Raw genomic sequence first — 57,671 nt, forward strand, 5'->3', positions numbered from 1 at the left:
AGCCGAACAAGGCGGACTGGCTCGACGGTAAGTGGTCTGGCATGAAGGTGGCGAAAGAGGTTGACGAGCCTCGGCGTGGCAGCACCGGCATCGACATGGATGTTCTCAAGGAGCTTGGTCAAAAGCTGACCGAAATCCCGAAAGACTTCAATGCACACCGCACAATCCGCCGGTTTCAGAACAACCGCGCAAAAATGATCGAGACCGGCGAGGGGATCGATTGGGCAACGGGTGAAGCCCTTGCCTTTGCAGGTTTGTTGCGTGAAGGGCATGCGGTGCGTCTGTCCGGTCAGGACTGTGAGCGAGGCACCTTCTCTCAGCGCCATTCCGTTCTTTATGATCAGGACAACGAAGACCGCTTTATTCCGCTGAACAATCTGGCAGAAAAGCAGGCGCGGTACGAAGTCATCAACTCCATGCTTTCCGAGGAAGCGGTTCTTGGCTTTGAATATGGCTACTCGTTGGCAGAGCCAAACGCGTTGACGTTGTGGGAGGCGCAGTTCGGCGACTTCGCCAACGGTGCACAGGTTCTGTTCGACCAGTTCATCTCATCCGGTGAGCGCAAATGGCTGCGTATGTCCGGCCTCGTTTGTCTGCTGCCACACGGCTATGAAGGGCAGGGCCCAGAACACTCTTCAGCACGCCTTGAACGCTTTTTGCAGATGTGTGCAGAAGACAACATGCAGGTGGCAAACTGCTCCACGCCAGCCAACTACTTCCACATTTTGCGCCGTCAGTTGAAGCGTGACATTCGTAAGCCGCTGATCCTGATGACGCCGAAGTCACTGCTGCGCCACAAGCGCGCCGTGTCTAAGCTGGAAGAAATGGCTGCGGACAGCTGCTTCCACCGTCTGCTGCACGATGATGCCGAGACCAATCCGGGCTCAACCATCGCACTGAAGCCAGACGACAAAATCCGCCGTGTGATCCTTTGTACCGGTAAGGTCTACTATGACCTTCTGGAAGATCGCGAGAAGCGCGGTATTGATGATGTCTACATTCTGCGTGTGGAGCAGCTCTATCCGTTCCCAACCAAATCGCTTTGCGTTGAGATGGCTCGCTTCAAGAACGCAGATGTGGTCTGGTGTCAGGAAGAGCCGAAGAACATGGGGTCATGGTTCTTCGTTCAGGAGTACATCGAGTGGGTACTGGAGCATGTGAACGCAAAGGTGAGCCGTCCGCGTTATGTCGGTCGTCCGGCTGCTGCGGCAACAGCAACAGGTCTCATGTCCAAGCACCTTGCGCAGCTTCAGGCTTTCCTCGACGACGCGTTCGCTGAGTAAGATCCTACGCTAACAGATACAGTCCGAGCGGCCCATTGGGCCCTGAATTGAGAAGAGATAAGATTATGGCGACGGAAATTCGTGTGCCCACTCTGGGTGAATCCGTAACCGAAGCGACCATTGCTCAATGGTTCAAGAAACCAGGCGATGCCGTTTCCGCGGATGAGCCACTGGTTGAACTTGAAACCGACAAGGTCACTGTAGAGGTGCCCGCGCCAGCGGCGGGTACTCTCGAAAACATCGTGGTCAAGGAAGGCGATACCGTAGAAGTTGGTGCGCTCCTTGGTGCCATTCTGGAAGGCGCAGCCGCTGCTGCACCTGCTCCGGCGAAAAAAGAAGAAGCAGCTCCAAGCTCTTCTGATGCGCTCAAGTCTGCTGAGCCCGTTAGCGTTGTTGTGCCGTCTGCTGGTGAAAGCGTCACTGAAGCTGAAGTCGGTGAATGGTTCGTGAAGGTAGGAGATGCCGTAAAGGCGGACGATACCCTTGTTGAACTGGAAACTGATAAGGCGGCTCAGGAAGTGCCAAGCCCTGTAGCGGGTACGGTCATCGAGATTGCGCAGGCAACAGGGTCTACCGTTGAGCCGGGTAACCTGCTTTGCAAGATCGCCCCGGGTGAAGGCGCTGCTGTAAGTACACCTGCACCTGCCGCCGCAGCTGCTGCGCCAGCGCAACCTGCTGCTTCCAGCCCTGCACCGTCTACTTCGATGCCTCCGGCACCGTCCGCCTCCAAGATGCTGGCAGAAAAAGGCCTGTCCCCAGATCAGGTCGCAGGTTCCGGCAAGCGTGGTCAGGTTCTCAAGGGAGATGTGATTGCAGCTGTTGCATCAGGTATCTCCGCCGCACCGGCAGCACAGGCCGCACCTGTTGTTGCACGCGCACCATCGTCTCCTGAAGATGAAGTTCGCGAAGAACGTGTCCGCATGACCAAGCTGCGCCAGACCATCGCCCGCCGCTTGAAGGATGCCCAGAACACCGCAGCAATGTTGACCACTTACAACGAAGTGGACATGAAGCCGGTGATGGATCTGCGCAAGCAGTACAAGGACATCTTTGAGAAGAAGCACGGTGTGAAGTTGGGCTTCATGGGCTTCTTCACGAAGGCTGTAACCCATGCGCTCAAGGAAATTCCTGCGGTCAACGCAGAGATCGATGGCACGGACATCATCTACAAGAACTACGCCCACATTGGCGTTGCTGTTGGCACGGACAAGGGCCTGGTTGTACCTATCGTTCGCGATGCCGACCAGATGTCCATTGCAGAGATTGAAAAAGAGATCGGCAACCTGGGCCGCAAGGCGCGTGATGGCAAGCTCGGCATGGCCGACATGCAGGGTGGAACATTCACCATCTCCAACGGCGGTGTCTACGGCTCTCTGATGTCGTCTCCAATTCTGAATGCACCGCAGTCTGGTATTCTGGGCATGCACAAGATTCAGGAGCGTCCTGTAGCCATGAATGGTCAGGTCGTCATTCGTCCGATGATGTACCTTGCGCTCTCTTATGATCACCGCATCGTTGACGGCAAAGAGGCTGTAACCTTCCTCGTTCGCGTCAAGGAAAGCCTCGAAGATCCGCAGCGTCTGGTTCTGGATCTCTAAGAAAATTCAGCGTTGCCCGGCCTTCGCGCCGGGCATCTCGCTTTCCCGTCCTCGGGCTCACGATTTACATAGGGATTAGAATATGTCCTACGATCTCGTCGTTATCGGCACAGGTCCTGGCGGCTACGTGTGCGCCATCAAGGCGGCTCAGCTTGGTATGAAGGTGGCCGTTGTCGAAAAGCGCAAAACCCACGGCGGCACCTGCCTGAACATTGGCTGCATTCCGTCCAAAGCACTGCTGCACTCCTCCGAAGTGTTTGAAGATGCGACGCACAATTTTGAGAAGCTCGGCATCAAGACCTCCAAGCCTAAGGTTGACTGGAAGGCAATGCTTGCCAACAAGGAAAACGTTGTTGAGAGCAACGTGACCGGCATCGACTTCCTGTTCAAGAAAAACAAGGTTGAAGCGCATCACGGCACGGGCCGCATCCTGAGTGCCGGTAAGGTGGAAGTCACCGCTGAAAACGGCTCAACCTCTATTCTTGAGACAAAGAACATTGTCATTGCGACTGGCTCTGACGTGATGTCTCTGCCGGGCATCGAGGTCGATGAAAAGCAGATCGTTTCCTCCACGGGCGCTCTGGAACTGGAGAAGATTCCAGGTAAGCTGGTTGTCGTCGGCGCTGGTGTGATTGGTCTGGAACTGGGCTCTGTTTACGCGCGCCTTGGTTCTCAGGTCACCGTTGTGGAGTTCATGGACAAGATCCTTGGCCCAATGGATGCCGACGTCTCTCGCCAGTTCATGCGCATGCTGAAAAAGCAAGGCATCGAGTTCAAGATGTCTTCCAAGGTAACAGGCGTTACCAAGAAGGGGCGCGGTCTGGAAGTGACAGTAGAACCAGCCGAAGGGGAAGCGCATGCTGAGACCATTGACGCTGATGTGGTTCTGGTTGCAATCGGTCGCCGCCCTTACACGGAAGGCCTCGGCCTTCAGGAAGCCGGCGTTGAGCTGGATGAGCGTGGCCGGGTGAAAACGGATGCGCACTTCAAGACCAACGTGAATGGTATCTACGCCATCGGTGATGTGATCACGGGTCCTATGCTGGCTCACAAAGCTGAAGATGAAGGCGTTGCTGTTGCCGAGATCCTCGCCGGTCAAGCCGGTCACGTGAACTACAATGTGATTCCGAGCGTTGTATACACGGCCCCGGAAGTGGCGTCTGTTGGCAAGACCGAGGACGAGCTTAAAGCTGAAGGCGTCAAGTACAAGGCAGGCAAGTTCCCGTTCACGGCGAACGGCCGCGCAAAGGCGATGCTGTCAACCGATGGCATGGTCAAGGTTCTTTCCGACGCCGAGACCGATCAGGTTCTTGGCGTTCACATCATTGGCCATGGCGCAGGCGACATGATCCATGAAGCCTGCGTCCTGATGGAGTTTGGCGGGTCTTCGGAAGATCTGGCTCGCACCTGTCACGCGCACCCGACCATGTCCGAAGCGGTCAAGGAAGCTGCTATGGCAGTGTTCGCCCAGCCAATTCATATGTAGTTTGCTACCTAAAAGTAAAAGACAGAGAAAAGGCCGATACGTCATGCGTAGCGGCCTTTTCTATGAGGGGGCTGTCTTCATCCCTGTTCACATTTGCACCTTTAGGTTGATGAGCATTCAGCACTGAGATCGGGGGAACGGAAATGTCTGATGGGTATGACAAGTATGTAGATGACCAAATACGAAAAGCGGTCCATTCTGGAACGAACTCACATGCCGACCCGGCCGTTCGCGCCCAAGCGGCGATGAAGGGCATTTACCTTGAAGATACGGCTTCCGGGCAGCGTTCTCCAGTACATCAAACCCCAACGATAATCGGGGGAAATTCCGATGCCATCGACAACATGTGGGACAAGATGCCTTGGTGGGTTTATGCGGTCTTTGCCGCGATCGGAGCAGTAGTCGCGGTAACTGTATTTGCGCCAAACGCACAGCCTGATGGCCAGCTTCTGGTCGCAGCAGCCGGTGCAGGGATCGGCGCTTTCAGTTTGCTGGTCTTACGCGCACTCTCACACATGCTGCTGTGGGCGGCAATCTTGGGCGGTCTGGCCCTTGTGGCATTTGCGGTTCTGGGCGGAGGCTGAAGGGTTTCAGTCTCTCAGCAAGATGAAATTACGTTTTAGGTTCTTGCTCTCGTCGCCATGCACGCTTGTCTTCATGTGCACCTCAAGGCGGTCTTGACCTGGCAAAACATTGAGGTGCTGAGACTTGAAGATGCCGCCGTATTGGAACAGCATGATGCCGGATTGATGGAGCAATCCATCACTCCAGCCCCAAGAACAATCGCGCGGGCGGCAAGAGGTTTGCACCCGTGCACTGATTTCAGGTGCGGACCCAGTGCAGTCGACTTTCAGGTGCATTCGGCTCAGATCGTGAAGTTCCGCCTCTGGATTGTACCACTCGCCGGCAATATGGGTCGGGCATTGGCCGCGCTCCGTTGCATGAACACTATCCGTATCCGCAACTAAAAAGCTCGTTGCCACGAGAATGGTCAAAATAAGCGTAAGGCCAATCATGTCATGCTCCCCTTGCACATCTAGGGTCGTGGGCGGCCCCTATACAGTTGTGCTGATCAAGCGTAACGCTGTTTTGCCTGAAATACCAGTTTTGCCAAGTCAGCGGACGCTTTTCCTGGCATATGATCCCCGCATATCGCCGAAATCACAGCAACTCCTGCCGCGCCATGGGCGATTACTTCCTCGGCATTGCTGTGGTTGATTCCGCCGATTCCCACCACAGGAAGGCTGCTTTGCGCGGTGAGCGCACCGAAAGACTTGATTCCAACATCATCGGCGTCGGCCTTGGAGCCGGTTGGATAGCAAGCGCCGATGCCAAGATACTGCAGAATTGCCGGATCAGCGGCATCAAGATCTGTTTGACTTGAAACGGAAAGGCCCAAGACCTTCTCGGGGCCAATCAGACGGCGCGCATCGGCAGCACTCATGTCACTCTGGCCCACATGAACGCCGGGCGCATCTACCGCCAGAGCAACATCGACCCGATCATTTACAATGAGTGGGATGCCCTTTGGCTCCAGAACAGCCATCATGCGCCGCGCAAGGTCAACTTGCTCACGAGTAGAGCCAGTTTTGTCACGAAGCTGCACCAGCGTCGTTCCATTGTTCACTGCCGCCTCCACCACGGCCACCGGATCTTGTCCGGGGCAGTCCTGAGGGCCAATGATGAGATAGACGGAAAGGTCAATTTGGGGCATCAGAGACTATCCAGTTTGCCGGCTTCCTTCACTTGCTCAGGCGTCAGGTGATAAAGCTGATTGATGATGTCGACCTGGAGGCTGGCAGGCCCTGCCGTGTCTTGAGCGGCAGTTTCGCTAGCTAGACCCAGGAACAGCAGCGCATGCGCCGCGGCCTCCAGCTTGTCTTCTGCCACGGCAACCGCAGCACCGGTCAGGGCGGTTGCAGTACAGCCGAGACCCGTCACGAACGGCATGAGCTCGTGGCCATTTTTCACGGTCAGAGTACGTTCTCCGTCAGTGGTGTAGTCGGTTGGTCCGGAGACCGCGACCACGGCCCCGCTCGTTCTGGCCAGTGTTTTGGCCGCAACCAGCGCCGCCTCGGAGCTGTCGGTGCTGTCAACGCCTTTTCCGCCTGAACCTTCGCCGGCTAATGCCATGATCTCGGAGGCGTTACCCCGAATGACGGTAGGCTTGAAGGCCAGCAGCTCTTTGGCAAGGTTGGTGCGGAACGTCAGTGCGCCAACAGCCACAGGATCCAGCACCCAGGGGCGGCCAGCTTTTTGCGCAGCGGCACAGGCCAGCTTCATGGCTTCTGCCTGCGCGGGGGTCACGGTACCCACATTTACAACCAGCGCGCCTGCTACCGAAGCCAGTTCAGGAGCTTCCTCAGGGCCATCAACCATCGCAGGGGAAGCGCCAATGGCGAGCAAAGCGTTCGCAGTGGTGTTAGCCACCACAATATTGGTCATGTTGTGGACCAGCGGGCTGGTCTGTCGAATTTTGGTGAGGGTCTCACAAGCGCTCTCGATCAGGTTCATCGATACTTCCTTTGTGAGCGAGGAGAGCGAGAAAGAAGAGGGCTCAAGCGTGTTTGCCGCCTAAGTTTGTGATCGCTCCCTTCGCTGGCATTATCCAGATCAGGTCATACGGGTCTAATCTCAGCCCTTTCGGGCACCCCGGTTCACAGGGAATAGACTAGGTGTGAAACCCCGGAAATTCAACGGGCTTCAGCCCGAAAGGTGAGGATTACCGACGTGGATGCGCCTTGTCATATGCATCAAGCAAGCGAGCGCTGTTGACTTCCGTATAAATCTGCGTGGTTGAAAGGCTGGCGTGGCCAAGCAATTCCTGAATGGAGCGCAGGTCGCCGCCGCCAGAAAGCAGATGCGTTGCGAAGGAGTGGCGCAAGGCATGGGGCGTCGCCGTGTCCGGCAGGCCAAGAGCGCCGCGGATTTTCTGCATGGCGAGCTGGATCGCGCGCGGGTTCAGCTTGCCGCCGCGCACGCCAACGAACAACGGTCCCGTTGGCTCCAGAGTGTGCGGGCACTGAGCCTTGTAGTCTTCGATTGCCTCAACAATTACGGGCAGAACAGGAACGAGCCGCTCCTTGCCGCCCTTGCCGCGAATGCGAATGGACTTGTCGCTCGGCTTTGGTGCTGTTGCCGGTGTCAGGGAAAGGGCCTCAGAAATACGAAGCCCGCATCCATAAAGCAGCGTGAAGACGGCGGCATTGCGCGCTTCCACCCAAGGGGTGTCTTCAAAGGCTAAGTCCTTGCTGACAATCGTTTTTGCGTCTTCCACGTTGATGGGTTTCGGCAGGCTGCGGGGCAGACGCGGGGTGCGGACAGCCGCTGCTCCGGCAGCATTGACCTCGCCCCGGCGCTCCAAGAATGAGAGGAATGAGCGTACACCTGCAAGGCCGCGCGCCAGAGTGCGGGTCTGCGCCCCGGTTTGGCGACGGCGGGCCAGAAAGCCACGGAAATCGGCCGGTCTCAAGTCCTTGAGGTCGTTGATGGCAGGCGCGCCGCCCAAATGATCCGTCAAAAACCGCAGGAATTGGCGAACGTCGCGCTCATAGGCTTCCAGTGTGTTCTCTGAAAGCCGCCGTTCTGACCCCAGATGATCAAGCCAATCATCAATCCCGGCGTTCAGGTCCGGTTGCGCGATGATCAGCAGTTGGTCGGTGTTATCTGCAGGATTTGCCATGACACGAGCTAACCCAAAAACACTCTAGGAATGGTTACCGAAGCCTTGCGAAATCAGGAACCCGGCGCGATGAGCGGATTTGCGTTGTTTTGAATAAAAAGGATACGTTGGTTGCGTTCAAGCTCCCAATCGGAGGGCGGATCCATCTCATTCCAGTTCAGGTACATGTCGCGCTCCTCATCGGTCAGCGGCATGTTGTAGGTCGCATTCATATAAAGGTAAGCTCGGGCGATGTCCCCTCTTATCCCCTCTTGGGGCTCCATGACCTTAGCCGTGAAATCTATCTCGAAGTCACAAGCGCCATAAGCGCGTGGCTCGCCTTCCAAAGAAGAGATGCGGAAGTTGGAACGATCTCCGTTCAATTCGCCAACAGCGGGGACAAGATTGTGAAGGTCGGCTTCCATGGCTCGGAACTCAGCATCCACTTTGCCACAGCATCGACGCCCCTTGTAGGTCTTGCCCTTTGAAGTGACGCAGGCCTCATGCCCTTCGCTCCAACAGACCCGGTCCTTGCCAAACCGGGAAGCGGGCACGATGTGCTCCCACTCGATCCGGCTGCCGCGTTTTGCATTCTTGCGAGGCTCATAGCCGCAGGACGCCGCGTCTACTTGTTTCTCGTCGGAGTAGCTGCAGCCACAGTAAAAGCTGGTGCGCTCGGACACTTCTTTATAGATGGAGCGCTCAAGATGCTTTTTTGCGGTGCTGAATGAGAAATCTGGCTGAGCAAGTGAGGGGCCGCTCAGCAGGATGAGAAGAAGCGTGCAGAGCCAAAGGCGGAACGTTGCCATTATCGTTGAAACCTGTCTTGTGCAGTCTTGTTGCTTTCAAGAGAGGTGGACGCAGGGCGCTTAAGAATGTGTTAAGCATGCCGCTGACTTTTGAATGGCCTGCATTCTTCTGTGTAAGAGCGTCGCAAAATGAAAAAGCGCAGGCCCGAAAACCTGCGCTCCAACAAACTCAATTGTGCTCGGCGAGCTGATCAGACGATGCTCTGACCGGTCTTTTCCCAATCCTTCATGAAGGCTTCCAGCCCCTTGTCGGTGAGTGGGTGCTTCACGAGAGACTTCAGTGTTGCAGGTGGAATGGTCGCCACATCGGCACCGATCAAGGCACAATCCTTCACGTGGTTCACGGAGCGGATGGAAGCTGCCAGAATTTCGGTTTCGAACGCGTAGTTGTCATAGATCTGACGGATCTCAGCAATCAGGTCCAGCCCTTCGACGTTGATGTCGTCAAGACGGCCAATGAATGGAGAGATGAAAGTCGCCCCGGCCTTGGCTGCCAGCAGTGCCTGATTTGCCGAGAAGCAAAGGGTCACGTTGGTCTGCACGCCCTTGTCGGAAAGAACGCGGCAAGCCTTCAGGCCATCAAGGGTCAGCGGAAGCTTGATGCAAATGTTGTCGGCGATGGCAGACAACTCTTTCGCTTCGGTCAGCATGGCTTCTTTTTCCATGGCAACCACTTCTGCGGAGACAGGGCCGTCTACGATGTCGCAGATCTCAGCAATGACCTCTTTCATTGGGCGGCCAGCCTTCATGATCAGTGACGGGTTGGTGGTAACACCGTCGAGAAGGCCTGTTTCTGCCAGCTCACGAATTTCTGCAGTGTCAGCAGTGTCGACGAAGAACTTCATGCCAAAATGGCTCCTGTTTTCATTCTTCCAGCCCCAACCTGTTGTTAGATGGGGAGGTTATCCAGAAATGAGTCTATGACGTGCCTTCTTTAGCCTAGACTGCGTTGATCCTACAGTCTTCTATATGCAAACCAACAAAAGGACTTGAGGCTTGGAAGGAACTGCGGAAATTTTTGGCGACCTACCTCTTGGAAATCAAGCGCTAATTGTGCCTGTGCTGGTTCCAGTCGCTGTCGCAGGCCCTTATTCCTATAAAGTCCCACAGGGAATGCAGGTTCGGCCGGGCTCAATCGTGCGAGTACCGCTGGGCACCCGCACGGTTGTCGGTGCGGTCTGGGACGGGGAGCCGGATGGATCGGTTAACCCCAAGAAATTGAAGAGCATCGAACACGTTTACGACGCCGCTCCTCTTGGAGAAGACCTGCGCCGCTTTGTGGACTGGGTGGCAAATTGGACACTTGGTGCGCCGGGCATGGTGCTGCGCATGGTGCTGCGCTCAGAAGAGGCGCTGGAGCCAGAAAAGCAGGTGCTCGGCTTTCGCCGCATCCTTGGCAAGGAGCCGGAACGGCAAACCGCTGCCCGAAAGCGCGTGCTTGAGCTGTTGGACGAGGGCATGGCCTGGACCAAGGCCGGCTTGGCTGGTGCTGCGGGCGTGAGCCCTTCTGTTGTGGATGGTTTGAAAGAGCAGGGCGTCCTTGAGACAACCTTTCTCCCGGCAACGCCGCCCTTGCCGGATCCTGACCCCAACCTGCCCGGACCAACGCTCACCCCGATGCAGTCCGAGGCTGCCGAGCGCCTTGTGGCTGCCGTCGGCCACGGCTTCAAATGCTTCCTGATAGATGGTGTCACGGGCTCCGGTAAAACCGAGGTCTATTTTGAAGCGCTGGCAGAAACCATGCGCAACGGACAGCAGGCTCTCATCTTGCTGCCGGAAATTGCTCTCACCAGTCAGTTTCTTGAGCGTTTTGAACGGCGCTTTGGTGTCCGGCCTGCCGAGTGGCATTCACAAGTGCCCGCCAGGCGGCGCGAACGGACATGGCGTGGTGTCGCCAATGGCGAGGTGAAGGTTGTTGTCGGCGCCCGATCTGCGTTGTTCCTGCCGTTCTGCAATCTTGGTCTTGCCGTGGTCGATGAAGAACATGACGGGGCGTACAAGCAAGATGACCGTGTTCCTTATAATGCACGTGATATGGCCGTCGTTCGCGGACACATTTCTGGGTTTCCCGTAATCTTGGCCAGCGCAACGCCCTCCGTGGAAAGCCGGGTGAACGCGCAGCTTGGCCGCTATGAATTGGTGTCCCTGCCAGAGCGGGCGTCCGGCGCTGAGCTGCCCGAGCTGGTCGGCATCGACATGCGAACGGATGGACCGGAGCGGGGCCGCTGGCTGGCTCCCACCCTCGTGCGTGAGATTCAGGAAACGCTGACAGATGGCAATCAGGTGCTCCTGTTCCTGAACCGGCGCGGTTATGCACCGCTAACGCTATGCCGCTCGTGTGGACACCGGTTCCACTGCGAAAACTGCTCGGCATGGCTGGTGGAGCACCGGTTCAAGGGGCGACTCGTTTGTCACCACTGTGGTTATTCGCAGCCGATTCCAGACAAATGCCCGGAATGCAGCAAGCCTGATACGCTGGTGGCCTGCGGCCCAGGCGTGGAAAGAATAGGTGAAGATGTCGCAGATCTCTTCCCTGAGGCCCGTGTTTTGGTGCTGTCGTCGGACCTGCCGGGCGGAAATGAGCGAATCAAACGAGAAATGGAGCTCATTGAAAAGGGCGAAGTGGACATCGTGATCGGCACTCAGCTTGTGGCAAAGGGTCACAACTTCCCCCTCATGACGCTTGTCGGGGTGATCGATGCCGATCTTGGGCTTGCCAATGGTGACCCTAGGGCCGCTGAAAAAACATTTCAGCTTTTAGCGCAGGTGACAGGGCGTGCAGGACGCATCAGCGGAGGCGGAAAAGGCTTCCTGCAGACCTACAATCCCGACCAGCCCGTCATCAAGGCGCTGCTCTCCGGTAAGCCAGATAACTTTTACGGCGTCGAGATTGAGTCGCGCGAACACGCGGGTTTGCCGCCTTTTGGAAGACTCGCTGCGCTCATCATTTCCGGCCCGGATCGACCGACTGCTGAAAGTTATGCACTACATGTGGTGCGCGCTGCACCTGTTGATAGCCCGGTGTCCATTCTTGGTCCGGCAGAGGCAGCAATGGCTCAGGTGCGCGGCAGATTTCGTTTTCGTGTATTAGTGATTGCCCGTAGAGGGTTTGATTTGCAAGGGTTTCTGCGAGCTTGGCTACAAAGAGTAGATCAGCCTAGAAATGCAGTCCGCCTACAGGTGGACATCGATCCGCAGAGCTTCATGTAGCACTCCAACGCCGATACAATCCATGGGCTGTGCGTTGGAATACTTAGCCCGTATTGCATGGCTGTCATGCCTGTGCTATGCGAAGCGCGGCTTTAAGGATACAGACCACTCAACTCTGTTTCCAAGAAACTGAATTAGAAGCGACTTTTCAAGGTGTTGGAATCTTGGCGAGTCTCGCTACCAACCTTGAATGCGCCGGAGAGCACGGATCCAGTGACTGACAACGTATCTCTCATTTCAGGCGTGGCCTTGCGTTACGCATCCGCGTTGCTAGACCTTGCTGAAGAGCAGAATGCAATTGCGGAGGTTGAGGCTGCACTCGATCGTTTTGAAGCGCTCATCAAAGAGAGCTCTGATCTAGAACGCCTCATCAAGAGCCCCGTTTTTAGTGCAGACGCGCAGCTTAAAGCGCTCACAGATATATTGGAAAAGGCCGGCATTTCTGGCCTGACCGCAAATTTTGTAAAGTTGGTTGCCAAGAATCGGCGCCTCTTTGCGATCCCAGGTATGATTTCAGCCTTCCGTTCGCTGCTTGCTGCCAAGCGCGGCGAAGTCACCGCTGAGGTGACTTCCGCTACCGAACTATCGGCTGATCACACTGCTGCCCTGAAAGAAGCTCTCAACGCTTCCACAGGCAAAGACGTTAACGTGGTAGTGAAAGTGGACCCATCCATCATTGGCGGTCTGATCGTGAAGATCGGCAGCCGGATGATCGACACTTCACTGCGTACCAAGCTCAACTCTCTTAAGTTCGCGATGAAAGAGGTCGGCTGATGGATATTCGGGCCGCGGAAATTTCCGCCATCCTAAAGGACCAGATCAAGAACTTCGGTCAAGAAGCCGAAGTTACTGAAGTAGGTCAGGTTCTTTCCGTAGGTGACGGGATTGCCCGCGTTTACGGTCTGGACCAAGTCCAGGCGGGTGAAATGGTCGAGTTCCCTGGAGGAATCCGGGGCATGGCACTCAACCTAGAATCTGACAACGTCGGTGTCGTTATCTTCGGTAACGACCGTGACATTAAAGAAGGTGACACCGTAAAACGTACCGGTGCCATCGTTGACGTACCAGTAGGTAAAGGCCTGCTGGGTCGCGTCGTGGATCCACTCGGTAACCCGATCGACGGCAAAGGCCCGATCGAGGCGACTGAGCGCCGTCGTGTGGACGTTAAAGCGCCTGGCATTTTGCCACGTAAGTCCGTGCACGAGCCAATGTCTACCGGCCTCAAGGCAATCGATGCCCTGATCCCGATCGGCCGTGGTCAGCGCGAACTGGTTATTGGTGATCGCCAGACCGGTAAAACCGCGATCATTCTCGACACCTTCCTCAACCAGAAGCCTCTGCACGCTGGTGACGATGAAGACGCCAAGCTCTACTGCATCTACGTTGCAGTTGGTCAGAAGCGCTCTACCGTTGCTCAGTTCGTCAAGGCACTGGAAGACGCTGGTGCTCTTGAGTACTCCATCGTTGTCGCTGCGACCGCTTCCGATCCAGCACCTCTCCAGTACCTGGCACCGTTTGCCGGTACAACAATGGGTGAGTTCTTCCGTGACAACAGCATGCATGCTGTGATTGGTTACGACGATCTGTCCAAGCAGGCTGTGGCTTACCGCCAGATGTCTCTGCTTCTCCGTCGTCCACCAGGACGTGAAGCTTTCCCAGGTGACGTTTTCTACCTGCACTCCCGTCTGCTCGAGCGTTCTGCAAAGCTGAACGAAGAGAACGGTAAAGGCTCCCTGACTGCTCTGCCGGTAATTGAAACACAGGGTAACGACGTGTCGGCGTTTATTCCGACCAACGTTATCTCCATTACCGATGGTCAGATCTTCCTGGAAACCGATCTGTTCTTCCAGGGTATCCGCCCTGCTGTGAACGTTGGTCTGTCAGTGTCTCGCGTGGGTTCTTCCGCGCAGATCAAGGCAATGAAGCAGGTTGCTGGTCCAATTAAGGGTGAGCTTGCGCAGTACCGCGAAATGGCGGCATTTGCTCAGTTCGGCTCTGATCTGGATGCGACCACCCAGCGCCTTCTGGCCCGCGGTGCGCGCCTGACTGAACTGCTGAAGCAGCCTCAGTTCTCTCCGCTCAAGACGGAAGAACAGGTCGCTGTGATCTACGCTGGTGTGAACGGCTACCTTGACGGTATCCCTGTTGACCAGGTTCGCGAGTTCGAAGAAGGCCTGCTGCGCTTCCTGCGTGCAGACCATGCAGAACTTCTCTCCGCTATCTGGGAGAAGAAGGCTCTGGATGCAGAACTCACTGAGAAACTGAAGGCTGCTATTGACGCGTTCGTCAAGACCCTCGGTTAATCGAAGCAACGGCATAAGGAACGGGGGCGCCCATGGCGAGCCTTAAGGACCTAAAAAACCGCATCGCTTCGGTCAAAGCGACGCAGAAGATTACCAAGGCCATGCAGATGGTGGCCGCGGCTAAGCTGCGTCGTGCTCAGGAATCCGCAGAAGCATCTCGTCCCTATGCCGAGCGCATGGGGGCGGTGCTGAGCAACTTGGCTTCCGGAGTACAGGGTCGTGACGATGCGCCAAAGCTGATGGCAGGCACGGGCAAGGAACAGGTACACCTGCTTCTCGTCTGCACCGCAGAGCGTGGTTTGTGTGGTGGTTTCAACTCCTCCATCGCCAAGCTGGCGCGTGAACACGCCAAGAAGCTGATTGCTGAAGGTAAGACGGTCAAGATCGTCACCGTTGGCAAGAAGGGCTTCGATGCACTGAAGCGTGATTTGGGTCAGCACATTATTGAGAAGATCGAGCTGACTGATAAGAACGTTGAGTACAGCAGCGTTAAGCAGATCGCCGACAAGATCCTCACCATGTATGATGAGGAAAAGTTCGACGTTTGCACACTGTTCTATTCGAAGTTCCGGTCAGTAATTAGTCAGATTCCAACCGCAACTCAGATCATCCCGGCAACTTTTGATGCTGAAGACGATCAGGCAGCTGCGGGCGAGAATGCGCTCTACGATTATGAGCCGGATGAGCAGGAAATCCTTGAGACCCTGCTTCCTCGGAACATTTCAGTACAGATCTACAGCGCAATTCTTGAAAACGCTGCGTCCGAGCAGGGTGCACGCATGTCCGCAATGGACAACGCGACCCGCAACGCCGGCGAGATGATCAATAAACTGACACTGAGCTACAACCGTCAGCGTCAGGCACAGATCACCAAGGAACTGATTGAAATCATTTCAGGCGCAGAAGCGCTCTGACCGAGTTGAGACGAGGATTTAAGTGATGGCTGACACGAAAGTCGGACGGATCACGCAGGTTATCGGTGCTGTTGTCGACGTACACTTCGACGGCGAGCTTCCTGCGATCCTGAACGCTCTGGAAACTGACAACGGCGGGAACCGTCTGGTACTCGAGGTTGCTCAGCACCTGGGCGAAAACGAAGTACGCACGATCGCTATGGACGGAACCGAAGGTCTCGTTCGCGGTCAGGAAGTTGAAGACACTGGCGAGGCGATTTCCGTGCCAGTGGGTGACGGCACTCTGGGCCGCATCATGAACGTAATCGGTGAGCCAGTTGATGAAGCTGGTCCAATCGTTGCGGACACCAAGCGCGCTATCCACCAGGAAGCTCCAGCATTCGTGGAACAGTCCACCGAAGCTGAAATCCTGGTAACCGGCATCAAGGTCGTTGACCTGATCGCACCTTACGCAAAGGGTGGTAAGATCGGTCTGTTCGGCGGTGCTGGTGTTGGTAAGACCGTTCTGATCATGGAACTCATCAACAACGTTGCTAAGGCACACGGCGGTTACTCCGTATTCGCTGGCGTTGGTGAGCGTACCCGTGAAGGTAACGACCTTTACTGGGAAATGATCGAATCTGGCGTGAACAAGGAAGCTGGCAAGGGCGAAGGCTCCAAGGCTGCTCTGGTTTACGGTCAGATGAACGAACCTCCAGGAGCACGTGCACGTGTTGCTCTGACCGGTCTGACCGTTGCTGAGCACTTCCGTGACAAGGGCCAGGACGTTCTGTTCTTCGTGGACAACATCTTCCGCTTTACTCAGGCTGGTTCTGAGGTGTCCGCGCTGCTTGGCCGTATTCCTTCTGCTGTGGGCTATCAGCCTACTCTGGCAACCGACATGGGCGCCATGCAGGAACGTATTACAACCACAACGAAGGGTTCTATTACCTCCGTTCAGGCTGTGTACGTACCAGCGGATGACTTGACCGACCCTGCACCTGCATCCACCTTCGCTCACTTGGACGCAACCACCGTGTTGAACCGTTCAATCGCGGAAAAGGGCATCTACCCAGCTGTGGACCCGCTCGACTCCAACTCCCGTATGCTTGATCCACGTATCGTTGGTGAAGAGCACTACGAAGTTGCGACCGCGGTTCAGGAAACCCTGCAGCGCTACAAGTCTCTTCAGGACATCATCGCCATCCTTGGCATGGATGAACTTTCTGAAGAAGATAAGCTGGTCGTTGCACGTGCTCGTAAGATCGAGCGCTTCCTGTCCCAGCCGTTCTTCGTGGCTGAGGTGTTCACCGGTTCCCCAGGCAAGCTGGTTGCTCTTGAAGACACCATCAAAGGCTTCAAGGGTCTGGTAAACGGTGACTATGACCATCTGCCAGAAGCTGCATTCTACATGGTTGGTTCCATGGACGAAGCGGTTGAAAAGGCTGCTAAGCTGGCTGCTGAAGCTGCTTAAGCTCGATCTGGCGATCGAAAGTGAAAGGCAGCGGTTTGTAAAAGCCGCTGCTTCTTGAAACGGACAGAGGAAGAGCTAAATGGCTGAGACTTTCCAGTTTGAACTGGTTTCACCAGACCGCCTTCTGCTTTCAGAAGCAGTGACTGCAGCTGTAGTACCTGGCTCTGAAGGTGAATTTGGCGTCGGTGCCGGTCACTCGCCGTTTCTGTCGACCATGCGCCCGGGCGTTGTTCGCGCAACCGGGGCAAATGGTGATCAGCACGCGTACTTCGTACGGGGTGGTTTTGCCGATGTATCTGCATCAGGCATGACTGTTCTGGCGGAGCAAGCGATCCCGATGAGCGAAATTGACGCTGCCTATCTAGACCAGCAGATCCAAAATGCTGAGGAAGATCTGGCGGATGCCAAGGACGACATCGAGCGCCAAAAGGCCGCGCTGGTGTTGTCACAGCTGCAGGAAATCAAAGCCGCGCTGTGAGCAGAAAAGGCTAGTCCAAGAAATTAAAAACCCCGGCCAAAAGCCGGGGTTTTTTGTTGCAGCTTGACGCTGTCTTTTCTTTCTAGGGACATTGGTGCCCTGTGCTGCACCAAGTAGAAAGAGGTCTCTTCTTCTTCGTGTTCTTAAGCAGCCATGCGGCGGCTGAATGGAACAAACTTGGTCTGAGCCGAACGCGACTTGCGCTGTTCTGGGGTCTCATAAACAATCGTGCGGTGATGGGCACAATAAGAGCCGTTTTCCGCTTTGTTGGTGCAAGGGAAGCTGTAATTTCCGCTATCACCTTCGGTCCATTTGCATTGCCCTGGACGCGGCATGGTCATGGCAGTCATGGTTGCGAGCCTTCTTATTTTCTTTCAGCTTATTGAAAAGGCCAGTGGCCACGTCAATGCGCGGCCGGAGCACGATGCCGTCGGTAAGCTGTCTCGATTTTCGGAATTGAATAAACGGCTGAAACGCCCGAAGCGTTCCGCCGTTGCTGGAATGAAACCTAATCAGTTTGCCCACAGATTTCTAGAGGGGTATTGCCAGTATTGAGGCGGCTCTAGGGGAAGATTCCAGATAAGTCACTGAAGAAAGGCTTTTCTTCCGATCTCATATATTTTCAATTAATTCATTTAAGGGATGCGAACTGTCATTTAACTGTCGCGAAAACTCGAATCTCAGCAGAATCACGCGTCGCTTTTGAGAGAAAAACTACCCATCTTGGCACCGAAGTGATCGAGTGCTGTGGGGTCATCCAGATCAAGCCGGGCCGTGCGCCCAAGTTCAATGGTGTAGATCGCTTCTGCGTTCTCTTCCATCACCGGTTTGCCACCAATGTCACCGTGAAGGCGGGTAAGCGGGCTGAAGAAACGGCGATCCCACAGCACCGGGTTGCCGCGTTTGCCTTCGCACGTGGCAACACCAATAAGCTTCCCGGCATTGGGCTCATAGCCTGCCAGCAGTTCGTTCACATGGGTTGCGGCAATCTCAGGCATGTCGCCAAGCAGCATTACGGCAATTTCAATGCTGTCCGGCAGGCTATTGATGCCTGCTGCAACTGAGGTCGAAAGCCCTGCCTCGGCGCGTTCGTTGTGGACCACTTGTACGGGCAGGCCTTGGAGCGCCTTTTGGATCGCGTCGCCTTCTTTTCCGACCACCACATGAACCCTGTCCACCTTGCTTTCAATGGCACTGAGCGCGACTTGCCGGATAATGGGAACCCCATGCACGCGGGCGAGAAGCTTGTTGTGGTCGCCCGTCCGGCGGGATTGACCCGCAGCAAGAATGATCGCCGCGGATTGACGCTTGCGGTGTGCCTCGTCAACTTCTTCCTCTCGTGGCTGGGGCCGGGAGTAGATCTCCTTCAAAAGGCCACCAACGCCCATGGCCTTGATCTGACCGGCGGTGATTGGAAAATCCGCCAGCAGGCGGTTTAGCACCCAGTCAAAGCCATTTTCTTGAGGGCTGCGCGCGCACCCCGGTGCGCCAATGGCGGGCTTTCCGGCGAATGAACCCAATACCAAAAGGTTGCCCGGATCAACGGGCATACCGAAATGCTCGATGTTGCCGCCTGCACTGCGAAGCGCGCTGGGAATGATGTCGTTGACATCAACGACGGCTGAAGCACCAAAGATAATGAGCAGATCAAAGCCAGCGGGATCGAGGGTGCCAAGGGCCTCTTTCAGGTCAGGGTAGGTGTGCGGCACCTCAAGATGGGCTGAGATTACAGATTCAGAGGGTCTGAGGCGGTCCTGCAGTGCGGCAAGTGTCTTGCCAATCACCTGGTCCTTTAAATGGGGCAGGGTGGTGGAGACCACGGCAACGCGTTTTGCCGTGTACGGTGCAACGCGAATGGCGCCCTGAATGGCTGCCGCTGCCGCGCCCAGATGACGTTCTTCGGCTGCAAGCGGAATGATCTTGGCTGTAGCGAGCATCCGCCCTTTTTCGACGGGAGCGAACGGTTCCAACGTCGCCATGGTGATCGCAGGGTCGATCATATTGGCGCTCAAGATGGCATCTTCGTCCAGCTGGATAATCCCTGCGTGCTCCGCGTAGAGATTGACGCGGCCGGTAAAAGGCGGCGCTACAATGGTTCCGGCCCCGGCCGCGCTTGCTGCAAAGCGCTGTGCCGCTTCATCCTCATGAATGTCACCAGCATCAAGCCGAGCGACAGTAAGACTGGCAACACCGGCTGCTTCAAGGGTGGCAACCTCCCCTTCGGAAAGCCGGTGCCCCTTTTTCAGATGCAGGCCAGCTGCTTTCAAGGAGTGGGCGAGATAGCACCCGGTTGCCTGAGAAGTGGGAAGCTCTCCGAAATACATGCACTGCCTCTCCTAAGCTTTCGCACCACGTCGGGCGAGTATGACCTCCGCCATGATGGCAACTGCGATTTCCGCCGGACTGGCGGCGCCAATGTTCAAGCCGATGGGGGCGTGGATGCGATCAATGCTCTCTAGCGAGAAGCCCTTTTCGAGGAGACGCTCAACACGGCGGCCATGGGTCTTCTTGCTTCCAAGGGCGCCAATGTAAAAGCAGTGCGCCTTCAACGCGGCTTCAAGCGCTGGGTCGTCGATCTTTGGGTCGTGAGTAACAGCAATCACGGCGCTATGCGCATCAAGTGGCTGCTTGTCCAGCGCCTCTTCTGGCCACTGCGCCCGCAAGTCTACATCAGTAAAACGTTCCGGCGTTGCGAATGCGGTGCGCGGGTCAATGACCGTAAGATCGTACCCGGCGATCTTCGCCATCGGCGCGAGCGCTTGTGTGATGTGAACGGCACCGACCGCGATGATGCGGAGGGCGGGGACATGGACGTTCAGGAACAGGTCGCGCCCATCATCGGGCTGAAAGCGGCCCGATTTGGCGGATCGTAAGCGCGCCCCGATCTCGTCTTGAAGCGCCCCATCTGAAGGAAGCGCGTCTTCCGTGAAAACGGTCGTGGTGCCGCGAGCAATGTCTGTAACCAACACCGCCCCCCGCCGGGAAGTTCGGGCGGCGTTCAACTGAGCCAGCCAATCAGGGCTGGAAAGCGCTTCGACTCGAACGGTTATGCGCCCCCCGCAAGACAAACCAACCCGCCAAGCCGTTTCATCAGCAACGCCGAACTCCAAGAGGCGCGCCGTGCCATCCTCGATGGTGTCCATGGCCTCGGTGACAACTTCCCCTTCAACGCAGCCACCTGAGACGGAGCCTTCAAAGTTTCCGTCGGCATCAATGAGCAGGTGACTGCCAATCGGGCGCGGGGCCGAGCCCCAGGTTTCGATGACCGTGGCCAGCGCACAGGCGCGGCCTTGCTGTAGCCACTGCTCAGCAACGGCCAGCACGTCGTTTGAAGTCGCTCGATTTTGCGGTGCCGAAAGGTCGGCCATAATCGGCTCCTGCCATGTCATCCTTGTTTACTATAAGTAGTTGCAGGGAGGCAGGAAACCAACAAAAAGCGCCGGACAGAAGCCCGGCGCTTAGTAATTGGTCGAAAGGAGGGGGCTTACTCGGCAGCTGCCCGCAAACCCGGTCCCGCGCTCAAAATGTCTCCATCCACTGCATCTGCAAACTGAGTGAAGTTTTCAATGAACATGGACACCAACTTGGCCGCCTGAGCGTCATAGGCGTTTGGATCCGCCCAAGTGCCGCGTGGGTTCAGGATGGTTGTGTCAACGCCTTCCACGGCCAACGGAACGGCAAAGCCGAAGTTGCTGTCCGTGCGATAGGCCACATCGTTCAAAGAGCCATCCAGTGCTGCGCGAAGCAGAGCCCGTGTTTCCTTGATCGGCATGCGATGACCGACGCCATAGGCCCCGCTGGTCCAGCCGGTGTTCACCAGCCAGCAGTTTACGCCGTGCTCCTGAATGAGCTTTTTCAGCAGAGCGCCATATTCGGAGGGATGACGAGGCATGAAGGGAGCACCAAAGCAGGTGGAGAACGTTGCTTGTGGTTCCGTCACGCCGCGCTCTGTACCGGCAACCTTGGCGGTGTAACCGGAAAGGAAATGGTACATGGCCTGAGAGCCGGTCAATTTTGCGATTGGGGGCAGAACCCCAAAAGCATCGGCTGTCAGCATGATGATGTTCTTTGGGTGCGGCGCGCGGCCACTGTCACTTGCATTTGGAATGAAGTGGATTGGGTACGCGCAGCGGGTGTTCTCCGTCTTAGAGCCGTCGTCAAAGTCTGGAACGCGCTGCTCATCCAGAACGACATTTTCAAGCACCGTGCCGAAGCGCTCTGTGGTCGAGAAAATCTCAGGCTCCGCTTCACGAGAAAGCTTGATGGTCTTTGCGTAGCAGCCGCCTTCAAAATTGAAGATGCCTTCTGGACCCCAGCCGTGCTCGTCATCGCCCACCAGTGTGCGCGACGGGTCAGCGGAAAGGGTGGTCTTTCCGGTGCCTGACAGGCCGAAGAACACGGCAGTGTCGCCTGCATCGCCCACATTGGCGGAACAATGCATTGGCATCACGCCCGCATCAGGCAGCAGGTAGTTCAGCATCGTAAAGACCGACTTCTTCATCTCGCCAGCATACGCGGTGCCGCCAATAAGCACGATCTTGCGAGACAAGTCGCAGGCAATAACAGTTTCGCTGCGGCAGCCATGCTTGCTCGGGTCAGCCTTGAAGCTTGGCAGATCGATGATGGTCATTTCCGGCACGAAGGAGGCCAGCGCCGACCGTTCCGGGCGCAGCAGCATGTTGCGAATGAAAAGAGAGTGCCAGGCAAACTCTGTGAACACCCGCACGTTCAAACGCTGCGCGGGGTCGGCTCCGCCATAAAGATCCTGCGCGAACAGCTCCATGCCTTCTGCATGAGAAAGCATATCGGCCAAAAGCACATCAAAGTGCGCCGGGCTGATGGCGGAGTTGTTCTCCCACCAGACCTGATTTTCGGTCTTTTCGTCCTTCAAGACGAACTTGTCCTTGGGGGATCGGCCTGTGTGGTCCCCCGTGTCGGCGACCAGTGCGCCACCTGCTGCCAGGCTGGCTTCGCCGCGCTTCAGCGCATATTCGTAAAGTTCAGGCTCGCTTAGGTTCCAGCTGAGGCTCTTAAGGTTCTTCAAACCAAATGCCTCACTCCCACAATCGGAATTACGTAATCCGAACTCTACCATTATTCTGATTTCCTCAGTCGCTCACCTGTTTACTTGCATCTCTCCTAGAGATCGTTCAGGTGAATCTGGTTTATGCCTCTTGCGACAGGGTGGACGGTAAATGAGTATTTGGGAAACAACAAGACCAGCGAAAGTCGTTAAACCGATTGAAATTCGAGTTCTGTAAACTTCGAGTATAATACTTTTCTTTTAAATGGATTTAGCTGGGGGATGCGTGGAAATCACCCCAAAAACTGATGGAGTATTGCCGCGCACTGGGTTATGGCGGGGGCTTGGATGCTGAGGCGGCTGTGGATTAACCCATTCTTCAGGCCGGGTTTTGCCTTATTTCACGACTATTTGTCCCTTGTGCCTAAATCGGGTAATCATTATCGAAAGTAAGTTTTGTGAGAGGATCGGGCCCCGACCATGCCGACCATTGCTCTGGTTGATGACGACCGCAACATTCTAACCTCTGTCTCGATCGCTCTGGAGTCCGAAGGTTACCGCGTTCAGACCTATACGGACGGTGCTTCTGCACTGGAAGGTCTTCAAAATGATCCGCCGGATCTTGCTATTTTCGATATCAAGATGCCGCGCATGGATGGCATGGAGCTGCTGCGCCGGTTGCGCCAGCGCTCGGATCTGCCGGTTATCTTTCTGACGTCGAAGGACGACGAGATTGATGAGCTGTTCGGCCTGAAGATGGGTGCGGACGACTTCATTCGGAAGCCGTTCTCACAGCGTTTGATGGTAGAGCGCGTAAAGGCCGTGCTGCGCCGCGTGCAGCCTCGCGATGCGTCCGCTGCGGCAAGCGAAGGCGACAAGCTTCTGGAGCGTGGCCACCTGACAATGGATCAGGAGCGTCACACCTGCACTTGGATGGGCAAGCCCGTCACGCTTACCGTCACAGAGTTTCTTATCCTGTTCGCGTTGGCTCAGCGTCCGGGCGTTGTGAAAAGCCGCAATGCACTCATGGACGCCGCCTACGATGATCAGGTTTATGTCGATGACCGAACCATCGACAGTCACATCAAGCGCCTCCGCAAGAAGTTCAAGGTTGTCGATGACGACTTTGATATGATCGAAACCCTTTACGGCGTCGGTTATCGCTTCCGCGAAGGCTGATTGGATCTCAGCGCTTTATGGCTTCTGAGCAGGTATCAAAAGATCACGTGGACAAGACCGCGCAGCCACGGCGTCCGGAAACGGACGGCGGACGGAACAACGCGTTTGGCTGGGTGCGCCGCCGTCAAGTACGCCGACGCATCCTGACCCGATGGGCGTCCGTGCTTGGCACCTATGTGTTTTCCTCCCTGACACGCCGCATTCTGGTTCTGAATCTTGTGGGCCTCTTCGCAATGGTGGTGGGTATCTTGTACCTGAACCAGTTTCGTGCGGGCCTGATTGATGCGCGTGTACAATCGCTGCTCACGCAGGGCGAGATTATCGCGGGCGCCATTGCCGCCTCTGCCACGGCAGACAGCAACCAGGTGATGGTGGATCCGGAACAGCTGCTGCGCCTGCAGGCCGGAGAAAGCATTGATCCCGGCTCCTCGCTGTCCAGTCTGGATTTCCCGATCAACCCGGAGCTGGTGGGGCCAATCCTGCGCCGGTTGATTTCGCCAACCAAAACGCGCGCGCGGATCTATGATCCGGATGGAACGCTGCTCCTCGACAGTTCCCATATCTACGCGCAGACCCAGATTTTCAGGTTTGATCTGCCCCCTCCCAATCAGGAGGAAGAGCCGTACTTCCAGAACCTCTGGCAAGAGGTGAAGTTCTGGATGCGGCGCGGTGAATACCCGCTCTACAAGGAACTGGACGACAGCAGCGGCCTTGACTATCCCGAGGTGGCAGCAGCCATGGCCGGATCGCCTGCCAGCGTGGTGCGCTTGTCACCACGCGGGGAGATGATCGTTTCCGTGGCTATTCCGGTGCAGCGGTTCCGCGCGGTTCTGGGCACCTTGCTTCTGTCGACGCAAGGGGGCGACATCGACGACATCATTGCTGCTGAGCGCAGCGCGATCATCAAGATCTTCGTTGTCGCGGCCGTTGTGGTGATGGTGCTCTCTGTCCTGCTGGCAGGCACCATCGCAGGCCCGGTGCGGCGTTTGTCCGACGCGGCCCAGCGTGTGCGGTACTCCAGCAAATCTCGTGAGGAAATCCCGGAGTTCCCGGGGCGTTATGACGAGATTGGCCACCTGGCACGGGTGCTGCGCGAGATGACCAATGCGCTCTATAACCGCATGGATGCCATTGAGAACTTCGCCGCTGATGTGGCGCACGAACTCAAAAATCCGCTGACCTCCTTGAGGAGCGCTATCGAAACCTTGCCACTGGCCAAGAACGAAGCCTCCCGCGAACGCTTGATGGAAGTCATCCAGCATGATGTGCGCCGTCTGGATCGGCTGATCTCGGATATCTCCGAGGCCTCGCGGATCGACGCGGAGCTTGCACGCGCGGACTCCGAGATCTTCGACATCGCCGTGCTGCTACGCACCGTGACGGACATCGCCAACGAGCGCTGGGGTGAGGATGTGCCGCGGGTCAAGCTGACCGTAACCGCGTCCAAGCTGGACCACCCCTACGAGGTGTTTGGCAAGGCCGAGCGCTTGTCGCAGGTCTTCAACAACCTCATTGATAACGCGCGCTCGTTCTCGCCAAACGATGAGGCCATCGACATTACCGCCACACGCCAAGGCAACAAGGTGCTCATTACGGTGGATGACTGCGGTCCGGGCATCAATGCGGATGTCATGGAGCGCATTTTTGAGCGCTTCTACACAGACCGGCCTGCCAACGAAGGCTTCGGCAACAATTCGGGCCTTGGTCTTTCCATTTGCCGACAGATCGTGGAAGCCCACGGCGGAACCATCACAGCAGAAAACCGAGAGCAAGAAGGCGATGACGGCAAGGTGCTTGGTGCCCGGTTCATCGTCACACTGCCCGCAAAGCGCGTGAGCTGACCATGGCTCCATCCCACCACGGTACCTGCGTCGTCATTGGCAACAAAGGGGTTTTGATTCGTGGTGCGTCCGGTTCCGGCAAGTCTGGCCTGGCATTTGAACTGATCCAGCGAGAGCGGACAGCGGGCAGATTCGCCTGTCTGGTGGCCGATGATCAGGTCTACATTGACGCTATCAACGGACGTCTTGTCGCGCGTTGCCCAGAGCCAACCAGGGGTTTAATGGAGCTTCGCGGTCACGGGATTGTGAAAATGCCCCACCTAAACCGTGCGGTGCTGCGATTGATTATTGATATTGAGGGGCTTTCTCACATAGAACGGCTGCCTGAGTCTCATGAGCTTGAAACAGAGGTCCTTGGCATAAAGGTTCGTCGTCAACCGGTGCCTTTGGAAAGCTTTGATGCATCGGTGAGGCTGGCTTACGCAGCGCTAAGAACCCTGTAGTTGCCTATCGGATTGGCGATGTGGTGACACTTTGCCGATTTTTCTTGCACTGCGGCGCAGGCTCTTAGAAAGTGGGGCAAGTGACACGTCAAAGTGTTACCTCTCAAATCTCGCAGGAATTGAATGATAGGTCTTGTTCTAGTCACCCACGGCCGTTTGGCCGAAGAGTTCAAATCGGCCCTCGAACATGTGGTTGGGCCGCAATCAGGGGTGTCGACAATTTGCATCGGTCCGGATGACGACATGGAGCAACGTCGTCAGGACATTTTGAAGTCAGTTGAGCAGGTAAATGACGGATCGGGTGTGGTGCTGCTAACCGACATGTTCGGTGGTACGCCATCAAACTTGGCGATCTCTGTCATGAACGGAACCTCAATAGAGGTGGTAGCTGGTGTAAACCTGCCCATGCTGATCAAGCTGGCAAGTGTGCGCAATGATCTGTCACTGGCGGAAGCCGTAGAAGAAGCAAGAAACGCCGGTCAGAAATACATTTCTGTCGCCAGTCAGGTGTTATCCGGTCAGGGTTGAAACAAAGAATGAATACGGTTCATGTGCTTGAGCGCGAGCTTGAAATCGTCAACCAGCGCGGCCTTCATGCGCGCGCCTCGGCCAAGCTCGTAAAGCTGGTTGAGACCTTCGATGCTGAGGTTGTCGTCTCCAAAGATGGCCAAAGCGTGGGTGGAACCTCGATTATGGGCTTGATGATGCTTGCTGCGGCACCGGGGTGTTGCATCCATGTAAGGGTTACAGGCCAGCAACATCAGGAAGCCATGGCGGCCATTGTGGCCCTCATCGAAGACGGTTTTGGCGAGCGCGACTAGGGATTAGTCGCCTTTTTTGTTTGTGGACCGGCGATTTGAGTCGGCCCCTACCGTTGTTACGTAAATGATATAAAGGAACCTTTATATCTTTATTGCTTTCTCCCTTCCAACTACGCTATAACCCGTGCCAAGCATCAGGGCCAATGGGCCTTGAGAGTTGGAACTGCGGCGTACCTGCGCCGCGTCATGCGGGAAAAGTTGGATGACCGGATTTACCGATTACAAAGTAAAGGACATCTCTCTGGCTGAATGGGGCCGGACTGAGATCGAAATCGCTGAAACAGAAATGCCAGGCCTGATGGCTTGTCGCGAAGAGTTCGGCGAGAGCAAGCCTCTCAAGGGCGCCCGCATTGCAGGTTCCCTGCATATGACCATTCAGACCGCTGTTCTGATTGAGACCCTCGTGGCGCTGGGCGCAGAAGTCCGTTGGGCATCCTGCAACATCTTCTCCACGCAAGATCAGGCTGCTGCTGCAATCGCGGCGGCTGGCATTCCGGTTTTCGCTGAAAAGGGCGAGACGCTGGAAGAGTATTGGAACTACGCTGACCAGATCTTTGACTGGGGCAACGGCGAAACCGCCAACATGATTCTGGACGATGGCGGCGACGCAACCCTGATGATCCTTCTGGGTGCCAAGGCAGAGACGGACCCATCCGTTCTCGAGAACCCTTCCAACGAAGAAGAAGTTGCCCTGTTCGCAACCATCAAGCGCCGTCTTGAGCGTGACCCAGGTTACTTCTCCAAGGTGAAGGCGAACATCAAGGGTGTTTCCGAAGAAACCACCACTGGCGTTCTGCGTCTTTACGAAATGCAGAAGAAGGGCGAGCTGCCATTCCCTGCGATCAACGTGAATGACTCCGTAACCAAGTCCAAGTTTGACAACCGTTATGGCTGCCGTGAGTCCCTCGTGGACGGCATTCGCCGTGGTACCGACGTGATGATGGCTGGCAAGGTTGCTGTTGTGGCAGGCTACGGCGACGTGGGCAAGGGCTCTGCACAGTCTTTGACCGGAGCTGGCGCACGTGTGATCGTGACCGAAATCGATCCGATCTGCGCGCTTCAGGCCGCGATGGATGGGTTTGAAGTCAAGACCATGGAAGAAGCTGTCAAGGAAGGTGACATCTTCGTTACAGCAACGGGCAACAAAGACGTCATCACCGCAGACCACATGCGTGAGATGAAGGACATGGCCATCGTCTGCAACATCGGTCACTTCGACAACGAGATCCAGGTTGCGGCTCTGCGTAACTTCAAGTGGCGCAATGTGAAGCCACAGGTCGACATGATCGAGTACCCGGACGGCAAGCGCCTTATCCTTCTCTCTGAAGGTCGTCTGGTTAACCTTGGCAATGCGACCGGCCACCCAAGCTTCGTAATGTCCGCCAGCTTCGCTAACCAGGTTCTGGCGCAGATCGAGTTGTTCACCAAGGGCGACGCGTACAAGAACGAAGTTTATGTTCTGCCTAAGCACCTGGACGAGAAGGTTGCGCGGCTTCACCTGAAGAAGCTCGGCGTGACGTTGCAGGAGCTGACCGACGATCAGGCGAACTACTTGGGAATTGAAAAGACAGGCCCGTTCAAGGCCGAGCACTACAAGTACTAATTAACAGAATCGCACGCCCCGCTTCCATATATGGTATGCGGGGCGGGCCACGTCACCACTAATTGTAGTGGATGGGTCGCAGGCCCGGAATATTTGTTTACTATTTGTAAAGAACCTCTTCTTCGCGTTTCCGTATCGAGTTATCTTGGTTAACGAATCAGTCGTGAGTGTAGCCAGTTGAGCGACTTATTCGCGGTCCGGTTTTCGGACCTTGGCGGCGAAAAAGGGGGCACTACATGCCAGCAGGCTGGCAACAACACGCACGTTCCAACGTGCTGTGGCGAACAAGGATTCGGCAATTTGCAAATCTATTTGGTGTTGGCGCGTTCGCTCTAGTTGGTGCTGCCGGTTTCTCTCAAGCAATGGATTTTCTGCCGCAATTCTCAGGGACGTCTGTCGACGCACTGAAAGTGGTATGGCTGGCTGCGATTGCCGGCGCGATCATGTTTGCCGTGGCAACAGCTCTCATGATGGTGCGCAGTCGTCGTCGCCTTGAAGGCACGATTGCCCAACTGCGTCAGGCGCGGGCAAGCGCCGTTGCACGGATTGATCGGCTCGAGAACATCCTTGAAACAGAAGATTCCCTGATGCTGGTCTGGGAAGGGGCTGAGCGCATTCCTGCGGTCGCAGGTCATTTGCCGGACTCGCTCAATTTCCCGGAGGGCATCAACCAGCTTCTGGAATACGAGGCATGGCTGGAGACCAAGTCTGCTGAGGCTCTTCGCGCCTATCTTGATCATCTGCGCACCCATGGTGAGCCGTTCCGGCTCACTTTGAGCACCACCAATGGTGTTTATCTGGAAGCAACAGGGCGCACCGCAGGCGGGGCCGCTGTGCTGCGCCTGCGTGACCTGACGGGCGACCGTCAAGCCAGTGCGCGCCTGTCAGAGCAGAACGAGAAACTGCAAAATCAGCTTGAAGGCATCCGCAGTCTGCTGGACGCGTTGCCGGGCCCTGCCTGGCAGAGAGATGAGGCGGGCAAGCTCGTTTGGGTGAACACGGCATATCTGGATGCGGTTGAAGCCAGCACCCTTGCCGATGTGCTCTCCAAGGGGGCAGAGCTTTTGGACGCCAAGGGCCGTATGAAGCTCAGCACAATGCGCGAGACCAACGGCGTTTACAGCGCACCAATGCCGGTCGTTGCTGCTGGAGAGCGGTGTGTCTACCAAATCACCGATGTTTTGAGCGACAAGTCGAGCGCTGGCCTTGCGCAGGACATCAGCGAGCTGGAGCGCGTTCAGAACGAACTGCGCCGTACGTTGGACTTCCACACCCGTACGCTGGATGAACTCCAAACCGCTGTCGCCATCTACGGTGCCGACCGCCGTTTGAAGTTCCACAATGCTGCATACCGCACGCTTTGGGAACTGGATCCATCCCTGCTGGAATCGTCGCCTGAAGAAGGCGCAGTTCTTGATGCCATGCGTGCAGCACGCAAGCTGCCGGAGCAGGCGGACTACCGCTCATGGCGCGCCAAGCATCTGGAGAGCTACCAGTCGCTGGAAGCGCGTGAGTTCTGGTGGCACCTGCCGGACGGGCGTACCCTGCGTGTGATCGCGAACCCGCATCCTCAAGGCGGCGTGACGTACATCTATGAAAATGTGACCGAGCGCCTCGATCTGGAAAGCCGCTACAACTCCCTCATTCGCGTTCAGGGCGAAACGCTGGATCACCTGTCCGAAGCCGTGGCTGTGTTTGGCTCCAATGGCCGTCTGCGCCTCTGGAACCCAGCCTTTGCCGACATCTGGCGCTTTACAGAAGCCGAGTTGCAGAACGAGCCGCATGTGTCCGGTTTGGTGGAGAAGTGTAAGCATCTCTTGCCGGATTCGACCGTGCTCAAGGAACTTGCTGGCGGCATCACGGGCCTGTCTGACAGCCGTACCAACCTCACGGGGCGCATGGAGCGTATTGATGGAATGATCATCAATTACGTAACTGTCCCGCTGCCCGATGGCGGGACGTTGCTGACCTTCGTCAACGTGACCGACAGCGTGAATGTTGAACGGGCGCTGGTGGAAAAGAACGAGGCACTGGAAGAGGCGGACCAGCTGAAGAACACCTTCATTCAGCATGTGTCCTACGAGCTGCGCTCGCCGCTCACCACGATTATTGGCTTTGCGCAGTTGCTTTCCGACCAAAAGTTCGGCGATCTGTCCACCAAGCAGACCGAGTACATGCAGTACATCCTGTCGTCCTCGTCGTCACTGCTGGCCATCATCAATGACATTCTGGATCTGGCGACGGTGGATGCCGGTATTATGGAGCTCAACATCTCCGATGTGGATGTGGCCGAGACCGTGTCCGAAGCCATCGTTGGTCTTCAGGATCGCTTGACAGAATCCAACATCAGCCTGAACACCAACCTGCCCGAGAATGTTGGCACCATTCGCGCAGACGAACGCCGCCTCCGGCAGGTTTTGTACAATCTTTTGTCCAATGCCGTGCGCTATTCTGAAGCTGGCGGACAGGTGGACGTCAGGTGTGTTCGTGATGCAAATTCCATCAAGTTTACCGTGGAAGATCATGGGGTTGGCATTCCCGAGGAGCTGCTGGAACAGGTGTTCTCCCGCTTCGTGGGCAGGGGAGCGGCTGGAAGCCGACACGGGGTTGGCCTTGGACTTGCCATTGTAAAGAGTTTTGTTGAGCTGCACGGCGGCACCGTTGACATCTCTTCCAAGGAAGGCGAAGGCACCACCGTCACCTGTACATTCCCGCTGGAGCCGCGTGTTCTGGATCTTCAAGCTGCGGAATAACTGCCAGATTTAAACCGGCACAAGGCTGGATGGGGCTCATCAGCGCACAATGATTGTCACGTTATATTCTCAAGCCGAAACCGAGCGTTTTGCGGAAGACTTTGCGGAATTCTTGAAGCCGGGCGATGTGATCGCCCTTTCCGGTGATCTGGGCACGGGCAAGTCCACGTTCTCCCGCGCATTGCTGCGCTATCTGGCCGGAGAGCCAGAGTTGGAAGTGCCTAGTCCAACCTTTACGCTCGTTCAGACCTATGATCTGGAGCGTCTGTTTCTGGCGCATATGGACCTTTATCGCCTCGAAGAGCCAGAAGAGCTGGAAGAGCTTGGCCTTGAGGACACGCTGGAGCGCGGTACAGCCCTTGTTGAGTGGCCGGAGATGGGAGATGCCCGGTATTGGCCCGAAGCGCTTCTGGTGAAGATTGAGGAAGGGCCTGAGCCGGACAGCCGGATCTTCACCCTAACGCCGCAGAGCAGCGATTGGGACGCGCGGCTGAAGCGTCTGCAGGCACGCCGTGAGCTGCTGCTCGGCACAACGTGGATGGAACGGCCTCGGGATCACCTCAAGGGCGACGCCTCCACCCGTAGTTATCTGCGCCTTAATGGCGAGGCTGGCGGCGCGGTTCTGATGGATTATCCGCCAAGGGCGGGGGAGGCAACGCTGCCCTCCGGCAAGACCTATGCACAGTCCGTACATCTGGCGCATTCCATCGATGACTTTCTCGCCATAGCGGAAGAGCTGCGCCACCGTGGTTTGCGCGTGCCTGAGATCTATGCGCTGGATCGGCCCAATGGTCTTGCGCTTATGGAGGACCTCGGCACTCAGTTCATCGTGCAGGACGGTGCGCCCATCACAGACCGATACAAACGCGCGCTGGATGTGCTGCTTCACATGCACCAGCAGGCGTGGCCGGAGACGGCCCGTTCGGGCGATGCAACCCATGCCCTTGGCCGCTATGATCTGGCCTCCTACATGACCGAGGCCGAGCTCTTCATGGAGTTCTATCGCCCGCACGCGGAGGGCAAAGAGGCTTCCAGCAAGGACCGGACCCTGTTCAAAGAGGCTTGGCAAAAGGCACTTGCACCGCTTGAGGCCCTGCCAAAGACTTGGGTGATGCGGGACTTTCACAGCCCCAATCTTCTTTGGCTCGACCGGGCTGAAGGGCTGGACCAGATTGCGCAGATCGATTTTCAGGACGCCCTTATTGGACCAATTGCTTATGACGTTGCGTCCCTTGTAATGGATGCCCGCCTGACGATCCCTCGTGACCTTCAGGAAGAGCTGCTGGCGCACTATTGCGAAAAAGCGCTTAAATACCTAAGTGATTTTGATGAAGGCCTGTTTAGGTACGGGGTTGCTACACTTGCAGCCCATCGTAACACTAAGATTTTAGGGGGCTTTGTCCGGTTGAATACCGTATTTGGTAAGCCGGCGTATCTTGAGCATTTGCCCCGGATCAGAGAGTATCTTGTACAGGCTCTTTCACATCCTGAGCTGGAAGAGCTCAAGACGGTGTATGACGTCATACTGCCGTCAAATCCTCTGCTGCACAGTGCGAGCAAATAGTTCTTCCAATTTACTTGAAAGAATAAAGGAATGAATAAGAACCCAATCGCTCACCCAGAGCGTGCCATAGTGCTATCGGCTGGCATGGGCAAGCGCATGCGCCCGTTGACCGCCACCACCCCGAAGCCTCTGATCGAAGTGGCCGGCAGATCCATGCTGGACTACACCTTGCAGCGCCTGCAAAAGGGCGGCGTTCAGGAAGCGGTGGTGAACGTGCACTATCTGGCTGACTTGGTGGAAGTTCATGCCAAGAAGTTTCAGGGTATGGCCGTTGCCATTTCTGACGAACGCGATGAGCTGTTGGAGACAGGCGGCGGCGTAAAGAAGGCTCTGCCACACCTGGGAAACCAGCCGTTTCTGGTGACCAACTCCGACAGCCTATGGATTGAGGGCGTGCGCCCAAATCTGGAGACCATGGCCGAGGCGTGGAATCCTGAGAAAATGGACATCCTGTTGCTGATGGTGCCAAGTGTGAATTCCGTTGGCTACACCGGCAAGGGCGACTTCACCATGGACGTTGAAGGTGTCTTGAAGCGTCGCGTGGAGCGAACCGTGGCGCCCTATGTCTATTCCGGCACTGCCATCTTCAAGCCAGAGGTGTTTGAGGATACCCCAGACGGGCCGTTTTCCCTGAACTTGCTGTTTGATCGCGCGATCGAACAGGGGCGTCTTTATGGCGTTGAGGGGGATGGCCTGTGGCTTCACGTGGGAACCCCGGAAGCTTTGGTTGATGCCGAAAGAGCCATTGCAGAAAGCGTGAACTGACGCCTAAAAAGGATCATCTCTTGATTCTTTTGCAGGCGGTCTGTTTTGAGCCAGAACAAGCTTTTCACCATCGCACCACCAACGCCTTTCCTTCAGACGTTGGTGGAGAACCTCCTCACAGGTGAACTGGTTCCCGGGTTTGATGCCACCTCAAGCCCGCTTGCGCTCAGCAAGGTTACCATCTATGTGCCCACGCGACGTGCGGCGCGGTCCTTGCCCACCCTCCTGCGAGAGGCGATGGGCCAGCGGTCCATCCTGCTGCCCAAAATTCTGCCCCTTGGCGACGTTGAGGAAGACGAGCAGGTTCTGCGGCAAGAGCCGGATGCGGAGCCTCTGCCTCCTGCCATGTCGTTGATGGAGCGCAAGCTGGCCATGACACAGCTCGTGTGGGCGTGGAAGGGCCATTTACGCCGCGAACTGTTGGGCCTGGGCGAGGGCGATACATCGGCGTTCCCGGCATCCTCAGCAGATGCGGCATGGCTTGCCGGTGATTTGCTGACCTTGATGGATGAGGTGCAGACGGAAGAAGCCAACTGGACCGACCTGACGGGCCTTGTGCCGGACAATCACGCCCAATACTGGCAGATCACGCTGGAGTTCCTGCGCATTGTGAGTGAGCAGTGGCCCGCCTTCCTGAAAGAAGCCGGGTTCATGGACCCCAAGGCCCGCCGGTCGGCGTTGATCCGCCGCGCCGCGCAGCTGCTGCGAGATCAGCCACCCAAAGGGCCGGTGATTGTCGCAGGCGCGACGGGCTCCGTGCCAGCGACAGCGGAGCTTTTAAAAGCCGTGCTTTCCTTGGAGCATGGAGCCATTGTCCTTCCAGCTCTTGACCAGCGCATGGACAATGAAAGCTGGAAAGCCTTGGGCGGAACGGATGAGGGTATGGCTGTGCCCGGTCACCCGCAATACAGCCTGCAGAAACTTCTCGCCACCTTGGGGCGCACCCGTGACGACGTGGTGGCGCTGGGGACTGTTTCGAGCCCTTCCTTGAGCCATCGAAGCGCAATCGTAAACGAGGCGCTGCGTCCGGCAGACACCACGGATGCCTGGCAGGGCTTTTTTGCAAGCGAGCTGGCAACCAAGCGGCCCGAAGCCTTCCAGAATGTCGCGGTGCTTTCAGCGGGCAGTGAAGCGGAAGAGGCGCTGGCCGTCGCCTTGGTGTTGCGTGAAGGCATAGAAGCGGACAAGAAGGTGGCGCTCATCACGCCAGACAGAACACTGTCCCGCCGCGTGGCCTCGGAGTTGGCGCGTTGGAACATTGCCGTTGATGATACCGCTGGCCGTCCGCAAGATCAGACGCCGCCTACCATCCTCGCCATGCTGACCGCCAAGCTTGCCTTGGGCGGCCTCGACCCTGTTCAACTTCTGGCGCTGTTGAAGCACCCGTTGGCTCGGTTCGGTTTGCCGGTAAAGGAAGTGCGCGCCGCCGCGCGTGCGCTTGAACGTGGTGTGTTGCGCGGGCCGTCACCCCGGCCCGGCATATCAGGTCTGAAAGAAGCCATTCTCGCAGCCCGATCCGCCGTGGAAGACAGGCACACCCCACGCTGGAAAAAGCTGGTAGAGGCAGACTGGCAATCGATCGATCAGCTCGTTATGCGGCTGGAGGAGGCGATTGGTCCTCTCGAGGCGCTTCTGGGTGCAGCGTCCGATGTGGATGTCAAACACATTGCCCAACTGCATACTGATGCGGTGATAAAAGTTGCCGAGGAAGAAGACGGCTCCACCACCGAACTTTTCAAGGGAGAAACCGGTGCTGCCCTTGCAGACACGCTGACCTCTCTTCTGGACGCTGAGACCAGCAGTCTCGCCATTCCGGCCGCGGAATGGCCCGGCGTCTTTGCCGCCCTTGTGTCTGGCAATGCGGTGCGCTCCAAGCTGCCCGCAGACCCTAGAGTGCACCTGCTTGGACCGATGGAGGCGCGGCTTCAGCATTTCGACCGGGTGGTGCTCGGCGGATTGAACGAAGGTATCTGGCCGCAAAGAACACGTAACGACCCTTGGCTCAACCGTCCCATGAAAGGCCAGATCGGCCTCGACCCGCCGGAACGGCGCATTGGGTCCTCAGCCCATGACTTTTTGTGCGCCATGGGGGCGGAAGAAGTGGTCTTGTCCCGCTCAGCGCGGGTGGATGGTGCCCCGGCTGTAGCCTCCCGCTGGCTGCAACGGATTTTGACGCTGGCCGGGGACGAAGTGACAACCGCCATGAAGCAGCGTGGCACGCCCTACGTGGAAATGGCGCGAACACTGGACCGCTTGGAAGTGCCGGTGATGCCAGCTGAACGCCCGGAACCCAAGCCGCCGCTCAATGCGCGGCCCAAGCAGCTGTCGGTCACGCGCATCGAAACCCTGATACGCGACCCCTACGAGATTTACGCCCGCAACATTCTGAGACTGGAGGAAGTTGACCCTATTGGCGGCGAGCCAAATGCTGCCGACAAGGGCACCATCATCCATGATGCGCTGGCAAACTTCTTGAGCCAGTGGGATGCGGCTTTTGATGACAAGGCCATTCGAGCCCTGTTGGATGAAGGGGGGCGGTTGTTCCGCCCACTAGACGCGTTCCCGGCCATTCGAGCGCTGTGGTGGCCCCGTTTCGAGAAGATCGCAGAAAGCTTCGTTGGCTTTGAATATGGCCGTGCCGCCGATATTGAAAGGCGTTTTCTGGAAGTGTCTGGGGGAGCGGAGATGAAACGGCCAGATGGCAGTACGTTCAAGCTGACTGGCCGGGCGGACCGCATTGATCTGATGAAAGGCAATCAGCTTCAAGTGATTGACTACAAGACCGGCGTTCCGCCCTCGCAAAAGCAGGTGGAGGCGCTGCTCTCGCCCCAGTTGCCGCTTGAAGTGGCCATGATCCGCCGAGGTGGGTTTGAGGGCATACCGGCAGAAGCTCCAGTCAGCTCAATCCTTTATGTACAGTTGAAGGGCGGACGTGAGGCTTTGAAAGTCCACAATCGCGACCCGGAAGATCAGAGCGTGGAAGAACTCGCCGAAGAAGCATGGAGCCGCCTGGAACAGTTGGTTGCGGCCTATGAAAACCCGGCGAAGGGATACTTGTCCCGTGCCCGTGTTTTGAAAGAGCGTCAATGGGCCTCGGCCTATGACCACCTCGCCCGCGTGCAGGAATGGTCCCTTGGCGGCGAAGGGGAGGACGACTGATGCAGATCCCGGCAAAGACACTGGAAAGTCAGGCGAAGGCCGCCCACCCCCTCAACTCGGCGTGGGTAAGTGCCAATGCAGGCTCCGGCAAGACCTTCGTTTTGGCGCGGCGTGTCATTCGCTTGCTGTTGAACGGCACTGATCCGTCGCGCATTCTCTGCTTGACCTTTACCAAGGCTGCGGCCGCCGAAATGGCAACGCGCGTTTTCGATATTCTCGCCTCCTGGACCAGTCTGTCAGATGCTGAGCTGACAAAGGAACTTGAGGTGATTGAAGGTCGCCCGCCAGAACCGACAAAGGTTTCTGAAGCGCGCAGGCTGTTCGCACGAGCACTGGAAACACCGGGTGGCCTGAAAATTCAAACGATTCATGCCTTCTGCGAAGCTCTGTTGCATCAGTTCCCGCTGGAGGCAAACGTGGCAGGGCACTTTTCCGTGCTCGATGACCGCATTGCCGACGAGCTGCTTTCAGAAGCGCGGGCCCGCGTGTTGCACCGGGCAGAGGTGGACCCGGATACCGATCTTGGCCAGGCTCTTGCGCTGCTCATTGAGCTGCTGCCCGATGCTGGAGTGGAGAGCGCCCTTTCCGAGCTTATTGGCAAGCGCGATGCCTTCTACCGTTGGATTGTCGCTGCTGGTTCTCTGGAAAATGCGCTGGGCGAACTGATCGCAAGCTTTGGATTGACGGCCAACGACACCCCTGAAGCAATTGATGCCGCCTTCAAGAGTGAGTGCCTGCTGTCATCGCAAGAGGTGAAAGCCTATGCCGAAGCGCTGCGCACAGGCACGAAAACAGATCAAGGGCGCGCCGATGCCATGCTGGCAACCTTGGCGGCTCCCACAGATGAGGTCTGGCGGAGAAGCTGGCTGGATGTGTTCCTCACTCAGAAGATGGAACCTCGCAAAAGCCTCGGCACCAAGAAGATTCAGGAGGGCTTTCCCCATGTGATCGAGCACATGATGGAGGAGCAGCAACGTTTGCTGAGCCTCTTGGAAAAGCGGGCTGCTGTAATCACCGTTGCGGGCACCAAGGCGATATTGCATCTGTCTGACGCAGTGCTTCAGCACTACGAGAAGGACAAGATTCAACGCGGGTTTCTCGACTTTGAAGATCTGGTGGTGCGCGCCGCAAACCTGCTCTCTCGCTCGGATGCGGCCCGGTGGGTTCAATACAAGCTGGATCAGGGGCTTGACCATATCCTCGTGGATGAAGCGCAGGACACGAGCCCGCGCCAGTGGGAAGTGATTGGCGCGCTGGCAGAGGAATTCTTTGCAGGCGAGGGCGCGCGGGCGGGCGTTCGAACCATTTTTGCCGTCGGCGATGAAAAGCAATCGATCTACTCATTTCAAGGCGCAGTGCCTGCGTATTTTGCGCAGATGCGTGACTTCTTCAAACGACGCGCCGGTGAAGCTCAGAAAACCTTTGAGGCCATTGAGCTGAACCTCTCGTTCCGCTCCACTCCGGACGTGCTGGGTGCCGTCGACAAGGTGTTCGAGGTTCCTGAGGCCTATGCGGGCCTGTCGCAGGACAATCTTGCGCCGGTGCATGAGGCCATTCGCCGGAATGATCCCGGTCTCGTTGAGATTTGGCCCCTGGAAGAGCACGCGGACATAGAGGAACCAGAGGATTGGACTGAGCCTGTCGACCGGATCGGCAGCTCAAATCCAATGATGCGGCTGGCACGCCGGATTGCAGGGCAAATCCGCGACTGGGATGACAACGGCGTGGCATCGCCGGGAGATGTGCTGGTGTTGGTGCGCAAGCGTGGCCCTTTTGTGGATGCGCTGAACCGCGAGTTAAAGCGTCTGGACGTACCTGCTGCCGGTGCGGACCGGCTGACATTGACAGACCATATCGCCGTGCAGGACTTGGTCGCGCTGGGCCGGTTCATTCTGTTGGCGGAAGACGACATGTCTCTTGCCTGCACATTGAAAAGCCCTTTGTTTGGCCTATCCGACGATGACCTTTTCGAGATTGCTCATGAAACGCCGGGCCGTCCTCGCCCCGGCACGCTCTGGCAGATGCTCGTGAAAAAGGCGGACAGCTCCGATAAGTGGGCGGCAATCCGCAGTCAACTGGAAGACTGGCGTGATCGCGCCGACTTTGTGCCGCCTTTCGAGTTTTATGCGCGCATTCTGGGGGCCGATGGGCATCGTCTCAACTTCCGCCGCCGTCTTGGCTCGGAAGTGGATGATGTGCTTGACGAGTTCCTTGCCCTGACAATCACATTTGAGCAGACCGGGACACCGGGCCTTGAGGGCTTCCTTGCTTGGCTTGCCGCCGCGCCAACCGAGATCAAACGCGAGCTGAACAACGCCAAAGGCATGGTGCGCATTATGACCGTTCACGGCTCCAAGGGGCTGGAAGCGCCGTTTGTCATTCTGGCGGACAACTGTTCTGCGCCCGTATCGGCGCATCACGATCCGGTGATGCTGGAAAAGGCACGGCAAAACGACGACAAAGCCGCGAATGCACTCGTATGGCTGCCCACCTCTGCACTGCGGACACCGTGGCACAAGGAGGCCCTGCAAGCCATGCGGGACGGGCAGGAGGAAGAGTATCGCCGCCTGCTTTACGTTGCCATGACCCGTGCCAAGGACCGCCTTGTCGTCTGTGGTTGGTCGCCAAAGCGCGGGCCTCATGCCAATTGCTGGTATTCGATCATTGATCGCTGTTTGGCTGCGGAAAGCCGCCCGCAGCTTGATCAACTCGGCAATACCATTGGCCTGCGCTGGACCCGGGACGGCGCTGAAAAGGAAGAGCCAAAGCTTGGCGGAACAAAAGCGGAGCCCGTGAATGCGGCGGTAAGTTTGCCTGCGTGGGTAACGCGCAATGTGTCGGCACCAGACCGTTTGCGGCGCTTGAAGCCATCCGCTGCGTTTGAGGAAATGGAAACCAAGCAAGGCATCGAGCCTCCCTCTCCGATACAGGCCCTTGAAGCTGCACGCCAGCCCGAAAGCTGGCCGTTGGTCCGGGGGCGTATGGTTCACCGCCTTTTGGAAATTCTGCCGGAGCTGCCCGAGACGGAGCGTCACGCAGCCATGGAACGCTACATCGCCATTGCCTTGCCGGAGGCGTTCCGCGACCGCGAGGAAGACTTGCGCAAGGATGTGCTCGGCGTCTTGCATCACCCAGAATACAGCGCGCTGTTCACCGTTGAAGGGCAGGCTGAAGTCCCCATTCAGGGGCTGCTCAAAGATGAAGCCGGGCAGGATGTGGAGGTGTCAGGCATCATCGACCGGCTCGTTTTGCAAGGGGATGAGCTTTGGATTGTCGACTATAAAACCAATTCACAGCTTCCTGATCATCCGTCAGCGGTGAGTGAAGAGTATGCATCGCAGCTCGCGGTTTATAAGAAATTGCTCATAAACCTCTATCCCACTAAGAAAATCCGAGGTTTTCTGCTCTACACCGGTGGCCCGGTCCTCTTTGAGGTGCCGCAGGAGCGACTGGATCATTTCAATTTCTAAGAGGATCTTGGAAATCGGTTTGCTTGACGCTCAAGGTTCGGCTTCCTACCTTCGACACAACGGAGCCGCCCTGTCGGGTGACTCGAGAAAACAGAAACGAGGCACGAAATGGCGACTGTAAACGTCAGCGACGATACATTTGAAACCGAAGTCCTGAAAAGCTCCACACCTGTGCTGGTGGACTTCTGGGCGACATGGTGCGGCCCTTGTAAGATGATCGCTCCGTCTCTTGAAGAAATTTCTGACGAGATGAGTGGCGCTGTGAAGATTGCCAAGCTGGACATCGATTCCAATCAGCAGGCCGCAATGAACTATGGTGTGCGTTCGATCCCGACGATGATCCTGTTCAAGGACGGTGAGCCTGCAGCCACGCTCGTTGGCGCACACCCAAAAGGCAAGATTGCAGATTGGATCAAGCAGTACTCGTAGGCCCGCTGAAAAGCCGCTTAGAAACCTGTTTGTTTAGCGGAACTCCGGTCACACATGTGGCCGGAGGCCTTTTGTTTTAAGCAATCTTCGCCTAAATAAGACGCTGGGCCTGCACTTGGCAGGCAATCTGTCTGCATGAGCTCTTTGATGAGCCTGTAACGAGTGGGATAAGGATGACAAACGAAAGCAAGAACCCTGAAGAGGAACTCAGCAACGTAACCCCTGAGGCTACTGAGAGTGCTGAAGCTCTGGAAACTCCGCTAGAGGAAGGGGTGCTCGAGTTTGAAGACCCATCAGCTGTTCTGGCAGCAGAAAACGCTGAGCTTAAAGAGCGCGCTCTGCGCCTGATGGCTGAGATGGAGAACCTTCGTCGTCGCACCGAAAAGGAAGTACGTGACGCGAAAGCCTACGCGGTTGCTTCCTTTGCGCGTGACATGCTGGTCGTCAACGACAACCTCGGCCGTGCCATTGAAGCCCTGCCTGAGGAAGCGCGTTCAAATGGAGACAGCTCTCTGGCTTCTCTGATTGAAGGCGTTGAAATGGTGGAGCGCGACATGCTGAACCAGCTGGAAAAGCATGGCGTGAAGCGCATCAGCCCAGAAGGCGACAAGTTCGACCCGAACTTCCATCAGGCGATGTTTGAAGTTCCAAACCCAGAAGTGCCAAACGGCACGGTGGTTCAGGTGGTTCAGGCAGGCTATGTGATCGGCGACCGGGTTTTGCGTCCAGCCATGGTTGGCGTGTCCAAGGGCGGCCCAAAAGCTGCGACAAATCCGGCAGACAAGCCTGCAGAGCCGGGTTCAACTGTCGATAAAAGCGCCTGACCATTGACTTTGCGGCGATGTTAAGTAAAGCGGGGCCTTACAGCTCCGCTTTTTTGTTGGCTGAAAGCGAGCTGATCCTCATACAACAATGGCACTGAGTTCAGGCCCAACTGGCAGAGCAGACCGCAATGATCGCTTGGCAGTATCTCGATTATCTTGGCGTGGCCGTTTTCGCTATCACAGGCGGCCTGGTTGCCGCGCGTTTGCGGCAGGATTTGATCGCTTTTTTGTTCTTCTGCACGCTGACGGGCATTGGCGGTGGAACTCTTCGAGATGTGCTGCTCGACGCGCCCGTGTTCTGGACCCAGAATGAATCCTACCTGATCATCTGTGGCGCAGTGGCTGTCCTCATGTGGTTTACAGCGCACATTTGGGAGCGCCTCGACAAGCCGATCCGCTGGATGGATGCGCTCGGAATTGCGGCCTACTGCGTGATGGGGGCTGCAAAAGCCCTCACGTTTGGGGAGGCCTACTTTGTGGCCATTCTCATGGGCGTCGCCACGGCGACCTGTGGCGGCATCATCCGGGACATCGTTGCTGGTCAACCGTCGGCCATCAGCCAGCGTGAGGTCTATGTGGCTGCCACTTTTGCTGGCGCAACGGCCTATGTGGTCGTGCATGCCTTTGCGCTTGGAGACAACTGGGCCGCGCTGGCCGGCTTCTCCGTGGCCATGCTTCTGCGGGGCGGGGCACTGACCTTTGGTTGGTCTTTGCCCACCTACCTGCCTCCTGCAGACCGGAAAAAGAAAAAGCAGAAGGCGGACTAAACCCGCATGAAGACATGGCTTGCTGCCGCAAGATCTTCAATTGCGGTGCCGACGGACTTGAAAAGTGTCTTTTGATCGTAAAACCGACGTCCGGCCTTGGTGCCTTGGCACAGCTCGGTGAGATCGGCAGCGATATCGGCGCGGGTTATCAAATTGTCTTCCAAGGGGCGGACCAGATCTCCAGCACGGCTCAAGGCACCCTCATAGCTGTCTACAAACAGGCGGCAATCTTGCACCGCCTGGTCATCGCATTCGCGCATGTGAGGCAAGTAGGCGCCCATCAAGTCGAGGTGACAGCCTGCTGACAGCCATGCTCCGTGCACAAGAGGGTCAGTTGACAGGGTAGCGCAGGAAATGATGTCTGCGCCCCGCACAGCGCCCTCCAGATCCGCCGTCGCGCTGATCTTCACGCCAGGTATCTTGACGCGGGCGGCGAGCGACTCCGCAGTCTTGTTGGTCCTGTTCCAGATCAGAACCTCAGATATGGGCCTGACGGCGCAATGCGCGCGAATGAGGAAAGGTGCAAGGCCGCCAGCACCTATCATCAGCAGGCGTTTTGAATCCTCTCTGGAAAGATAGGAGGAGGCAAGCGCAGAGGTCGCAGAGGCCCGCCACAACGTCAGCTCCCTGCCATCAAGAACTGCAAGGGGCTGGCCGGTCTTCCCGGACTGCAGAAGATAGACGCCCATGACCGTTGGAAGGTTGTCTCTGCGGTTTTCCGGAATCACGGAGGAAATTTTTGTGCCGATAAAACCCCGGTCGCTGGTGCCCTGTGCCCGAAAATCGTTCCACGACGGCATAAGGACCAGTGAAGCTGTCGCCTCGTTGTTAGGCCGTTCTATCCGCAGATGATGCGCTGGCGGCGTAATGCAGCCAGTCCGGAAGGCACGGCGCAGGGTTTCGGCGAGTTCGCGAATGGTCATCACAGCATTGATTTCCTGCGCTGTGATTACCCTCATCGCGAACTCCTCAACTCAAGATGTGTTAGGCGGCCTTCTTCTTGTCCGGCATCGGCAGGCTTGGTGCCGTACCCACGGTCGCCACTTGTTTCAGGCGCTCCGCCTCGTTCTTCAGCTCCGCTGCTTCACGGCGCTTTACCCGCGCTTCCTTGCGATAGCGACCCTGTTTGGCCCAAGAGGCGATGCCGCCAATGAGCACGCCCACGGCGACGGCTGCAAACAACAACCAGAACACCGGAATGTTAAAGGCCAGAGCCGTGTCTGTCGGGTTGAACGGATTGAGTGACACCGTCACCGAGTGCCTGTTGGCGATTGCCAGTGCAATCAAAACCACTGCGATGGGTATCAGCAGAAGATTCCTAAGGAACCGTGTCACCATTTCTCTCCAAGATCAGTCGTCTTCACCGTGATCAACGCCACCGTTCAGCCGTTCTCTCATTTCCTTGCCGGTCTTGAAGAACGGAACGTACTTCTCGCTTACCTCGACCTTTTGGCCGGTGCGAGGGTTGCGTCCCGTGCGGGCCGGACGGTTTTTCACCGAAAACGCCCCAAAACCGCGCAACTCCACGCGATCCCCGCGCATGAGGGCTGAGGTTATCTCATCGAGAATTGCATTCACGATGTTCTCCACGTCCCGTTGATAGAGATGCGGATTCTGTTCGGCGATCGTTTGAACCAATTCTGATTTAATCATGTTCTGCCCCCCCTTGCATAGAGCGAGTTGCCGCACCCGGAGCGTGCCAAACAGACACCAGACCGTCAAGCGACGAAGCCTGATCACCGAGGTTCTTTGCGGAATAGATCAATGCGTTCAAAAGATAATCCAGATTAGCTGGCAAGGAATTGCCAGAGCTGGCGTTTGCAAAAAGGCCAAGTTCCGTTTCTTTCGGTATCTTCCAATCGATAACCTTGAGATCGGATGGCACATTGCGTTCTTCTTCAAGCCACGTGATGGCAACTTCTTCGCCGCCGATGGCATCAACAAGCTTGTTTTCAACGGCCTGATGGCCGCTGTACACCTGCCCATTGGCCAGTGCGTGTGCTTCTTCAGATGTAAATCCACGCCGCTCGGCTACCAGCCCAACGAACCATTCGTAGGAATCCGTGACCAGACTCTCCAAAACCGCCTTGGCCTTTGGCGAGGCGGGCTCATAGAAGTTGGGTTCGGCTTTCAAGGGAGAACTCTTCACGGTGTCCATTTCCAGCCCGATCATGTCCAGCAAGCCCTTGGCATTCCCGAACTGAAAAAGAACCCCAATTGAACCCGTTAGAGAGTTGTATCGAGCAACCACATGGTCTGCGGCAATCGCCGTCATGTAGCCGGCCGATGCACCAATGGTTCCGATTGTGGCTACAACCGGCTTTTCCTCCGCCAGCTTGCGCAGAGCGCCATAGAGGGCCTCTCCGCCTGTCGTCGTTCCGCCAGGAGAATTGATGGAAACAATGACGCCGCGTACCGAATCGCTCTCCGCTATTCGGGAAATCATCTCCAACCGTTCGCGATCATCAAGAATGGCGCCATTCACGGTGATGCGCGCAATGTGTTGGCGGGACTTCGAAAAGTCAGCAACGCTGGAGTTCATCAGAATGAACGTACCAATGCCTAAAACGACGATAAGGAAACAAAGGATGCGCCAGAACGATACTTTCCGCCTCAATCGGCGGCGATCTATTACGATGTCGCTGTCCAAACTCATAGGGGTGGTGGGCTCCCTGTTTACGCCTCAGCCTGACGCAGATGTTCCGATCGCGGTTGCAAACGACGATCCATTCAAAATTCAAATGTTAGTATGAACCAGAAAAAGTCGCTTGAAAACAACCATCTGCGTCTTTTAGACGAATCTGGCGAAGTTGCACCTGCCGAATTCGGCAGGTTACATCTATCAGTGGTTGTATTCGGGTCAGGATGTACCTAATTCCGCTTCTTCGCGGGCAATTGCCTGTTCCATGAGCTGTCGCCACAGCCCCTCATAGAAGTCCGGGTTCAAGTTTTCTGCGTCAGCATGGGCGCGGACGTTGCGCGCAACCTCTTCTACGCGTTCATTGATTCGGGCTGGCAGTCCCATTGGCTTCTTGATTTCGGCAGCGCGGTTGATGTAGCTCCACCGTTCCGCAAAAAGCGAAATCAGTTCTTTGTCCAGACGGTCAATCTCCTGCCGCAGTTGGGTCATGTCTGCGCAGTCTTGTGCTAAGCGATTCATTCCTTGCCTCTTTTTTTGTGCGTCATGCTTAGGAGAACGCATAAAGATGTGCAAGCGCGGGCCGTTGCTTGGCAACTACTAAGGAACATTTGGGGAATTTGGAAAAAGAGTGCCGCCAAGTTCCTCAGGAGGTGGGGGGGAGCTGGGAACAAGGCGGCATTATGAGTGGTCTATGGGACCAGTTGGACTTTCGTCCTTATTCAGGTCACTGTGTTTACCGGCTGCTCTGAAAATCCGGCGTGTCCAGTGATCGTTCTTACTTGGCGCGATAGACTAGGGGCATAATCGATCGCGCTTTGTTTGGGAGCTCCGTAGCCGGTTGCTGCAAGGACGGCGTTCTAAGAAGAGCTCCCGCTCATCACTACGGCTTCGGGCGGACCGTAGGATGATCTCGGTGCTGCGTTGCTTCCAACGCAAAATATCGTGGAGCGGTAATCACCGCAGATGCTGCGAGCGCTAGAGACATGAATACTGGAAAGATCATGATCAGCTCTGCTGGGTTTGTGCTCACAGCGACCCTCCGTTCTTTTTATTTTTTACGTAAGGGTAATTTACACAAAGCATGCCAGTTTGGAATAGCGATAAAAACGGGAATTTTTGCCAGTTTGCAGCCGTGAAGTAGCAATCTGCAACTTGGGGTGATAGAAATGACAGGTATGGCTAAGCAATATGCAATTGTGCCCGAAACAAGGCGTACAACGTTTGATAGCTATCCCCGGATCACTGGCATTTCTTGGGTATATCTTGTTAAAAGATAACTCTGCGTAACCTGGCAGGTTGCACCGTAGTTTTTTTTCAATAATATGCGCGACCTTTCCCGGCTACTTAATATCCGTCAACTTTCAAGTGATTGTGGCGCAAAAGTGCAGAGAATTTAGTAGTTTCTGCAGTGTTTTTGAAATTTTGACAGGTATTCGATACTCCTCGCGCAACGAAAAAACAGTGAACAGTGTGTTCATCTTTTAGAACATGTTGCCTTGCGAAAGGTTTTCCTCGGAATGGTTTTTTAATAATATGATTTTTTGAGGCATGAGGTTCTGCCGCTAAGGCAATTTTTGGATGCTTCTTACCCATTCGACTGATGATTAACTCGACAGTTCTACTGGAGGTGGCGCACAGTTCCTCCGATGCATGTCTCAGGTAGTGATTCAGAAGTTAGAATGGGCAGCCAAACCCAAATAGCCCGAGGGGAAGTAGAGCTTCCTGAAAGAAAAGAGAAGGACAGATCCAAGAATCTGTCCCTTGCTGTTCTTGATTCACCTGACGGAATGGAGCGCAGCAAGCACCAGTGGCATGCGCTGGAAGAGCGGTGCGCACCTCATTCGGTCTTTACAAGCTGGCCTCTGTGCTTCGCTGCTTTGCAAAACCTGAGTGATCATGAGCGCGGCTACATTTTTACAGTCTGGGATGGAGAGAAGCTCGTTGCGGTGTTGCCGTTGAAGCGTGTCGCGCGGCGTGGCCTTGCCAAACTGACCAATCTCATCTCGGAGGGGCATTCAACGCTCGACCTTATGGCCGATGAAGCTGTCTCGCGGTCCGACCTTCTGGCGGTTCTTGCGCCGGCTTTCAAGGCTGCTAAGGCCGATTTGTTGGAACTGCGCGAGTTGAAGATGAACCAGGCGCTCATGCAGTTCCTGGAATGGGCCGGTCATGCGCACAAGTTCAAGGGCACGACGGCGCAGCTGGACTTGCAAAGCAGCTCAAGCTTCGAGGACTATTTTGTCGATATCGGCGAAGAACTGCGCCAACGCATGCATACGGGTCGTCGACAACTGGAAAAAGTCGCTCCGATCGAACACAAGATCATCACAGATCATCAGCAGCTTATAGAGCAAACAATGCCCGAGTTTGGCCCGCTTGCCTCCATGGATGAAGCGCGCGTGCGGAAGCTAAGCTTCATTCGGGCGTTGGCATCGGCCCCAAGCGAAGCCTGTCGGGTCGTTCTTACAGTCATAAAGCACGGCGACCGGATGATTTCGCGCGAGTGGGGGGTCATTCACCGCAAAGGATACACGGCCTATGCGATCTGCCGCGATCCGGCCTATGACAAGTTTCATACGCATGCGCTTCACAACGCCGAAAACATCCGCATGTGCTTTGAGAACAAACTGAAGAGCATGGACTTTGGCGCACACCTTAAAACAGAAGCCATCGCTTGGACCAACAACTTGACTCCGGTGTTCGATGTTTATCGAGCTCTGACGCCAAAGGGGTATCTCTATCTCTATGGGTGGCGCGCAGCTCTGAAGCCTGCCTTGAAGTGGCTTGTGCGCAAGGGGCGCAAGCTGCTTGCCGTCGGATTTCGAAAGCTGCCAAGGCGCGCGTCTTCTTCATCTGCATCATAGCCATACATTGCTGAGACTTTGGGGCGCTGGCCCCTATGCTCGAAAAGGGGGGGGCAGTGGGCCAAATGCCTGCGGAAGCTTGGAGGCGACGGGTTTCTGAAATGGAAAACCCGGCGTGAAGCCGGGTTTTCGCGAGCGAGTCTTGACGGGAAATGCCGACTTAGGAATGGCCTTGGGAGAGAGCCATCACTGCGGCAACGTTGCGCGCGGTCTGAGTCACGTTGAACTTCGCTTCCGTCAAGGCCTCTTGTAGTGAGACAGAACGGGGCACGACGCTGAAGATCGCGTCGATACCATGATCATGGACCACATGGCTGTCTGTGGTCAGGCAGCCAGCAATGCCAATGACCGGCTTGTTGGCGGCTCTGGCGATACGGGCCACGCCCATGGGCGTTTTGCCGTTGATGGTCTGGCTGTCGATGCGGCCTTCTCCGGTGATTACCAGATCCGCATCCTTCACAGCCTCAGCCAAGCGTACCGCATCCATCACAATGTCAATGCCAGGTCGCAGCACAGCATTGAACAGACCCATGAACGCCGCACCAAGGCCGCCCGCAGCGCCAGCACCAGGAACGTCTTTCACGTCTTGGCCCAGCTGGTCTTTCATGACGGCGGCATAGTGCGCGAGGTAGCCGTCGAGTTCTTGCGCGACTTGCGGTGAGGCCCCTTTTTGCGGGCCAAAGACATGTGAGGCACCGTTTGGACCGCACAGAGGGTTGGTGACATCACATGCCACCTCCAGCCGCACACCTGCCAGTCGCGGATCCACACCAGTGATGTCTATGCGCGCCAGACTTCGCAGTGCGCCACCGCCAGCAGGTAACTCGACTCCATCATCATCAAGCATCCGCACGCCCAGAGCCTGCGCCATGCCCAATCCGCCGTCATTGGTGGCACTGCCACCAATGCCAACAATGATGTGTTCCACGCCCTCATCGAGAGCAGCCTTGACCAGTTCGCCTGTCCCAAAGGTCGATGTGACCAATGGGTCCCTCTGATCTTGGGGAACAAGGTGCAGGCCGGAGGCGGCGGCCATTTCGACTACCGCTGTCTTGCCGTTGCCCATCAGGCCAAAGAAGGCTTTGACAGGTGTTCCCAACGGGCCCGTGACGGTTTTTTCGACTATCCGGCCGTTGGATGCGTCAACCATGGACTGAACAGTGCCTTCGCCGCCGTCAGCCACAGGTAGCTTGAGGTAGTCGACATCCGGGAAAATCTCCCGAAAGCCCTCTTCAATGGCCTCGGCGACTTCCATCGCCGTCAGGCTTTCTTTGAAGGAATCGGGTGCGATTACAATTTTCATGATTTGAAACTCACACAAAGAAACCAAAGACGCCGAAGATCAGGGTTGAGATGACCGCAATCGTCAGACCAACGGCAGATTCGTATGGCAACAGCTTAAGGCGTTCTTTGATGTCCATGTACACAGCACCGCCGGTGGCATGGAAGAAACTGCCGTGAGGCATGTGGTCCAGAACCGTCGCACCTGCATGCATCATGGCTGCACCTGCAAGCGAGGCAACGCCCAGTTCCATGATGGTTGGCCCGAAGACGTTGGAGGCAACTGCCGTACCAGCCGTGGTGGATGCCGTCGCAAGTGACATGGTTGCACCTGAAATCGGGGCAAGAAGGTAGGAAGGCAAGCCAGAGGCGGCAAGCACGTCAATCAGGCCGGTCTTGAGACCGGAGTTGGCGATGATGCCAGCCAGCGTACCGGTACCCAGCAGCATGATGGCCACAGGCGCCATGCGAGACAATCCGGAAACGGCAAAGGCATTTGTTTCGCGGGCACGGCCCATGGCAACGGCACCAAGCACACCACCCAGAGGCAACGCAATCAGCGGGTCAACGCTGATACCGGCGAACGGACGCAGCGCCAGAAGCACGATCGCAACAAGCGGGGCCACAAGTGCAGCACTGAAGCTCGGTAGTTCGCTGTAGTCTACGGACACAACTTCATGCTCTTGCACCATGCCACCCTTGGTGCGCAGGCTTTGAGCAATGAAATAGGCTGCCACCAGGCCGCAAAGGCCCGGGATGACGCCAGCTGCCATGACAGTGGTCAGCGGCACGTTGAAGGCATCTGCAGCCGCAATGGCGTTCGGGTTTGGAGACATCACGTTACCCGCCTTGCCGCCGCCGATCATGGCAAGAAGAACCGCCATCTTGGACAGGTCAGCGCGCCGGGCCACTGCCAGAGCAATCGGGGAAACCGTGATCACGGCCACGTCGACGAAAACGCCCACGGCAGTCAGGATCATGGTGGCAATCGCCAGTGCCAGCAGGGCACGGGTCTCGCCGACTCGTTTTACAATTGTTTCCGCGATGGATGTGGCTGCGCCAGATTCAATCAGCACACCGGCCAGTACGCCGGCGGCCAGAATGCGCAGTACGGATGTTGTGATGCCCTGTGCACCGCCAATCATCAACGACACAGTGCCGGACAGGTCGACGCCGCCCACGAGACCGCCGACAAGCGCGCCAATGATCATGCCGTAAGCCGGTGACACGCGTTTGAGGATCAGGACAATTGCGATCGTCAGCGCGACCAATGCCCCAAGGGTAGAAACCTCCACCATAATCTGCTCCCAGTTTTTAAGAATGCAGGGCAAAATCTACGCTCGGCTGCCACCCATTGCTTTAGGCGCGCACACAGAGAATCTGTAAGATTTCAGAGGAATTCTTGTGCAGGTGCACGACGTGCTTTTGCTTAGCCTTGATGCAGCATGGCCAAGTAAAGCCTTGTCTTGTCGCCAATATTGTAGAGGTTGAGCCCGGTTTCCTCTTCAATGCGCTTCAGGCGATAACGCAATGAGTTGCGGTGTATCCCAAGTTCCGCGCAGACGCTGATGTGGTCTTCGTTATTGCGGAAAAAGCAGGCCAGCGTCTCAAGCAACACGTCCTTGCCTTCCAGAGCACGGAGGGGGCGACACAGCTCCGCACCACGCCAGTTGCGCCCGGACAAGCCATTGATCAGAACCGCAAGGGTGTGATCATGATAAAACAGCATATGCCCTGCATTGTGGGCATCTGCGTCTGAAACCGCCTCAAGCGTTGCCTTGGCGGTTTCATAGGACCGAGACAGTCCGGAAAGGCCTTGAAAGAACCCTCCAAGCGCAATGCGGATTTCAAAGTCCGTCTCGCGCCGGACGCGCTCCATCAGCTTGGCGACCCGCTCGCGCTCCAGTTCCTGAGACCATCCGGTTCGATTCAACGTAATCGGCTTGAGAACGATGACTTCGTTGCGCGCAACTGAAGAAATGCCAACCAGATTGTTGCGCTCAGGAAACTCCAGCAAATGCACAAGCCTTTGCAAGTGGTCCAGAGAAAGCTCCTGACCTGGGGCAGGAAGGACGCGCACAATGCTGGCGATCCGGGGTTGGGATAGATCTATGCCCAGCCGCTCGGCGATGGTGCGCAAGTGCATTTCATGCAGGTCTGGGCCTTGCACCAGTTGCAGGACCAGCTCTTCGCGGTGACGCTTGTCCCATTCAACATGGTTCAACAGCGAAGCTTGCTCGATGATCAGTTCGGCGGCCATCTTCACCAGCTCGGCGTAGCGGCGAACCTGCTCCGGCGGTCCGGAAATACCAACCACGCCGATGGGGGCTTCCTGAAACAGAATGGGGATGTTCACGCCCGGGCGCACGCCTGTCAGGTGCTGCGCGGTTGCTGCATCAATATCAACCGTGCGGTTGTCGTTGATGGCCAGCAGCGCGCCCTCATGGCGCTGGTGTAGGCGGCTCGGATCGCCGGACCCGATGATCAGGCCATTCCCGTCCATCACGTTCACTGAAAACGGGATGATCTTCATGGCCCGTTCTACAATTTGCCTCGCGATAGATGAATTGATCTGAGTTTTTTCAGAGTGCGCAGCTTTGTCCAAGCCCCGTTCACCAAATGGAACGTGCTTCACTTCCCCCAACATGACAGTGACTTCCCCGCAAGTGTTCTGTTCTTGTAAGCAACGTAGCGTTCGATCCTAGGGGTAATAGATGAATTGAAATAAATCTAGTGGGTATCCTGCGGCTAAGTTGCACCGGATCATTTGCGCTGCGGGCGGAGGGCTCTGGCCGGCGTAACGGGTCGCGATGCAATCTGTGCCGAGCGATCCAATATGCCACAAAAAAAGCCCGGCCAGACGGCCGGGCTTTCTCTCAGATCACTAAAGGATCCTATTAGTCTTCGTCGCGTGCCTTCATCGCTGCAGCGAGGATGTCGCCGAGAGAAGAGCCAGCTTCGGAAGAACCGTACTGTGCAACCGCTTCCTTTTCTTCGGCGATTTCGAGCGCCTTGATGGAAACGCCTACGCGGCGGGTCTTCTTGTCGAACTGGGTAATGCGAGCTTCAAACTTGTCACCAACGTTGAAGCGTGCTGGATCCTGTTCGTTGCGTTCACGGGACAGGTCGGCGCGGCGTACGAATGCAGTCAGGTCGCTGTCTGCAATCTTGACTTCCAGACCGCCGTCCTTGATCTCGATTACTTCACAGTTCACAACTGCGCCCTTACGGACGTCGCCAGCTGCTGCTTCAAACGGATCGGAGCCGAGCTGCTTGATGCCGAGGGAGATGCGTTCTTTTTCAACGTCAACGTCGAGAACGATCGCCTTGACAACATCACCCTTCTTGTACTCTTCGATAACCTGTTCGCCTGGACGGTTCCAGTCGAGGTCGGAGAGGTGAACCATGCCGTCAACATCGCCTTCGAGGCCGATGAACAGACCGAATTCAGTCTTGTTCTTGACTTCGCCTTCGACTTCAGCGTTGACAGGGAACTTCTCAGCGAAGGCTTCCCATGGGTTCTGAAGGGTCTGCTTGAGGCCCAGAGAAATGCGGCGCTTGGAAGCGTCCACTTCCAGAACAACCACTTCCACTTCCTGAGATGTAGAAACGATCTTGCCTGGGTGTACGTTCTTCTTGGTCCAAGACATTTCGGAAACGTGGATCAGACCTTCGATGCCTGGCTCCAGCTCGACGAATGCGCCGTAGTCGGTGATGTTGGTCACACGACCGGAGAACTTTGCGTTCAGCGGGTACTTTGCGTCGATGCCTTCCCATGGATCGGTCTCGAGCTGCTTCATGCCGAGGCTGATGCGATGGGTTTCCTGGTTCACGCGGATAACCTGAACCTTCACGGTCTGACCGATTGTCAGAACTTCGCTTGGGTGGTTAATGCGGCGCCATGCAATGTCGGTAACGTGCAGCAGGCCGTCGATACCGCCGAGGTCAACGAATGCACCGTAATCGGTGATGTTCTTAACAACACCCTCAACGGTCTGACCTTCTTCAAGGCTCTGTACCAGCTCAGAACGCTGCTCTGCGCGGGTCTCTTCCAGAACAGTACGACGGGAAACGACGATGTTGCCACGACGCTTGTCCATCTTCAGGATCTGGAATGGCTGAGCGTTGTGCATCAGCGGAGTCACGTCGCGCACTGGACGGATGTCCACCTGAGAGCGTGGAAGGAAGGCAACGGCGCCATCCAGATCCACGGTGAAACCACCCTTGACCTGGTTGAAGATCTGACCAGTAACCTTTTCGCCTGCTTCGAAAGCAACTTCCAGACGAACCCAGCTTTCTTCACGGCGCGCTTTGTCACGGGACAGAACAGCTTCGCCGAGAGCGTTTTCAACGCGCTCAAGGTAAACTTCAACTTCGTCGCCAACGCTCATTTCGCTGTCGCGAGCCTTAGCGCCGAATTCCTTGAGTGGGACGCGGCCTTCTACTTTGAGACCTACGTCGATAACTGCGAGATCTTTTTCAATGGCAACAACTGTGCCCTTGACCACGGTACCTTCATAAACGTCGGAAGTGGCAAATGATTCTTCCAACAGGGCCGCAAAATCTTCAGCAGCTGCGTTCATGTTTTCCATAAAAACTCCTGGTGCCATAAGCTATGGCGTCGCCGGCGGGTTAGTGTTGATGTAAAGGGAGTCAAGTAGCCCGGCTTCCCAAAAGGTGTTGGGAAACAACCGCTTATAAAAAGCGGGCCGGCGAGGGCGGGATGCAAGACTCCAATTGTCTGTAATGCGGTCGGGCGACCAAACAAACGCTCAAACTTCTGCTTTCCAGAAAAAGCTTAGGATTTCCGCGCGGTTTCTATGATATCCACAGCCGCATTAAACGCCGACTCTATATCCATTTCTGTCGTATCAAGCAAGTGGGCATCTGCAGCTGGCTTCAATGGAGAGTCCTTGCGGGTCTCGTCGCGCTCATCCCGGCGCTTCAAGTCAACAAGAATTTCATCAAAATCAACTTCGAAACCTTTGCCCAGCATCTCGTCTGTACGTCGGCGCGCGCGCGCTTCCGCAGAGGCGGTGATGAACAGTTTCGCCGTAGCGTTTGGACATACAACGGTGCCAATGTCGCGGCCATCAAGAACGGCGCCTTCGCCATCCTCGGCAAACTTGCGTTGCAGGACGACAAGCTCCTCGCGCAGGCCGCTCAAAACGGCAATACGAGAGGCCGCTTCGCCGATCTCGTGCGCTGAAAGCTGACCGCGATCCAGATGGCCAAGATCCAGATTTCGCGCCACGGAAATGGCAACCTCTTCATCCCCCAGTGGCAAGCCACGGGCCAGCAAAGCAGCTGCAACAGCGCGGTAAGTCAGGCCGGTGTCCAAATGGCGCAAGCCGTAGTGGGAAGCAATTTGCCGTGCCAGCGTGCCTTTGCCTGACGCGGCCGGTCCATCAAGAGCAATGATCATTACGCATTCTCTCCCTGTACAGACAGCTTGCCGCCGAGTTCCTTCAAGAGCGGTAGGAACGTTGGAAAGCTCGTCGCAATCGGCGCTGCGTCATCGACGGTGACGGACTTGTCTGCAGCCAGTCCCAGAACGAGGAAGCTCATGGCGATACGGTGGTCGAGATGGGTCTCGACAGTGCCGCCGCCGATGCCTGTTGCGCCGCCCGTGACGGTCAGCGTGTCTTCACCTTCAACACATGGGATATTGTTTGCCTCAAGGCCGCGGGCAACCGCTGCAAGGCGGTCGGATTCCTTCACGCGCAGTTCCTCAAGGCCCAGCATGTGGGTTTCCCCTTCCGCAAATGCCGCAGCAATCGACAGAATTGGGTACTCATCAATCATGGAGGGCGCGCGCTCGGCTGGCACCGTAACGCCCTTCAGCGCAGAGTGTTTGGCGCGAATGTCGCCAATCTTCTCGCCGCCGCTTTCCCGTTCGTTTTCAACGGTGATGTCAGCGCCCATTTCCAAAAGCGTTGTGATCAAACCGATGCGCTGCTCGTTCAACAGCACGCCTTCAACCAACACGTCGGAGCCGGGTGTGATCAGTGCAGCGACAATCGGAAACGCCGCAGAAGAGGGGTCACCGGGAACAGTGATGTTCTGTGGCTTCAGTTCAGGCTGGCCCTGCAGCGTAATCACGCGCTCACCCGCATCGTTGATCTCAACCTTAAGGTCCGCGCCAAAGCCGACCAGCATCTTTTCAGTGTGGTCGCGTGTTGCCACAGGTTCAATCACTGTCGTTGTGCCCGGGGTGTTTAGCCCGGCAAGCAAAACCGCAGACTTGACCTGAGCAGAAGCCATGGGCACGCGATAGGTGGTTGGCAGTGGTGTTTGCGCGCCGCGAATGGTGGCAGGCAGACGATCTCCGCGCCGGGCGATCACTTCCGTTCCCATCTCGCGCAGCGGGTCCAGCACCCGGCCCATCGGGCGGCGGGAAAGGGATGCATCGCCAACCATGGTGACAGCAATTGGGTGACTTGCGAAAATGCCCATGCACAAGCGCACGCCGGTGCCCGCATTGCCAAAATCGATTGGAGCTTCCGGCTCCATCAGGCTGCCCAGCCCAACGCCGTCAACGGTCCAGGTTCCATCATCGTGCTTTTTGCACACAGCGCCAACGGCGTTCATGGCACCTGCTGTGCCCAGAATGTCCTCTGATTCGAGCAGGCCTTCAATTTTGGTCTGCCCCACAGCCAGAGCGCCAAACATGAGCGAGCGGTGTGAAATGGATTTGTCGCCAGGGACGCGAATGCTTCCCTTGAGAGCCTCACTTTTTGTTGTTGTCACTGTTTGTGGTGACGAATTGTGGGACATGTTCAATTCCGGGGTTGCGACTAGAAAAAAAGTAGTCCCTCCTAGCACGTCGCAAAAGGGCAGTCACCCTGTATTCGGGGTGAGACTCTTGAGATTATTCAATGCTGAATAAACCTTATTCGGCACAATTCCGCGATTAATCTTTGACAGAACGGGCATGCTAAGGCTATGGGGCTCGTCAAAGTGAATGAAACGAAGGTGACAACCGTGGCAAGACCGGAACTCGGCACCAAGCGCCTGTGTGCAGCATGTGGCGCGAAATACTACGACTTGAACCGTGATCCTATCACCTGTCCTAAGTGTGGTGAGGTGTTTGATCTTGGTATTGCAGTAAAGACTGCAAAGGCAGCTCAGGCAGTTCAGATCGAGGAAGAAGAAGATGTACTCGAGCCACAAGGCGCCGAAATTGTGAGCCTTGAGGACGCTGACGCTGAAGTGTCTGGTGACGATGATGTGCCGGATCTTGAAGATGCTGGTATCGAAGATGAGGAAATCAGCACTGGCGATGACGAAGATGTTTTCCTTGAAGAAGACGACGACGAAAACGCCGTGCCGGGCATCGTAGTCAGCCGCGACGACGACGAAAGCTAAAATTTCCACAGACTGTGCAGGAACTTGGCTTTCGCCACTTATTCTGCTTGATCATCGGGGGCGGCGCGACTATGTTCCGCCTCCATCGGACCTCCCGAGGTTCGGCAGGCGACTGGGGCTATAGCTCAGTTGGGAGAGCGCGTGAATGGCATTCACGAGGTCAGCGGTTCGATCCCGCTTAGCTCCACCAGCCTCCTGCTTGAAGGTGTTCATAAGCTAGTGATAGCCTGTGAACGACCTGTGGAATGGGGCTATAGCTCAGTTGGGAGAGCGCGTGAATGGCATTCACGAGGTCAGCGGTTCGATCCCGCTTAGCTCCACCATTTCAAAAAAACCACGCTCGCGAAATTCGCAGCGTGGTTTTTTGTTTTTTGCCCGGCCCGGCAGCTTGATCGAAGCTCTAAGCCGCCGCTTCTGAAAGGCTTTTGAACGCCGCCAGTGCCCGATCCCGAGAGGCTTTCACATCAACGATTGGCCGAGGGTAGGTGTCGCCCAGGGAAATGCCTGCTTCCTTGAGCACCAGCTCGGGTGCATCCCAAGGCTTGAACAGGAACTTGTCAGGCAAGTTTGCCAGCTCCGGCACATAGTGGCGCGTGTAGCTGCCATCCGGGTCGAACTTTTCCCCTTGCAAAACCGGATTGAACACACGGAAGTATGGCGCAGCATCGGCCCCGCAGCCCGCAATCCACTGCCAGCTGGCGCTGTTATTGGCAAGATCTGCGTCAAACAGGCAATTCCAGAAGTGCTTTTCACCTTCTCGCCAGTCCATAAGCAGGTTCTTCACCAGAAATGACCCAACAACCATGCGAATGCGGTTGTGCATGTATCCGGTCTGCCAGAGTTCCCGCATACCTGCATCGACAAGGGGGTATCCAGTCATGCCCTTCTTCCAGCGGCGAAGCGCTTCTGCGTCGGTGCGCCAAGGAAAGGCATCGAACTTTTCCTGCAGGTTTTCTTCCGGAAGCTGCGGGTTGTTGTAAAGCAGGTTGTAGGAAAACTCCCGCCAGCCAAGTTCGCTCAGGAAATGATCTGCATCGCGGTCGATTTCTCTGTGGTGCACGGCCGCCCAGACTTGGTGCGGGGAAATTTCGCCAAAATGCAAATGCGGCGACAGGCGCGAAACTTTCGGCTTGGACGGGATGTTGCGCTCTTCCTTATAGCCGTTGATGCCGCTTTCCAAAAACGCGGCAAGGCGAGACTGCGCCGCCTTCTCCCCGATCTCCCAATGGCTGGCTATGGTCTTCCCCCACTCCCGCCGGGGCAGAAGGTTCAGGTCATCCAATTGAGCTGCGGGGCCGGGGGCAGCGGCGAACTTCAAGCCTTCGGGCGCCTTCATCGGCGATCTTGGCGGCAGACTTTGCAGGCAACCTTTCCGGTAGAATGGAGTAAAGACTTGATAGGGCTTTCCGTCTGCCTTCGAGATGTCCCAAGGTTCCCATAGCAAGGACGCGTTGAAGCTCTCGCAATGCAGGTCCCGTGCTCTCAGGTCGGCCTTGATTCTCTTGTCCCGCTCCATGCGCCACGGTTCGTAGCAACGGTTCCAGAACACCGCGTCTGCACCGAACTCGTCTATGAGATCGTCCAGTACATCCTCTGCCTTGCCGCTTCTTATGATCAGGTGCCCATCAAGTGATTGGTTGAGCGCCGCGAGGGAGTGGTGAAGCCACACTTTTGAAGCGCC

General features: G+C 56.5%; 48 protein-coding genes, 2 tRNA genes, 1 pseudogene and 1 riboswitch (2 of these 52 running past the window's edge). Of the genes and pseudogenes, 29 read left to right on the top strand and 22 right to left on the bottom strand.

Going from position 1 to position 57,671, the window contains the following annotated elements; translation table 11 throughout:
• The 4 genes from Q3Y58_RS00810 to Q3Y58_RS00825 all read left to right on the top strand — a co-directional run.
• Positions 1-1,283, top strand: partial view of a 2-oxoglutarate dehydrogenase E1 component gene (locus Q3Y58_RS00810; protein WP_274217886.1) — the 3' end only. Its footprint begins 1,687 nt before the window's first position; 1,283 of the gene's 2,970 nt are visible here — the last part of the coding sequence; its start codon lies beyond the left edge, outside the window; its stop codon occupies positions 1,281-1,283.
• 65 nt (positions 1,284-1,348) lie between these two features.
• Entirely contained in the window at positions 1,349-2,881 is a 1,533-nt protein-coding gene (gene odhB, locus Q3Y58_RS00815; RefSeq protein ID WP_319620609.1) for a 2-oxoglutarate dehydrogenase complex dihydrolipoyllysine-residue succinyltransferase, read from the top strand.
• Positions 2,882-2,963: 82 nt separating this feature from the next.
• Complete coding sequence (gene lpdA / locus Q3Y58_RS00820; RefSeq protein ID WP_319620610.1) at positions 2,964-4,367, top strand: dihydrolipoyl dehydrogenase; 1,404 nt, start codon at positions 2,964-2,966, stop codon at positions 4,365-4,367.
• Positions 4,368-4,510: 143 nt separating this feature from the next.
• On the top strand, positions 4,511-4,951 hold the full coding sequence (locus Q3Y58_RS00825; RefSeq protein WP_319620611.1) for a hypothetical protein: 441 nt from the start codon (positions 4,511-4,513) through the stop codon (positions 4,949-4,951).
• A gap of 6 nt (positions 4,952-4,957) precedes the next feature.
• Here Q3Y58_RS00825 and Q3Y58_RS00830 read toward each other — a convergent pair whose 3' ends face one another.
• The 6 genes from Q3Y58_RS00830 to fsa form a co-directional block, all read right to left on the bottom strand.
• Positions 4,958-5,383, bottom strand: coding sequence for a hypothetical protein (locus Q3Y58_RS00830; protein ID WP_274217890.1), 426 nt, complete (start codon positions 5,381-5,383; stop codon positions 4,958-4,960).
• A 56-nt stretch (positions 5,384-5,439) separates the two neighbouring features.
• Positions 5,440-6,081 carry a thiamine phosphate synthase gene (gene thiE, locus Q3Y58_RS00835; protein ID WP_319620612.1) on the bottom strand — a complete coding sequence of 214 codons (642 nt, stop codon included), beginning with the start codon at positions 6,079-6,081 and terminating at the stop codon, positions 5,440-5,442.
• A complete protein-coding gene (gene thiM / locus Q3Y58_RS00840; RefSeq protein ID WP_319620613.1) occupies positions 6,081-6,881 on the bottom strand; it encodes a hydroxyethylthiazole kinase in 801 nt (266 codons plus the stop codon). Before thiM ends, thiE begins: the two co-directional genes overlap by 1 nt.
• 61 nt (positions 6,882-6,942) lie before the next feature.
• A riboswitch (TPP riboswitch) is annotated at positions 6,943-7,032 on the bottom strand.
• Positions 7,033-7,089: 57 nt separating this feature from the next.
• Complete coding sequence (locus Q3Y58_RS00845; RefSeq protein ID WP_319620615.1) at positions 7,090-8,049, bottom strand: tyrosine recombinase XerC; 960 nt, start codon at positions 8,047-8,049, stop codon at positions 7,090-7,092.
• 53 nt (positions 8,050-8,102) lie between these two features.
• Positions 8,103-8,837 carry an endonuclease gene (locus Q3Y58_RS00850; RefSeq protein ID WP_319620616.1) on the bottom strand — a complete coding sequence of 245 codons (735 nt, stop codon included), beginning with the start codon at positions 8,835-8,837 and terminating at the stop codon, positions 8,103-8,105.
• 191 nt (positions 8,838-9,028) lie between these two features.
• Positions 9,029-9,682: a fructose-6-phosphate aldolase gene (gene fsa, locus Q3Y58_RS00855; RefSeq protein WP_274217895.1), complete on the bottom strand. Its 654-nt coding sequence runs from the start codon at positions 9,680-9,682 to the stop codon at positions 9,029-9,031.
• Positions 9,683-9,833: 151 nt separating this feature from the next.
• On the opposite strand from fsa, the gene Q3Y58_RS00860 reads away from it, so the two are divergent.
• The 7 genes from Q3Y58_RS00860 (at position 9,834) to Q3Y58_RS00890 (ending at position 17,750) form a co-directional block, all read left to right on the top strand.
• Positions 9,834-12,047: a primosomal protein N' gene (locus Q3Y58_RS00860; RefSeq protein ID WP_413697768.1), complete on the top strand. Its 2,214-nt coding sequence runs from the start codon at positions 9,834-9,836 to the stop codon at positions 12,045-12,047.
• Positions 12,048-12,260: 213 nt separating this feature from the next.
• Positions 12,261-12,821, top strand: a complete 561-nt coding sequence (locus Q3Y58_RS00865) for a F0F1 ATP synthase subunit delta (RefSeq protein WP_274217896.1) — start codon at positions 12,261-12,263, stop codon at positions 12,819-12,821.
• Complete coding sequence (atpA, locus tag Q3Y58_RS00870) at positions 12,821-14,350, top strand: F0F1 ATP synthase subunit alpha (RefSeq protein WP_274217897.1); 1,530 nt, start codon at positions 12,821-12,823, stop codon at positions 14,348-14,350. The genes Q3Y58_RS00865 and atpA overlap by 1 nt, the downstream gene beginning before the upstream one ends.
• Positions 14,351-14,382: 32 nt before the next feature.
• On the top strand, positions 14,383-15,264 hold the full coding sequence (locus Q3Y58_RS00875; RefSeq protein WP_274217898.1) for a F0F1 ATP synthase subunit gamma: 882 nt from the start codon (positions 14,383-14,385) through the stop codon (positions 15,262-15,264).
• 25 nt (positions 15,265-15,289) lie between these two features.
• Complete coding sequence (gene atpD / locus Q3Y58_RS00880) at positions 15,290-16,717, top strand: F0F1 ATP synthase subunit beta (protein ID WP_319620617.1); 1,428 nt, start codon at positions 15,290-15,292, stop codon at positions 16,715-16,717.
• A gap of 79 nt (positions 16,718-16,796) precedes the next feature.
• Positions 16,797-17,195 (top strand): F0F1 ATP synthase subunit epsilon, encoded by a 399-nt coding sequence (locus tag Q3Y58_RS00885; protein WP_274217900.1) that lies wholly within the window; start codon positions 16,797-16,799, stop codon positions 17,193-17,195.
• A 333-nt stretch (positions 17,196-17,528) separates the two neighbouring features.
• On the top strand, positions 17,529-17,750 hold the full coding sequence (locus Q3Y58_RS00890) for a hypothetical protein (RefSeq protein ID WP_319620618.1): 222 nt from the start codon (positions 17,529-17,531) through the stop codon (positions 17,748-17,750).
• A gap of 134 nt (positions 17,751-17,884) precedes the next feature.
• Here Q3Y58_RS00890 and Q3Y58_RS00895 read toward each other — a convergent pair whose 3' ends face one another.
• The 3 genes from Q3Y58_RS00895 to Q3Y58_RS00905 form a co-directional block, all read right to left on the bottom strand.
• A complete protein-coding gene (locus tag Q3Y58_RS00895) occupies positions 17,885-19,519 on the bottom strand; it encodes a molybdopterin-binding/glycosyltransferase family 2 protein (RefSeq protein ID WP_319620619.1) in 1,635 nt (544 codons plus the stop codon).
• Positions 19,520-19,531: 12 nt separating this feature from the next.
• Positions 19,532-20,563, bottom strand: a complete 1,032-nt coding sequence (locus Q3Y58_RS00900) for an XdhC family protein (protein ID WP_319620620.1) — start codon at positions 20,561-20,563, stop codon at positions 19,532-19,534.
• A gap of 116 nt (positions 20,564-20,679) precedes the next feature.
• Positions 20,680-22,290 (bottom strand): phosphoenolpyruvate carboxykinase, encoded by a 1,611-nt coding sequence (locus Q3Y58_RS00905; protein WP_319620621.1) that lies wholly within the window; start codon positions 22,288-22,290, stop codon positions 20,680-20,682.
• Between the two features lie 408 nt (positions 22,291-22,698).
• Between Q3Y58_RS00905 and Q3Y58_RS00910 the strand changes: the two genes are divergently transcribed.
• The 14 genes and pseudogenes from Q3Y58_RS00910 (at position 22,699) to Q3Y58_RS00975 (ending at position 41,836) form a co-directional block, all read left to right on the top strand.
• Positions 22,699-23,397, top strand: a complete 699-nt coding sequence (locus Q3Y58_RS00910) for a response regulator transcription factor (RefSeq protein ID WP_274217908.1) — start codon at positions 22,699-22,701, stop codon at positions 23,395-23,397.
• A gap of 17 nt (positions 23,398-23,414) precedes the next feature.
• Entirely contained in the window at positions 23,415-25,238 is a 1,824-nt protein-coding gene (locus Q3Y58_RS00915) for a sensor histidine kinase (protein WP_319620623.1), read from the top strand.
• 2 nt (positions 25,239-25,240) lie between these two features.
• The gene (locus Q3Y58_RS00920) at positions 25,241-25,681 is read left to right on the top strand and encodes an HPr kinase/phosphorylase (RefSeq protein ID WP_319620624.1); all 441 of its coding nucleotides are present in this window, start codon (positions 25,241-25,243) and stop codon (positions 25,679-25,681) included.
• 123 nt (positions 25,682-25,804) lie between these two features.
• The gene (locus Q3Y58_RS00925) at positions 25,805-26,209 is read left to right on the top strand and encodes a PTS sugar transporter subunit IIA (RefSeq protein WP_319620625.1); all 405 of its coding nucleotides are present in this window, start codon (positions 25,805-25,807) and stop codon (positions 26,207-26,209) included.
• Between the two features lie 8 nt (positions 26,210-26,217).
• A complete protein-coding gene (locus Q3Y58_RS00930) occupies positions 26,218-26,502 on the top strand; it encodes an HPr family phosphocarrier protein (RefSeq protein WP_274217912.1) in 285 nt (94 codons plus the stop codon).
• 202 nt (positions 26,503-26,704) lie between these two features.
• Entirely contained in the window at positions 26,705-28,105 is a 1,401-nt protein-coding gene (ahcY, locus tag Q3Y58_RS00935; RefSeq protein ID WP_319620626.1) for an adenosylhomocysteinase, read from the top strand.
• Positions 28,106-28,341: 236 nt separating this feature from the next.
• Complete coding sequence (locus Q3Y58_RS00940; protein WP_319620627.1) at positions 28,342-30,858, top strand: ATP-binding protein; 2,517 nt, start codon at positions 28,342-28,344, stop codon at positions 30,856-30,858.
• A 49-nt stretch (positions 30,859-30,907) separates the two neighbouring features.
• Positions 30,908-32,422: a tRNA (adenosine(37)-N6)-threonylcarbamoyltransferase complex ATPase subunit type 1 TsaE gene (tsaE, locus tag Q3Y58_RS00945; RefSeq protein ID WP_319620628.1), complete on the top strand. Its 1,515-nt coding sequence runs from the start codon at positions 30,908-30,910 to the stop codon at positions 32,420-32,422.
• Between the two features lie 30 nt (positions 32,423-32,452).
• Positions 32,453-33,187, top strand: a complete 735-nt coding sequence (locus Q3Y58_RS00950; protein WP_274217916.1) for a nucleotidyltransferase family protein — start codon at positions 32,453-32,455, stop codon at positions 33,185-33,187.
• Positions 33,188-33,232: 45 nt separating this feature from the next.
• Positions 33,233-36,346 carry a double-strand break repair protein AddB gene (gene addB / locus Q3Y58_RS00955; RefSeq protein ID WP_319620629.1) on the top strand — a complete coding sequence of 1,038 codons (3,114 nt, stop codon included), beginning with the start codon at positions 33,233-33,235 and terminating at the stop codon, positions 36,344-36,346.
• A complete protein-coding gene (addA, locus tag Q3Y58_RS00960) occupies positions 36,346-39,816 on the top strand; it encodes a double-strand break repair helicase AddA (protein WP_319620630.1) in 3,471 nt (1,156 codons plus the stop codon). The genes addB and addA overlap by 1 nt, the downstream gene beginning before the upstream one ends.
• Before the next feature lie 99 nt (positions 39,817-39,915).
• Positions 39,916-40,245, top strand: a pseudogene (trxA, locus tag Q3Y58_RS00965) (thioredoxin); the annotation flags it as partial.
• 173 nt (positions 40,246-40,418) lie between these two features.
• Positions 40,419-41,069: a nucleotide exchange factor GrpE gene (gene grpE, locus Q3Y58_RS00970; protein WP_274217920.1), complete on the top strand. Its 651-nt coding sequence runs from the start codon at positions 40,419-40,421 to the stop codon at positions 41,067-41,069.
• 128 nt (positions 41,070-41,197) lie between these two features.
• A complete protein-coding gene (locus Q3Y58_RS00975) occupies positions 41,198-41,836 on the top strand; it encodes a trimeric intracellular cation channel family protein (protein WP_274217921.1) in 639 nt (212 codons plus the stop codon).
• Here Q3Y58_RS00975 and lhpI read toward each other — a convergent pair.
• From lhpI to Q3Y58_RS01005, 6 genes are all read right to left on the bottom strand, one after another.
• Entirely contained in the window at positions 41,833-42,795 is a 963-nt protein-coding gene (gene lhpI, locus Q3Y58_RS00980) for a bifunctional Delta(1)-pyrroline-2-carboxylate/Delta(1)-piperideine-2-carboxylate reductase (protein WP_274217922.1), read from the bottom strand. The genes Q3Y58_RS00975 and lhpI overlap by 4 nt on opposite strands.
• A gap of 25 nt (positions 42,796-42,820) precedes the next feature.
• Positions 42,821-43,174, bottom strand: coding sequence for a LapA family protein (locus tag Q3Y58_RS00985; protein WP_274217923.1), 354 nt, complete (start codon positions 43,172-43,174; stop codon positions 42,821-42,823).
• Positions 43,175-43,186: 12 nt separating this feature from the next.
• Positions 43,187-43,489, bottom strand: a complete 303-nt coding sequence (locus Q3Y58_RS00990; RefSeq protein ID WP_028480621.1) for an integration host factor subunit beta — start codon at positions 43,487-43,489, stop codon at positions 43,187-43,189.
• On the bottom strand, positions 43,482-44,492 hold the full coding sequence (gene sppA / locus Q3Y58_RS00995) for a signal peptide peptidase SppA (protein WP_319620631.1): 1,011 nt from the start codon (positions 44,490-44,492) through the stop codon (positions 43,482-43,484). Before sppA ends, Q3Y58_RS00990 begins: the two co-directional genes overlap by 8 nt.
• A 204-nt stretch (positions 44,493-44,696) precedes the next feature.
• Positions 44,697-44,996 (bottom strand): chorismate mutase, encoded by a 300-nt coding sequence (locus Q3Y58_RS01000; RefSeq protein WP_274217926.1) that lies wholly within the window; start codon positions 44,994-44,996, stop codon positions 44,697-44,699.
• A 361-nt stretch (positions 44,997-45,357) separates the two neighbouring features.
• Positions 45,358-45,507 (bottom strand): hypothetical protein, encoded by a 150-nt coding sequence (locus tag Q3Y58_RS01005; protein ID WP_274217927.1) that lies wholly within the window; start codon positions 45,505-45,507, stop codon positions 45,358-45,360.
• A gap of 649 nt (positions 45,508-46,156) precedes the next feature.
• On the opposite strand from Q3Y58_RS01005, the gene Q3Y58_RS01010 reads away from it, so the two are divergent.
• On the top strand, positions 46,157-47,341 hold the full coding sequence (locus Q3Y58_RS01010; protein WP_319620632.1) for a GNAT family N-acetyltransferase: 1,185 nt from the start codon (positions 46,157-46,159) through the stop codon (positions 47,339-47,341).
• Between the two features lie 160 nt (positions 47,342-47,501).
• Here Q3Y58_RS01010 and Q3Y58_RS01015 read toward each other — a convergent pair whose 3' ends face one another.
• From Q3Y58_RS01015 to aroA, 6 genes are all read right to left on the bottom strand, one after another.
• Positions 47,502-48,644: a glycerate kinase gene (locus Q3Y58_RS01015; protein ID WP_319620633.1), complete on the bottom strand. Its 1,143-nt coding sequence runs from the start codon at positions 48,642-48,644 to the stop codon at positions 47,502-47,504.
• 10 nt (positions 48,645-48,654) lie between these two features.
• The gene (locus Q3Y58_RS01020) at positions 48,655-49,920 is read right to left on the bottom strand and encodes a GntP family permease (RefSeq protein ID WP_319620634.1); all 1,266 of its coding nucleotides are present in this window, start codon (positions 49,918-49,920) and stop codon (positions 48,655-48,657) included.
• A 131-nt stretch (positions 49,921-50,051) separates the two neighbouring features.
• Positions 50,052-51,269: a sugar diacid recognition domain-containing protein gene (locus tag Q3Y58_RS01025; RefSeq protein WP_319620636.1), complete on the bottom strand. Its 1,218-nt coding sequence runs from the start codon at positions 51,267-51,269 to the stop codon at positions 50,052-50,054.
• Between the two features lie 250 nt (positions 51,270-51,519).
• Positions 51,520-53,214: a 30S ribosomal protein S1 gene (gene rpsA / locus Q3Y58_RS01030; protein WP_274217932.1), complete on the bottom strand. Its 1,695-nt coding sequence runs from the start codon at positions 53,212-53,214 to the stop codon at positions 51,520-51,522.
• A 206-nt stretch (positions 53,215-53,420) separates the two neighbouring features.
• Entirely contained in the window at positions 53,421-54,047 is a 627-nt protein-coding gene (cmk, locus tag Q3Y58_RS01035) for a (d)CMP kinase (protein ID WP_274217933.1), read from the bottom strand.
• Complete coding sequence (gene aroA, locus Q3Y58_RS01040) at positions 54,047-55,399, bottom strand: 3-phosphoshikimate 1-carboxyvinyltransferase (protein ID WP_319620637.1); 1,353 nt, start codon at positions 55,397-55,399, stop codon at positions 54,047-54,049. Before aroA ends, cmk begins: the two co-directional genes overlap by 1 nt.
• Before the next feature lie 183 nt (positions 55,400-55,582).
• Here aroA and Q3Y58_RS01045 point away from each other — a divergent pair, with 183 nt between their 5' ends.
• The 3 genes from Q3Y58_RS01045 to Q3Y58_RS01055 all read left to right on the top strand — a co-directional run bounded on the left by Q3Y58_RS01045 (position 55,583) and on the right by Q3Y58_RS01055 (position 56,313).
• Entirely contained in the window at positions 55,583-55,990 is a 408-nt protein-coding gene (locus Q3Y58_RS01045) for a TIGR02300 family protein (RefSeq protein ID WP_319620638.1), read from the top strand.
• Between the two features lie 114 nt (positions 55,991-56,104).
• Positions 56,105-56,180: transfer RNA gene (locus tag Q3Y58_RS01050), tRNA-Ala, on the top strand.
• A gap of 57 nt (positions 56,181-56,237) precedes the next feature.
• Positions 56,238-56,313: transfer RNA gene (locus Q3Y58_RS01055), tRNA-Ala, on the top strand.
• 77 nt (positions 56,314-56,390) lie between these two features.
• Here the strand turns inward: Q3Y58_RS01055 and Q3Y58_RS01060 are convergent.
• A protein-coding gene (locus tag Q3Y58_RS01060; protein ID WP_319620639.1) for a cryptochrome/photolyase family protein crosses the window boundary here: on the bottom strand, positions 56,391-57,671 show its 3' portion. Its footprint extends 144 nt past the window's final position; 1,281 of the gene's 1,425 nt are visible here — the last part of the coding sequence; its start codon lies beyond the right edge, outside the window — the gene reads right to left on this strand; it ends in the stop codon at positions 56,391-56,393.

Origin of the sequence: Nesiotobacter zosterae (assembly GCF_033843645.1) — a bacterium.
In the GTDB taxonomy this organism is placed as follows: Bacteria; Pseudomonadota; Alphaproteobacteria; order Rhizobiales; family Stappiaceae; genus Pseudovibrio; species Pseudovibrio zosterae.

Excerpts from the sequence above, each read along its gene's own strand:
- Q3Y58_RS00900 (WP_319620620.1), bottom strand. The coding sequence starts at position 20,563 with ATGGCCGACCTTTCGGCACCGCAAAATCGAGCGACTTCAAACGACGTG.
- ahcY (WP_319620626.1), top strand. The coding sequence starts at position 26,705 with ATGACCGGATTTACCGATTACAAAGTAAAGGACATCTCTCTGGCTGAA.
- Q3Y58_RS00885 (WP_274217900.1), top strand. The coding sequence starts at position 16,797 with ATGGCTGAGACTTTCCAGTTTGAACTGGTTTCACCAGACCGCCTTCTG.
- Q3Y58_RS01000 (WP_274217926.1), bottom strand. The coding sequence starts at position 44,996 with ATGAATCGCTTAGCACAAGACTGCGCAGACATGACCCAACTGCGGCAG.
- Q3Y58_RS00825 (WP_319620611.1), top strand. The coding sequence starts at position 4,511 with ATGTCTGATGGGTATGACAAGTATGTAGATGACCAAATACGAAAAGCG.
- Q3Y58_RS00830 (WP_274217890.1), bottom strand. The coding sequence starts at position 5,383 with ATGATTGGCCTTACGCTTATTTTGACCATTCTCGTGGCAACGAGCTTT.
- cmk (WP_274217933.1), bottom strand. The coding sequence starts at position 54,047 with ATGATCATTGCTCTTGATGGACCGGCCGCGTCAGGCAAAGGCACGCTG.
- thiM (WP_319620613.1), bottom strand. The coding sequence starts at position 6,881 with ATGAACCTGATCGAGAGCGCTTGTGAGACCCTCACCAAAATTCGACAG.
- Q3Y58_RS00890 (WP_319620618.1), top strand. The coding sequence starts at position 17,529 with ATGGTCATGGCAGTCATGGTTGCGAGCCTTCTTATTTTCTTTCAGCTT.
- thiE (WP_319620612.1), bottom strand. The coding sequence starts at position 6,081 with ATGCCCCAAATTGACCTTTCCGTCTATCTCATCATTGGCCCTCAGGAC.
- Q3Y58_RS00895 (WP_319620619.1), bottom strand. The coding sequence starts at position 19,519 with ATGTATTTCGGAGAGCTTCCCACTTCTCAGGCAACCGGGTGCTATCTC.
- Q3Y58_RS00845 (WP_319620615.1), bottom strand. The coding sequence starts at position 8,049 with ATGGCAAATCCTGCAGATAACACCGACCAACTGCTGATCATCGCGCAA.
- Q3Y58_RS00975 (WP_274217921.1), top strand. The coding sequence starts at position 41,198 with ATGATCGCTTGGCAGTATCTCGATTATCTTGGCGTGGCCGTTTTCGCT.
- Q3Y58_RS00985 (WP_274217923.1), bottom strand. The coding sequence starts at position 43,174 with ATGGTGACACGGTTCCTTAGGAATCTTCTGCTGATACCCATCGCAGTG.
- Q3Y58_RS00875 (WP_274217898.1), top strand. The coding sequence starts at position 14,383 with ATGGCGAGCCTTAAGGACCTAAAAAACCGCATCGCTTCGGTCAAAGCG.
- rpsA (WP_274217932.1), bottom strand. The coding sequence starts at position 53,214 with ATGGAAAACATGAACGCAGCTGCTGAAGATTTTGCGGCCCTGTTGGAA.
- atpA (WP_274217897.1), top strand. The coding sequence starts at position 12,821 with ATGGATATTCGGGCCGCGGAAATTTCCGCCATCCTAAAGGACCAGATC.
- odhB (WP_319620609.1), top strand. The coding sequence starts at position 1,349 with ATGGCGACGGAAATTCGTGTGCCCACTCTGGGTGAATCCGTAACCGAA.
- Q3Y58_RS00930 (WP_274217912.1), top strand. The coding sequence starts at position 26,218 with ATGAATACGGTTCATGTGCTTGAGCGCGAGCTTGAAATCGTCAACCAG.
- Q3Y58_RS00905 (WP_319620621.1), bottom strand. The coding sequence starts at position 22,290 with ATGGTAGAGTTCGGATTACGTAATTCCGATTGTGGGAGTGAGGCATTT.
- fsa (WP_274217895.1), bottom strand. The coding sequence starts at position 9,682 with ATGAAGTTCTTCGTCGACACTGCTGACACTGCAGAAATTCGTGAGCTG.
- Q3Y58_RS01015 (WP_319620633.1), bottom strand. The coding sequence starts at position 48,644 with ATGAAAATTGTAATCGCACCCGATTCCTTCAAAGAAAGCCTGACGGCG.
- Q3Y58_RS00910 (WP_274217908.1), top strand. The coding sequence starts at position 22,699 with ATGCCGACCATTGCTCTGGTTGATGACGACCGCAACATTCTAACCTCT.
- Q3Y58_RS01010 (WP_319620632.1), top strand. The coding sequence starts at position 46,157 with ATGGGCAGCCAAACCCAAATAGCCCGAGGGGAAGTAGAGCTTCCTGAA.
- Q3Y58_RS01020 (WP_319620634.1), bottom strand. The coding sequence starts at position 49,920 with ATGGTGGAGGTTTCTACCCTTGGGGCATTGGTCGCGCTGACGATCGCA.
- Q3Y58_RS00925 (WP_319620625.1), top strand. The coding sequence starts at position 25,805 with ATGATAGGTCTTGTTCTAGTCACCCACGGCCGTTTGGCCGAAGAGTTC.
- Q3Y58_RS00990 (WP_028480621.1), bottom strand. The coding sequence starts at position 43,489 with ATGATTAAATCAGAATTGGTTCAAACGATCGCCGAACAGAATCCGCAT.
- Q3Y58_RS00920 (WP_319620624.1), top strand. The coding sequence starts at position 25,241 with ATGGCTCCATCCCACCACGGTACCTGCGTCGTCATTGGCAACAAAGGG.
- Q3Y58_RS00940 (WP_319620627.1), top strand. The coding sequence starts at position 28,342 with ATGCCAGCAGGCTGGCAACAACACGCACGTTCCAACGTGCTGTGGCGA.
- sppA (WP_319620631.1), bottom strand. The coding sequence starts at position 44,492 with ATGAGTTTGGACAGCGACATCGTAATAGATCGCCGCCGATTGAGGCGG.
- addA (WP_319620630.1), top strand. The coding sequence starts at position 36,346 with ATGCAGATCCCGGCAAAGACACTGGAAAGTCAGGCGAAGGCCGCCCAC.
- tsaE (WP_319620628.1), top strand. The coding sequence starts at position 30,908 with ATGATTGTCACGTTATATTCTCAAGCCGAAACCGAGCGTTTTGCGGAA.
- lhpI (WP_274217922.1), bottom strand. The coding sequence starts at position 42,795 with ATGAGGGTAATCACAGCGCAGGAAATCAATGCTGTGATGACCATTCGC.
- Q3Y58_RS00950 (WP_274217916.1), top strand. The coding sequence starts at position 32,453 with ATGAATAAGAACCCAATCGCTCACCCAGAGCGTGCCATAGTGCTATCG.
- Q3Y58_RS00850 (WP_319620616.1), bottom strand. The coding sequence starts at position 8,837 with ATGGCAACGTTCCGCCTTTGGCTCTGCACGCTTCTTCTCATCCTGCTG.
- lpdA (WP_319620610.1), top strand. The coding sequence starts at position 2,964 with ATGTCCTACGATCTCGTCGTTATCGGCACAGGTCCTGGCGGCTACGTG.
- atpD (WP_319620617.1), top strand. The coding sequence starts at position 15,290 with ATGGCTGACACGAAAGTCGGACGGATCACGCAGGTTATCGGTGCTGTT.
- Q3Y58_RS00915 (WP_319620623.1), top strand. The coding sequence starts at position 23,415 with ATGGCTTCTGAGCAGGTATCAAAAGATCACGTGGACAAGACCGCGCAG.
- aroA (WP_319620637.1), bottom strand. The coding sequence starts at position 55,399 with ATGTCCCACAATTCGTCACCACAAACAGTGACAACAACAAAAAGTGAG.
- Q3Y58_RS01025 (WP_319620636.1), bottom strand. The coding sequence starts at position 51,269 with ATGTTGGGGGAAGTGAAGCACGTTCCATTTGGTGAACGGGGCTTGGAC.
- grpE (WP_274217920.1), top strand. The coding sequence starts at position 40,419 with ATGACAAACGAAAGCAAGAACCCTGAAGAGGAACTCAGCAACGTAACC.